The organism is Vibrio marinisediminis, from assembly GCF_014050145.1.
Classification (GTDB): Bacteria; Pseudomonadota; Gammaproteobacteria; order Enterobacterales; family Vibrionaceae; genus Vibrio; species Vibrio marinisediminis.
Map to the genome: position 1 here is coordinate 1 of NZ_JACFYF010000022.1, position 42806 is coordinate 42806.

Here is a 42806-nt window from a genome sequence, read left to right on the forward strand (position 1 = left end):
CCCCAAGACCCCAAGACCCCAAGACCCCAAGACCCCAAGACCCCAAGACCCCAAGACCCCAAGACTCCAAGACTCCAATTTAGAATACCTAAAACGAAAAAGCCCCTGACATTGTCAGGGGCTCTGAAAGCGAATCGGTTGTAACGAATCGTTATACAGTCAGTGCTAGGATTGTACCTGGAAGAACAATAAACACTGATAGTAAGTATGCAGCAACCACTGCTTTGTTCTTAATTGCCATTTCAGCAAGGAACTCAGCACACTTCACGGGAATCTCACGTAGGAACGGGATACCAAAGATAAATACTGTTGCCATCAAGTTGAATACTAGGTGTACCAGAGCAATCTGTAGTGCGAATACTGCAAACTCACCAGAAACTGCTGTCGCTGCAAGTAGTGCGGTAATACAAGTACCGATGTTAGCGCCTAGAGTGAACGGGTAAACGTCACGTACTTTTAGTACACCAGTACCAACAAGTGGAACCATTAGGCTAGTTGTTGTTGATGATGATTGCACCAATACAGTCACAACTGAACCCGATACGATACCGTGAATAGGACCACGACCAATCGCGTTCTTTAGGATGTCACGAGCGCGACCAACCATTAAACCTTTCATTAGCTTACCCATTACAGTAATAGCTACGAAGATAGTTGCGATACCCAAAGTGATCAGTAGTACGCCACCAATGGTGTCACCAAATGTGCTTAGTGGACCTTTAACTGCGCTGATTACAGGCTTAGTGATTGGCTTAACAAAATCAAAGCCGCCCATGCTCATGTCACCAGTCGCCAGTAGAGGAGACACTAACCAATGAGAAATTTTATCTAGAATGCCGAACATCATCTCTAGCGGTAGGAAAATAATGACAGCTAGAAGGTTGAAGAAGTCGTGAATTGTCGCACTCGCAAATGCGCGGCGGAACTCTTCTTTACAGCGAACGTGACCTAGTGAAACAAGCGTATTGGTTACAGTTGTACCAATGTTGGCACCCATTACCATAGGAATCGCTGTTTCTACAGGAAGACCACCGGCAACAAGACCGACGATAATTGAAGTAACTGTACTTGATGATTGGATAAGAGCCGTTGCCACCAAACCGATCATTAGACCTGCAACTGGGTGCGATGCAAACTCAAACAGCACTTTAGCTTGATCGCCAACTGCCCATTTGAAACCACTGCCTACCATCGCTACTGCAAGAAGTAGCAAGTACAACATGAATGCCAAGTTAGCCCAGCGTAACCAGCGAGTTGTACTCGAGATAGGTGCTGCTGTAGTAGTAGCTTGGTTCATCATAATTTTCTCCGTTTGACCGTTAACTTATTTATTTGGTCTATATGTTCAATCTGAGGGCGATAGTAGAGAGTAAATATTTCAGTAATATTACAGTTCGATGTAACCACTAATTTTTTTGGCTCAGTTGGCTATATTCGCTGTATTAGTTGCTTTACATTTTAATTAAGCATTTGAAATATAATGAAAATAAATAATTGAGTAGAGGGTCGAATTTCATCAAAAAAATGTCAAAAAAGTCAGGCTTTGGTCAATTAACACGATCAAATATGACAATTGCCTGTCATAAATGACAAAAAGAAAATGACCATTTTCATTGTGATTGGCTGTATTGTTCGGTTTTTTCGATGTATTGTTGTCACGTAATGGATTGGCGTACACAATCTCACCTAATGGAAAAAGAAATCTCACTATGTCCCACCTAAATTACAATCACTTGTATTACTTCTGGATGGTCTGTAAGCAAGGCTCCGTAACAAAAGCTGCTGATGCGTTGTTTCTTACCCCGCAAACTGTGACTGGGCAGATAAAAGCGCTAGAAGATCGATTAGATGGCAAGTTGACTAAACGCAATGGTCGCAGTGTAGAGCCAACCGAACTTGGTCAGTTGGTGTTTAAGTATGCAGACCGCATGTTTGGGCTGAGCTATGAACTGCTTGATATCGTCAATTACAGTCAGCATTCGAATATTCTGTTCGATGTCGGGGTTGCTGATGCGTTGTCCAAGCGTTTGGTGAGTAAAATCTTAATGACCACTGTGCCTGAAGATAACAGCATCCATCTACGCTGTTTCGAGTCGACCCATGAAATGCTTTTAGAACAGCTATCACAGCATAAATTAGACATGATTTTGTCTGATTGCCCGGTAGATTCGAGCCAGAGTCCGGGCTTGTTTAGCAAAAAGCTTGGTGAGAGTAGTATGAGTTTTTTCTGTTCTGGAAGCGTTGAGAAGGTGAGCTTTCCTGCGGTATTAGAACAGCGTAAATTGCTTATTCCGGGTAGCCGAACGGCGATGGGACGAAAAGTTTTAGAATGGTTTGATCGCCAAGGTATCCAAGCGGATATTTTAGGGGAGTTTGATGATGTGGCGTTAATGAAAGCATTTGCCCTTTATCATGATGATGTCATTTTTCTCGCCCCTGCCATCTATATGAAAGAGGTGGGTGATGACCAATCATTACAGCTTTTGGGTCACATTGAAGAGCTGAAAGAAGAATACTATGTCATCTTTGCTGAGAGAATGATCCAGCATCCGGCGGTAAAAAATGTATGTGATGCGGATTTTAGTAAACTATTTAACTAAGGTCTTTTACAGCCAAAATCAGATCGATTAACATTCATCAAAGTTGGGAGCGTGAATTTTGAGCAAATGTAACCTCGCAACTTTGCTGAGATGATTTGCTATTCCTAGGAGGCGTACATATGGATGTGCAAGAAATGGAAAAAAATTCGGCTCAAGCTGTGGTGTTACTGAAAGCCATGGCTAACGAAAGACGTTTACAGATTTTATGTTTACTGCACAATCAAGAGCTTTCTGTGGGAGAGTTATGTAATAAGTTAGCGTTGAGTCAGTCGGCATTGTCTCAGCATTTAGCTTGGTTGCGTCGAGATGGTTTGGTTAACACGCGAAAAGAAGCACAAACAGTGTATTACACTTTGAGTAGTGAGGAAGTAAAAGCGCTGATTCACCTGCTGCATAACCTCTATTGTCACTAGTTAACGGATAAAATTTGGATATAAAAAAACCGGCCAAGGCCGGTTTTTTTCTTTCACTTGAAATCAGAGTTCTATTATAGAGCTTTGATTGCTGCAGCGAAACGAGACTTATGACGAGCAGTTTTGTTCTTGTGAACAAGACCTTTAGTTGCCATACGGTCTAGGATTGGTGTAACTGCAGCGAATGCAGCAGTTGCAGCTTCTTTGTCGCCTGCTTCGATAGCAGCAACAGTTTTCTTCATGTAAGTGCGCATCATAGAACGACGGCTAGCGTTGTGCTGGCGACGTTTCTCAGCTTGGATAGCGCGCTTCTTAGCAGATTTACTATTTGCCAAGGGTCTAACTCCCAAAAACTTTAGTTCGGTGACAATTTAAGGGCAGGGAATATCCCCTATATGCGCCAAAATGTCAAATGATTTGTGCAAAAACCAGTCTAAACCAAACAATTTTTGGATTCGACGAGTCATCGCGGTTAAGATGGCGGGATTCTATCAGTATTCTTTTTTTAATGCTAATACTTATCTGCCCTGAAATCGACTTTCGTTGAACAATTAGGGCGGATTAACTGAGTATGGCAGATATTTGAGGTAATTGTGAGTAAACGTCTGCTCAAATCTGGCATGATCGTCAGTGCGATGACATTAATTTCTCGCGTTCTAGGTTTAGTTCGTGATGTGGTTGTTGCAAACCTAATGGGTGCAGGGGCGAGTGCGGATGTTTTTTTCTTCGCCAACAAGATCCCTAATTTTTTACGTCGACTCTTTGCTGAAGGGGCGTTCTCACAAGCATTTGTCCCAGTTTTGACTGAGAGCCACGCAGGTGGCGACATGGACAAAACACGCCAGTTAATTGCTAGAGCCTCAGGCACATTAGGTGTCATTGTCTCTATTGTTACCTTGTTGGGTATTTTGGGATCTGGTGTTGTCACGGCTTTGTTTGGCTTTGGCTGGTTTTTAGATTGGCTCAATGATGGACCTTCGGCAGGTAAATTTGAGCTTGCGAGCTTCATGCTAAAAATTACCTTCCCTTATTTATGGTTCATTACTTTTGTGGCGCTCTCTGGTGCCATTCTCAACACCTTAGGTAAATTTGCGGTTTCTTCTTTTACCCCTGTTTTCCTCAATGTGATGATCATCTTTTCTGCATGGTTTATTGCTCCGCAGTTACAACAACCAGAAATTGGCTTGGCGATTGGTGTCTTCTTAGGCGGCTTAGTGCAGTTTCTATTTCAAATCCCGTTCTTGATTAAAGCCGGCGTGATGGTGAAGCCACAATGGGGTTGGCGAGATCCTGGTGTGGTTAAAATTCGCACCTTGATGATCCCTGCACTATTTGGTGTATCAGTCAGTCAAATCAACTTACTGCTTGATACTTTTATTGCTAGTTTCTTGCAAACCGGTTCAATCAGTTGGCTTTATTATTCAGACCGCTTATTAGAATTCCCGCTTGGTCTGTTTGGTATCGCCATTGCCACCGTGATTTTACCAGCGCTTTCGCGCAAACACGTTGATGCGCAGAGTGAAGGTTTCGCCAGTACGATGGACTGGGGAGTTCGCATGGTATTGCTACTGGGATTGCCGGCGATGCTAGGTTTGATGGTGTTGGCGAAACCGATGCTGATGGTGCTTTTCATGCGCGGTGAGTTCTCACCTCATGATGTGCAGCAGGCTTCGCTCTCATTATTTGCCTACGCGTCGGGTCTGCTTAATTTTATGCTGATTAAAGTATTGGCTCCGGGTTACTACTCGCGCCAAGACACCAAAACCCCAGTAAAGTACGGGATTATCGCGATGGTCACCAATATGGGATTCAATGCCATTTTTGCCTATTTCTATGGTTACGTAGGTTTGGCGATGGCAACCGCTCTTTCTGCCTTGGTGAATATGTCTCTTCTATATAGAGGGCTGCATATTCAAGGCGTCTATAAAGTCAGTAAAAAAACATTGCTGTTTATTGCTCGATTGATCATTGCTGGTGGCGCTATGGTCGCGGCAATCCTGTGGCAGCTAGAAGACATCAGTGTATGGCTGACATGGAGCTTTGCTGAGAGAGTGATGTGGTTGAGTGCTTTGATTGGCTTGGGCGCGGGTGTTTATCTTATAGGTTTGTTGGTTTTAGGTGTACGCTTAAAAGATTTAAAAGCAGCGACAGAGTAGCACCGATTGGTATATAATCCGTCGGTTTCACGTAGTGTAAATATAGAAAACAGGGCATTAGCAGCTTCCAATGGAATTGATACGAGGTATTCACAATATTCAGCCACAACATCAAGGTTGTGTGCTTACAATAGGAAACTTCGATGGTGTTCATCTTGGTCACCAAGCCGTGCTTGAACAAGTCTCCCAACAAGCGCAAGCATTGAACTTGCCTTCAATTGTGATGACTTTTGAGCCGCAACCTCTGGAGTTGTTTGCAAAAAACAGAGCCCCAGCACGTTTAACTCGTTTGCGAGATAAATTTGTGCAATTGAGTAAACTCAATCTCGATCGTTTGCTTTGTATCAGTTTTAATGCGTATTTTGCTAATTTAACGGCAGAGGAGTTTATTACTGACTTGTTGGTCAAGCGATTGGGTGTTAAGTTTCTCGTTGTTGGTGATGATTTTTGTTTTGGTCGTGGTCGTAAAGGTAACTTTGCGATGTTACAACAAGCGGGCAAAGAGCATGGCTTTGAAGTAGTTAGTACACAAAGTTTTTGCTTACAGCAATTACGCGTGAGTAGTACCGCGATTCGCAATGCCCTCGCTGAAGATGATTTACCTGCAGTGGCCAAGATGCTTGGTCGTGATTACAGTATTAGTGGTCGCGTATCTCATGGTCGCAAACTAGGAAGGACCATTGGTTTTCCTACAGCAAATATTCCCCTCAAACGCTGTGTTTCACCTGTCTCAGGTGTGTATGTTGTTCAAGCTTTAGGGCTGGGAGAACAAGCGATTGGAGGTGTGGCTAACATTGGTCAACGACCAACAGTTAACGGTGTTCGCCAACAACTAGAAGTACATTTATTCGACTTTCATGCCAATTTATATGGTAAACAGCTAGAAATTGTACTTCTAGAAAAGCTTCGCGATGAACATAAATTTGAATCGTTCGAAGCACTTAAACAGCAAATTGAATTGGATGCTGAGGCAGCAAGGGTGTGGCTGCGTCAGTTTAAAGATTGATCGGTTTATTCCACCGATTAACGTAATGTCTAACTTTCGCCCAATATAACGGAATTAAGAATCGATGAGTGACTATAAAGATACCCTGAACTTACCTGAAACAGGGTTTCCGATGCGCGGTAATCTGGCTAATCGTGAGCCAGAAATGCTAGAGCGTTGGTACAAAGAAGATCTTTACGGTGAAATCCGTAAAGCTAAAAAAGGCAAAAAATCATTTGTTTTGCATGATGGTCCTCCATATGCGAATGGCGATATTCACATCGGCCACGCACTAAACAAGATTCTTAAAGACATTATTATTAAATCCAAAACGCTTTCAGGTTTTGATGCACCATACGTTCCAGGTTGGGACTGTCACGGTCTTCCTATCGAGTTGATGGTAGAGAAGAAAGTTGGTAAGCCAGGTCAAAAAGTGACGGCTGCTGAATTCCGTGAAAAGTGTCGTGATTACGCTGCAGGTCAAGTTGAAGGTCAAAAAGAGAGCTTCAAACGCCTTGGTATCATGGGTGAGTGGGATAAACCATACCGCACTATGGATTTTGCTACTGAAGCAAATATCATCCGTGCGCTAGGTAAAATCGCAGATAACGGTCACCTACTTAAAGGTTTTAAACCTGTTCACTGGTGTACAGATTGTGGTTCAGCGCTAGCTGAAGCAGAAGTTGAGTACAAAGACAAAGTATCTCCGTCTATCGATGTTCGCTTCAAAGCGGCAGATGAAGCGGCGCTACTGTCTAAGTTTGCCTTAAATGAAGGTCATGAAGGTCACGGTGACGTTTCTATCGTTATCTGGACAACAACGCCATGGACGCTTCCTGCAAACCGCGCAGTATGTCTACGTGATGATCTAGAATACGTACTAATCCAAGTTGAGGCTTCTGCTGAAAACGAGCAGTGCCCTGAACGTATTATCGTTGCATCTGAGCTAGCAAAAGAAGTAATGGATCGTGCGGGTATCGAACACTTCCACAACCTTGGTTTTGCCAAAGGTGCAGATCTTGAGCTTGCTCAATTCCAACACCCATTCTACGACTTCAGTGTTCCTGCGATCCTTGGCGATCACGTAACCACTGATTCTGGTACAGGTGTGGTTCACACAGCTCCTGGTCATGGTCAAGAAGACTTCGTGGTTGGTAAAAAATACAACCTAGAAATCGCAAACCCAGTAGGCTCAAACGGTGTTTACCTACCAGATACAGAGCTATTTGCTGGTCAGCACGTATTTAAAGCAAATGATGCTGTAGTTGAGACGCTAAAAGAAAAAGGCGCGCTATTACATCACCACGCTTATGAGCACAGCTACCCACACTGCTGGCGCCATAAAACTCCAATCATCTTCCGTGCAACACCACAATGGTTTATCTCTATGGACCAAGCGGGTCTACGTGCTAAAGCACTAGAGTCAATCAAAGGTGTTCAGTGGATGCCTGAATGGGGTCAAAGCCGCATCGAAGGTATGATTGAAGGTCGTCCAGAGTGGTGTATCTCTCGTCAACGTACTTGGGGTGTGCCAATTGCACTATTTGTACATAAAGAGACGGCAGAACTTCACCCTAACTCACTAGAGCTAATTGAAAAAGTCGCTCAACTTGTTGAGCAAAAAGGCATTCAAGCTTGGTGGGATGTAGAAAACGCAGAACTTCTAGGTGACGACGCAGAGCAATACGAAAAAGTGCTAGATACACTAGACGTATGGTTTGACTCAGGTGTGACTCACTACTCTGTGGTTGATGCTCGTGAAGAGTTCAATGGTCACAGCGCAGATCTATACCTAGAAGGTTCAGACCAACACCGTGGTTGGTTCCAGTCTTCTCTAATTTCATCTATCGCGATGAAAGACGAGGCACCTTACAAGCAAGTGTTAACTCACGGCTTCGTAGTGGATGGTCACGGTCGTAAGATGTCTAAATCTATCGGCAACGTAGTCGCACCGAAAGACGTAACTAACAAACTAGGCGCAGATATTCTTCGTCTATGGGTTGCTTCAACTGACTACACTGGTGAAGTTGCGGTTTCTGATGAAATCCTAAAACGCAGCGCTGACGCATACCGTCGTATCCGTAACACTGCGCGTTTCTTCCTAGCGAACTTAAACGGCTTCAACCCAGCAACCGACCTTGTTCCTGCAGATGAAATGGTTGCACTTGATCGTTGGGCTGTTGGTCGTGCACTAGCAGCACAAGAAGAGATCGTTAAAGCGTATGGCGAGTACAACACGCACGCAGTAATGCAGCGTCTAATGCACTTCTGTTCAGTAGAAATGGGTTCATTCTACCTAGACGTAATTAAAGACCGCCAGTACACAGCAAAATTGGGTGGTCACGCTCAACGCAGCTGTCAAACGGCGCTTTACTACATCGTAGAAGCTCTTGTTCGTTGGATGGCACCGATCATGTCGTTCACTGCGGATGAAATCTGGAACGAAATGCCAGGCGAACGTGATAAGTTTGTTTTCACTGGTGAATGGTTCGACGGTTTATTCGGTCTTGCTGAAGGCGAAGCGCTAAACAACGAGTTTTGGTCTGAAATCCAAAAAGTTCGTGGCAGCGTAAACAAACTGCTTGAAGCGGCACGTACTGAAAAAGTTATCGGTGGTTCACTACAAGCGGAAGTAACGCTGTTTGTTGAAGACGCACTAGCGGCGAAAATCAACCTACTTGAAGATGAGCTACGTTTCGTTCTATTAACTTCTGAAGCAGTAGTGAAACCTCTAAGCGAGAAATCAGACGCAGCCAAAGAGACTGAGATTGAAGGTCTATTTGTCGAAGTGAAAGCGACTGAAGCTGAGAAGTGTGACCGTTGTTGGCACCACACGCCAGATGTAGGCACAATCGAAGGTCACGAGAAAGTTTGTGGTCGTTGTGTGTCGAATATCGATGGTGAGGGTGAAGTGCGCCATTACGCATAATTACTCGTCATTCTTGGAACTATGGCTTTGTTGCCAGCATCCTTTCACCCCAGTCACATAGGAGACTATGCTCAGGGGATTCAAGGATTTGGCGCCGCACCACAGTTCCAATTATTTAGAGTAATGCCATTTGATGTGGAACTTTTTAATAACCAAACAGCCCCAGTATTTACTGGGGTTGTTTTTAGGTAACGAGATGAGTGAAAAAGCACTAACACTGAAGGAATCCGGCGTTCGCTGGCTTTGGCTGGCGTTGTTTATTTTCCTAGCTGATATCGCGATTAAATTTCTAGTTCTTGAGTACATAGAATTTGGTTGGCAAAACCGGATAGAAATTACGCCGTTTTTTAATCTACTCTATGTGCGTAACTATGGTGCTGCATTTAGCTTTTTAAGTGATCAAGCTGGTTGGCAGCGTTGGCTGTTTACTGGTATCGCGTTCGCTGTAACGGCGATGCTGACTTATTGGATGAGTAAGTTACCGGCGAAAGAGAAGTGGAATAATATTGCTTACGCGATGATTATTGGTGGTGCGGTTGGTAATGTATTTGACCGTGTTGTGCATGGCTTTGTGGTTGATTACTTAGACTTCTTTGTTGGCAATTATCACTGGCCGGCATTTAACTTGGCAGACAGTACCATCTGTATTGGTGCTGCGATGATTATCCTCGATGGCTTTATTAGTAAAGATAAAGCCAAAGCATAATGAAAAAATGAATAACCCTAAGCGCTGTCTGTTGATTCAGGCGGCGCTTTTTAGTATACCCGTTTATATAAATTTGCAGCGGCGCTGATAAAGCCGCAACTTCAACGATCTAGGGTATACATCATTAATTCTACCCTTTAGATTAGAACGTATAAAAATGACAAGGATGCAGTAACGTGACAGCAATAACCCAAGATTCGACGGTTACCCTTCATTTCACCATCAAAATGAAAGATGGTTCCGTAGCTGATAGCACCCATAATATGGGAAAACCAGCCAAATTAGTGATTGGTGATGGTAGCTTAAGCGACAACTTTGAACAGTGCTTACTCGGTTTATCCGCGGGAGAGAGCAAAGAGATAGAACTTGCCGCTGCAGATGCGTTTGGTATGCCAAACCCAGATAATATTCACCACATGGATCGGGCGAAATTTGTTGGTGATGCCGACGTTGAAGTTGGCATTATCATGGCGTTTAGTGGTCCTGATGGTATGGAAATTCCGGGAATCATTACTGAAATTGCTGGCGATTCGGTCACGGTTGACTTCAATCATCCTTTAGCAGGACAAGATGTGACTTTTGCAGTTGAAATTTTGTCAGTAGAATAACGCCCCATAGAAGAAAATGACTCCATGAGCAATGAAATGAAAATCCTGTTAGCGAACCCTCGCGGTTTTTGTGCCGGTGTTGACCGTGCCATCAGCATCGTAGAGCGTGCGTTGGAATTGTATCAGCCACCTATCTACGTACGCCACGAAGTGGTTCACAATCGCTTTGTTGTCGAAGGTCTAAAACAGCGTGGTGCAGTCTTCGTCGAAGAGTTGAATGAAGTACCAGATGACAATATTGTTATTTTCTCTGCTCATGGCGTATCACAAGCAGTGCGTAAAGAAGCGAAAGAACGCGATTTAACAGTATTTGATGCAACTTGCCCACTGGTGACTAAAGTACATATGGAAGTGGCGCGCGCCAGTCGTCGCAATATGGAAGTGGTTTTGATAGGTCATGCCGGTCATCCTGAAGTTGAGGGCACCATGGGGCAATACTCTAGCGAAACCGGTGGCATGTACTTGGTTGAAAAACCAGAGGACGTCGCGAAGTTACGTGAGTTAGTCAAAGACCCAAGTGAGTTGCATTACGTTAGCCAAACCACACTGTCCGTGGATGAAACAGCCGATGTGATCACTGAGCTTCGCCGCGTGTTTCCGGATATTCAAGGTCCACGTAAAGATGACATTTGCTACGCAACACAAAATCGCCAAGACGCTGTGCGTGAAATCGCAGGTCAAGTTGATGTGGTGATTGTAGTCGGCTCGAAGAACTCTTCAAACTCCACTCGCTTGAAGGAGCTGGCTGAGAAGCTAGGCACGCCGGGGTACTTAACCGATTGTCCAGAAGATATTCAAACCCATTGGTTTGATGGTAAGCGACGAGTAGGCGTAACAGCGGGCGCTTCTGCGCCAGAAGAGTTAGTGAACCAAATTATGGAACGGATTAAAGTGCTCGTTGGTACTCGCTCGGTGGAAGAAGTGACCGGACGTGAAGAAAACATGTTTTTTGAAGTACCTAAAGAGCTGCAAGTTAAGCAAATCGATTAGATATTAAGATCACCACTGCTTTGTAGTCCTAGCTTGCAGATAAAGAAAAGGCTCCTAATTAGGAGCCTTTTGAATTTAGCTAATATCCATTTTGAAACTTAAGCGGTTTCAGTTGTGCCGCTTGGTTTTTCTTCATCGGCTAGCTCAGTATCGCCTTTGCCTTTCGATGTTTTAATCACATAACCCAGTACCGCAAACGCAACCACGACACCGACGATAGTTGAGATTTGCATTGGCAGACCAAAGCCAAGAGAACTGTTGTTAAGGATAAAGGTCACACACACGCTAGTCATAAATAGTGCTGGGACTGAAGTTACCCAGTGTAGTTTATTGTGACGAAGCAAGTATGCAGAAGCAGTCCAAAGCATCATTACCGCAGTTGATTGGTTAGCAAAACCGAAGTAGCGCCAAATAATACCGAAGTCGACTTGAGTTAGAATGGCACCAATCACAAATAGTGGTACAGCCATTAGTAGTCGGTTACGAAGCGTTTTCTGCTCCATATTGAAGTATTCAGCTAAGATTAGGCGGCTAGAGCGAAACGCTGTGTCACCTGAAGTAATAGGCAGAATAACCACGCCAAGGAAAGCAAGCACGCCACCAAATACACCCAGTAGACCAAATGAAGAGCTGTATACCACGTTACCCGGACCACCATTTGCCACTGCTTCAGCTAGTGAGTCGATAGAGCCAAAGAACGACAGTGCCAGTGCACACCAGATTAGAGCTATCACGCCTTCACCAATCATTGCACCGTAAAACACAAAGCGACCGTTCTTTTCATTTTCCATACAGCGAGCCATAAGTGGAGACTGTGTCGCATGGAAGCCTGAGATTGCACCACAAGCAATAGTAATGAATAGTGCAGGCCAAATTGGCATGTCATTTGGGTTTAAGTTATTGAACATGTCCGTTACTTGGAAGTCACCCATAACCGTATGCTCACTTGAGAAAGCGACAGCGGTGATAAGACCAACGGACATAAAGATAAGCAGTGCACCGAATAGCGGGTAGAAACGACCGATGATTTTATCGACAGGCACAATCGTTGCGATGATGTAGTAACCAAAGATCAGCATTACCATGGTGGTCATGCTAACGGTCAAATCGGTTTGGTCATTAATGAGGTTGGTGATCATGCCTGCAGGGGCTGATACGAATACCACACCAACAAGAAGCAGAAGGACGATGGCAAAGATGTTCATAAAGTGTTTTGCGCCATTGCCTAGATAACGACCTGTGATGGTTGGAACGGATGCACCACCGTTACGTATAGAAAGCATACCTGAGAAGTAATCATGTACAGCACCGGCAAATATACAACCAATCACTATCCACAACATCGCGGCAGGACCATATAACGCCCCCATGATTGGTCCGAAAATTGGACCGACGCCAGCAATGTTAAGTAATTGAACTAGATATACCTTTTTGGTCGACATTGGTACATAGTCAACCCCATCTGTTTTAGTATGTGCGGGTGTTTGGCGATTTTCATTGATGCCAAAAATCTTTTCAATAAAGGCGCCGTATATAAAGTAACCACCGATTAACGCAGCAACGCAAGTTAAAAACCACAACATAGCTCTTGTCCCCTGATCTTAGAATTCATGGTGAATAATAAGTTGGCGGCTGAACAGTTTCATGTGGATTTGCAGTGAGTGGTCGTTTCGTCATTTAAGTGGCAATCTCATCACTTAAGTGGTTTTTCACTAAGTTAAGTGGTCAATACAAGGTGTTAGTGGTTACACTAACAATGCAAAGCGAATCACAAGGATAAATAATGAGAAAGCTATTAAGCGTCATGTTGCTAGCCGTGTTAGCAGGGTGTGCTAACTCAATTGATGAGTTGGCAAAAGCAGGTGATTGGTATCAAGTCGGCTATCAAGATGGTGTGAGCGGCAACCATTCGCGTTCGATGCGAGAGCTATCGAGTATGGGGAATGTTAATACTGCTGATTATGACCAAGGTTACCTTGAAGGTGTTAACGAGTATTGCAATCCTAATGCTGCGTATCAAATTGGGCTGTCGGGGCAATATTATGAAGGTGTATGCGAAGGTACAGAAGACGCGCAGCGTTTCCGTATGGAATGGCAACGTGGCTGGAATGAGTCTCGAATCAGCTATTGATGCTTTGTCGAACGAAGGCTTGGTTTACCAAGCCTTTTCATTGTTAAGTCGCGAATGACTTATTGACGTTCAATTAGAGCGATGGGATTCAACCGCTCGACGTAAGAAGCCCTCTTTTTCCATCAATTGCAATTTGGCTGTTTCAAGATTCATTCCGGTCAAAATCATTAAAATGGTCAACTTTACATCGTAGTCTGTTTGCTCTAGTACTTGAGTGGCGATAGGCAGATCACAGTCAGTCGCCTGCATAACAATACGTGCCGCGCGCGCTATCAGTTTTTTGTTGGTCGCTTTTACATCAACCATCAGGTTTTGATAGCTTTTGCCCAATCGAATCATGCTGGCGGTGGTGATCATATTGAGTACTAGCTTTTGTGCTGTCCCCGATTTTAAGCGAGTAGAACCAGTTAATGCTTCCGGTCCCACTACTGGGCTAATAGCAATATGTGCTTCTTCGGCTATCGCAGAGTCGGGATTACAAGAAAGTGCAACGGTAGTTGCACCGATCTGGTTGGCATAGCGTAGCGCACCGATCACGTAGGGCGTTCTGCCACTAGCAGCAATCCCTACCACCACATCTTTGGCGTTGAAGTCGATACTCTTTAAATCTTCAACCCCCAGTTCGAATGAGTCTTCCGCGCCTTCTTTAGCTTTGAGAATCGCTTCAGGACCACCGGCAATCAAGCCAACCACCATTTTGTCTGACACACCAAAAGTTGGTGGACATTCAGAGGCATCAAGTACACCTAGGCGCCCACTCGTTCCTGCGCCCATGTAAACCAGTCTACCGCCATTTTTAAAGGCATCAGCCACTTTCTCAACGACTTGAGCTATCTCTGGCAGAACTTTTTCAACGGCGAGTGGAACGAGTTTGTCTTGCTGATTAAGCCGCGTGACAATATCCAGTGAGGAGAGTAAGTCGATATCCATCGTTTCGGGGTTTCGACCTTCTGAAACCAAATGAGCTAAAGCCGCAATCAGAGCATCGTTAGTCATAAAAAATCCTTAATGCTGCGCAAAGTAGAGGACACCGAGAGAAGCCAGTTGGCTGGCGCCCGTTACCTCAGGTAGGTTGCTTGGTAAATTGTGAATACGACGTTGCGCTAGCCATGCAAACGCCATTGCTTCCATATTGTCGCTATCCACTCCTTTTTGATTGGTAGAGAGTACCGTCCATTCCGGCAATAGATCGGCTAAGCGAGACATGATAAGTGGGTTACGAGCACCACCGCCACACACCAGTAGCTCGGGAGAGTTACCTTCTAGGTAGCTGTTTACTTGGTGGGCAATCGTCAAAGCTGTGTATTCACACAGAGTGCGCTGCACATCTTGTGGTTTGATGGATAAGTTAGAAAGCTTGCTTTCAAGCCATGGCAGGTTAAACAGTTCACGTCCGGTACTCTTTGGCGCAGTTCGAGCTAAATATGGCTCGTTCATTAACGTTTCAAGCAGGGTTGGTATAACCTTTCCTTCAAGTGCAAAGAGTGCGTCAGCATCAAATTTGCTACCACGGTGTTTGAAACACCACGCATCCATTAACATATTTCCCGGGCCAGTATCATAGCCTATGACAGGATGATCCGGTCGCAACACCGAAATATTAGCGATGCCACCAATATTAAGCACCACCACGCTTGAGTCTGTCGCTGCAAAAATAGATTGATGAAAAGCGGGCACAAGCGGTGCGCCTTGACCGCCTAGCGCCATATCTTTGCGACGAAAGTCAGCAACCGTATCAATGCCTGTTTTGGTCGCAATGATGTTGGCATCCCCAAGTTGCATGGTAAACGGCGCAGCACCATCAGGTCGGTGGTAGACGGTTTGTCCGTGGTTACCAATGGCTGTAATGCTGCTGGCTGGGCAGTCGGTATGCTTTAGTAGTGCATTAACCGCATCGGCAAATAGATGACCAAGCAGGTGATCAAGCTCGCCTATTTCCGCTAAATTAGTTTCTTGACCTAAGCAGATATTCAACAGTCGCTGTTTGAGTGATTCAGGTATTGGGAAATCGAGTGATGCAAGCAACTCAATTTGGCTGCCTTCAATTTCAACTAAAGCGGTGTCGACACCATCCATGCTGGTGCCTGACATCACACCAATAAAGCGTTGTTTTGTATTCATATCCAATTTTCAGTAATAGGCTCACTTATCCATTGTAAACCTAGAATAATCAGAATAACCTCAAAGCCAAAGCGAAATTAGAGCGCAGTTAGGAGAAATTATGGGTCCGTTATGGTTGGACGTTGCTGGGTATGAGCTAAGCGCGGAAGATAGAGAAATTTTACAACACCCAACCGTGGGGGGCGTTATTCTATTTTCACGTAACTATCACGACAGCAAACAGCTTTTGGCATTGAATAGTGACATTCGTAAAGCTGCAAAACGACCTATTTTAATTGGTGTGGATCAAGAAGGGGGGCGCGTACAGCGTTTCCGTGAAGGCTTCTCTCGCATTCCTGCCGCTAAATTATATGCCAAGCAAGCCAATAGTGAACAAATGGCAGAACTCGGTGGCTGGTTAATGGCTGCAGAGCTTGTCGCCCATGATGTTGATCTTAGTTTTGCTCCTGTGCTGGATAAAGGCTTTGAGTGTCATGCGATAGGTGATCGCGCATTCGGTGAAGATATTGATACGATTTTGCGTCATAGCAGCGCGTATATGCGTGGCATGAAGTCGGTTGGTATGGCAACCACAGGCAAGCATTTCCCAGGGCATGGTGGCGTTATAGCCGATTCGCATTTAGAGACGCCATACGATGAACGCCAAACGATTCTTGAGCAAGATATGGTGATCTTCAAAGCGCAAATTGAAGCGGGAACCTTAGATGCGATGATGCCTGCACATGTGGTTTATCCACAGTACGATGACCAGCCTGCCAGTGGTTCACCATTTTGGCTTAAGACAGTACTTCGTGAACAGTTAGGTTTTAAAGGCATTGTTTTTTCTGATGATCTCAATATGGAAGGTGCAGCAGTGATGGGCGGACCCGCGGCTCGTTCTCATCAAGCTATGGTTGCAGGTTGTGACATGCTGTTGATGTGTAATAACCGTGACGCGCAAATTGAGGTGTTGGATAACTTGCCAATAATGGAAACACCACAAGCGACTCAATTACTTAAAAAGCAGTCATTTAGCATTAGTGAATTGCAACGAAGTGAAAAATGGCGCCAAGCTTCTGAAGCGATGAAACGCATTCTAGATTGTTAGATCTTTGATATTTCGTTGATTGAGAAAGAGCCACTATTAAGTGGCTCTCTTTGTTTTTGCACCGTTTGCAGATTTTAGTGAAAGCCAAGTAGTTCTTTGAGGGTTTTGAGGTAACGGCGGCTAACCGGAATAGGATGGTCACTACAGGTGACAATTTCCGCCAACCCATTCTCCAGTAGTTTGATCTCTTTGATCGCTTTAATGTTGATCAAGTACTGACGATGGCAACGTACCAAGGGCGTTTTTTCTTCGAGTATTTTTAATGTTAGCTGGCTGGTGGCTGCTTGCTCACTAGTCTGTACGTGTACGCCACTAATATCACTGTAGGCAAACTCAATATCTTTAGTTGGCACTATTACAATACGGTTTAAGCCCACGCATGGCACTTGGTCTAGGCTTGGTGGCGATATCGCTTCATATTGCTGCAGGGTTTTCTGTTCGGATTTAAGTAACCTTTGTACGGTGACATCGAGCCTTTTTGTATCGACGGGTTTCAGTAAATAGTCAAAGGCATTTTCTTCAAAGGCTTGCACAGCAAATTGATCATAGGCGGTCACAAACACTACTCGGGTTTGGATGTCAGGATCAAGCATACCGAGCAATTCAATCCCCGAAACCTGCGGCATATGAATATCTAGAAAGACCACATCGGGTTTGAGTTGATTGATCTTTTTTAGCCCTTCAATAGCATTGCTGGCTTGCCCTACTACAGAGATGCGCCCAGTTTCTTCAAGCAGTTCTGTCAGTTCCTCGCGAGCAAACAGCTCATCATCTATCACTAAAGCGGAGAGCATGACGTATCCTTAACGATTTGATGGGGAATGATAAAGCTCATTCGTGTGTATTGATTGGTTTCAACGTCAATATTTAACTGGCTGACGCGACCAAATTTATTGGTTAAGCGCTTGGTGACAATTTGCATACCAAGCCCTTCATGATCTTCTTTAGGTGCTAAGTAGCTGCCGGCGTTGTCTTCAACGATAATTTGGCAACCTTGCTCAACCATTCGGCTATAGATGCGGATTACGCCACCTTCAAGTAAATGAGAGGTGCCATGTTTGATTGCGTTCTCAACCAAAGGTTGCAGTGTAAAGGTTGGCAACCGACAATTTAGCCATGCATTATCAATATCAATTTCAACCTCGAGACGATCAGTAAAGCGCGCTTTCTCAATAGTCAGGTAGGCATTTACGTGGTCAATCTCATCTTGTAGCGTGACCTCTTCAATGTCTTGCTTAAGATTACTGCGGAAAAATTGAGATAAGTGCTGGATCAGTTCGCGGGCTTTACTTGGGTCACGTCGAACCACCGCACTAATGGTATTGAGCGCATTAAATAGAAAATGCGGGTTTACTTGTGCGTGCAGCAGCTTGATTTCAGCTTGTGAGAGTAAGGACTGTTTCTGTTGGTAGTCGCCATACAGAATTTGGCTTGAAAGTAGCTGAGCGATCCCTTGAGCCATCGACATGTTGATGGTGGAGAAAAGCTTACGTTTAGGTTCGTAAAGCTTAATAGTACCTATGACCTTATCACCTGTGCGTAATGGGATGATCAACGCAGAGCCGAGTTTACATTCGCTTGAGAGTGAACATTGGTAAGGTTTATCTTTGCCATCGAGGTAGATTATATCGTCTTGAGCGATGGCATCTAAGGTGCTTTGAGATGAGATGGGGGTATCGGGTTTATGGTGGTCATCACCAATGCCGACAAACGCTAGTATCTTCTCATCATCAGTAATTGATACCGCCCCAACATTGGTCTCTTCGTAAACAATCCGTGCGATTTTCTCCGCAGTATTGGTGTTAAACCCCGCAGATAAAATACCCACCGAGCGTTCAGCGATATTCAATGCTCGGCGTGAAAAAGTCGCCGAGTACTCTTCAAAAATGGTTTTGCGATCTTGCAGAATACTCATAAATAGCGCCGCGCCGACTGAGTTGGCAATGATCATTGGCGCGGCTATTGCTGAGACTAAGCTAAAGGCTTGGTCAAAGGGTTTCGCGACCAGCAAGATGATCGCCATCTGAATGATCTCGGCAAATAGGGTAACCGCAAAGACGATGGTTGGGCTAAAGAGTAAAACCCCTTTGCCTTTACGTAACAAATAAGTATGCAGTAAGCCGCCAATTAGCCCTTCGGCAGTGGTGGAGATGGCGCAGGCGATATCAGTAAATCCACCGAGTGAGTAGCGATGCAACCCACCAGTTAACCCAACGAAGAATCCGACCACAGGACCGCCGAATAAGCCCCCCATAACGGCGCCAATTGCTCGAGTATTAGCGATAGCATCATTTATTTGTAAGCCAAAATAGGTACCCATAATACAAAAAAGGGAAAACAGTACATAAATACTCAGTTTATGGCTGAGTCGGCTAGAGATATTGAGTAGGGGCAAGAAAATGGGCGTTTTGCTCAGCATATAGGCGAGCACTAAATAGACGCACATTTGCTGCAGCAGGGAGAGTATCAAATCCATGTAGCTCAACCTATTTCCATTAGTTGTTATTCACCATTTTATCGGCTTTGTTGATGAGAAAACATGCCTTCAGTAGAGAATTGAGCTAAAACACGGAAATAGAGATGGTGTAATTTTAAGTTTACATCGAATGTTTATTTAGGTTTACGGTTGAATTATTAATCATGCCTGTTATCTTAATGCTTCAGTGGTGCCTTAGTTGGGGAAAACTAAAGGTGTAATAATTTATTTACAGAGTTTCTATTATGCAAAAAAGTGAATTGAGTAATGTCAACATCATTGATGAACAGGTATTGATTACCCCAGATGAGTTGAAGGTGAAGTTGCCACTTAGTGATAATGCACGCCGATTTATTCAACAATCACGTCAAACTATCGCGAACATCATTCATAAAAAAGATCACCGTTTATTAGTCGTGTGTGGTCCTTGTTCGATTCATGATGTTGAGGCAGCAAAGGATTATGCTCGTCGTTTGAAAGAAATTTCTGAGCAGCTCAGCGATCAAGTCTATATTGTTATGCGTGTCTATTTTGAAAAGCCTCGTACCACCGTGGGGTGGAAAGGTCTCATCAATGATCCGCACCTTGATGGTAGCTTTGATATTGAGCATGGTCTACACGTGGGGCGTGAACTTTTGGTTGAGTTAGCAGAAATGGAAATACCATTAGCAACGGAAGCTTTAGATCCGATTAGCCCACAATACCTAGCGGATACGTTTAGCTGGGCAGCAATTGGTGCTCGAACCACCGAATCACAAACGCATCGTGAAATGGCGAGTGGTCTGTCAATGCCTATCGGTTTCAAAAATGGCACTGATGGCAGCTTGGCAACCGCAATCAATGCGATGCAAGCGGCCTCTTCAAGCCATCGTTTTATGGGAATTAGCCGTGAAGGGCAAGTAGCATTACTGACGACTCAAGGTAACCCTAATGGTCATGTCATTTTGCGCGGTGGGAAACAGACTAACTATGATTCTGTTTCCGTGACTGAATGCGAAGAAGACATGGCAAAGATGGGGTTAGACGCATCTTTAATGGTTGATTGTAGCCATGCCAATTCACGCAAAGATTATCGTCGTCAACCATTAGTCGCAGAAGACGTTATTCATCAAATTCGCGAAGGTAATAAATCGATTATTGGTTTGATGATAGAAAGTCATATCAATGAGGGTAGTCAGTCCTCAGATCTGGCAACAAATGAGATGCAATATGGTGTTTCTATTACTGATGCTTGTATTGATTGGCAAACAACTGAGACACTATTACGTCATGCGCACACTGCATTAGTGCCATTTTTAGAAGATCGTTTGAAAGGTTAAGTTGTAAGGAATAGGGACATTCATGGCCGAACAGTTAAATGAACTGCGTGATCAGATCGATGCAGTCGACAAACAAATTCTCAATTTACTTGCTCAACGTCTATCGTTGGTAGAGAAAGTAGGCGAAGTAAAAAGTGAACACGGTTTACCGATTTATGCACCGGATAGAGAAGCGGCAATGTTGGCTTCTCGTCGTGCGGAAGCCGAAAAAGTCGGTGTGCCTCCTCAGTTGATTGAAGATATTTTGCGCAGAACGATGCGTGAGTCTTATGCCAGTGAAAAAGATTCGGGTTTCAAGTGTTTAAACCCACAATTGCGCTCAGTTGTGATTGTTGGGGGTAAAGGTCAGCTCGGTGGTTTGTTTGGTCGAATGTTTAGCCTGTCTGGCTATCAAGTAAAAGTATTAGGCAGTCAAGATTGGCACCGTGCCGGTGAGATTTTGGATGGGGCAGGGTTAGTGGTTGTCACCGTTCCGATCCATCTAACGGAAGGGGTGATTGAAAAACTCGGTCAATTACCTGACGATTGCATCTTATGCGACCTCACTTCGATTAAGTCAAAGCCGCTCAATACTATGCTGCGTGTTCATAATGGACCGGTTGTTGGGCTTCACCCGATGTTTGGCCCAGATGTACCAAGCTTAGCGAAGCAGGTGATTGTCTACTGCGATGGTCGAGGTGAAGAACATTATCAGTGGTTACTGAAGCAATTCTCTATTTGGGGAGCGAGTCTGTGTCAAATTGATGCGAGTGAGCACGACCATGGCATGACGCTTATTCAAGCTCTACGCCACTTTACCTCTTTTGCTTATGGACTGCATTTAAGCAAAGAAAATCCAAGTATCGATAAGTTGATGAAGCTAAGTTCTCCTATTTATCGTTTAGAACTGGCGATGGTTGGGCGTTTATTTGGGCAAGATCCTCACCTCTATGGCGACATCATTTTCTCTTCTCAAGAGAACATAGAGATGATTAAGCGATTCCATCATCGTTTTGGTGAAGCACTGCAGATTCTTGAGAACAATGATAAAGAAACCTTTATCGACAGTTTTGACCAAGTCAGTGATTGGTTTGGCGATTACTCTCATCAATTTATGGTTGAAAGCCAAAACTTACTGAAACAAGCCAATGATTCGATTCATCGAGGATAAAAAAAGCTGCCATTGGCAGCTTTTTTAACATAGAGAGTTCGCCGTTATTGTACACTAACTTGCTTGTCACTTTTCGTTTCGTGCTTCACGGTATCAACCGAGTGATCAACATACGGATTGTTGGTTAAGTTAACTTGGAGACGAACATTGTCATCGATCAATTTCACTAGGGGCGCCCATTTCACTTTTTTCTCTTTTTCAAAGAGATAGTTAAAATTATCTGGCGTCCAATCCATTGTGTATTGTGGGTTAAGAGAACGCCCTAAAAAGCGCACTTCGTAGTGTAGATGAGGGCCGGTAGAGTTACCTGAATTGCCACAGGTTGCGATCTCTTCACCTTTAGAGACAAATTGACCACTCTTTACTTTGAAATACTGCAGGTGGGCATACGAGGTCATAAAGCCAAACGAGTGGCGTACGGTGAGAAAGTTACCAAAGCCTTTTTTGCTCGGTCTAACGGTTTCAATGACGCCATCCGCAGGAGCCACAATAGAGGTGCCGCGTTTACAGGTTAGGTCGATCCCCGTATGAGTATGGCGTTTGCCACTAATAGGATTAGTGCGGCGTCCATAGGAAGATGAAATACGCTGGTAGTCGAGCGGTGTATCATTGGGGATCATACGGAACATCGTGGCGCGCACGGCGGAATCAACAGCGGCGGCATCAAGACGATCTTCTAGATTCTGATCTCCCAATGGAGCGTCATCAGATAAGCCCAGTACAGATTCCACATCATAGACGCGCTTGCCCAGTACATGCAGTTGATCGCGTTTTTGTTCTAACTCTTGAGAGAGCGTATGGCTGGTATCCATTTGCTCTTCATACAACTGTTCCAGTGTCGCCTTTTGCTCACGGGTTTGGGTCAACTCTTGGTTGAGTGTTGCGATTTGTTGTTGGTGAAAGTAGAAGTAGCCAGCGATCGAACCGATTGCGGTAACGGTGGCTGTAATAGCAAGCAGTAAATGTTTTCTACTGATAGAGAAGTGTTGCTCTTCTTTACCAGTAGGAATAGTTATGGTTATTTTTTTTTGAGACATACAACTTAGTTAAGAATAATCTGCTAGATCCGATAATTGCTCGATTTCACGATGCAGTAAGTGATCATCTCCAACATTGAGTTCAATAATGCGTTTAAGGTGACTGATACTTTCGATATCAATGTTTCCAATGATGACTCGAGCAAGCTTTTTATCTTCACTGATAATTCTACCGTCGAGCTCAATGGTGATGTCGCTTTCTGGTAATTGGAATTGTACCGAGATTGGGCGAGTTATATTTAGCGGATTGTCTTGCGGGAAGCTCAGCAGTAATCCATGTAAAGAGAGATCTTTGACAGTGGCTTCTACTTTGAGTTCGCCTTGACTCACTATCGCTATCGCTTGATATATGATGCGTGAAAATCGACGTCGTTCAATCATACTTCGTTCTCTCCTTCGGTTTTTTATCAGCTTACCAGAATAAGGCTGTTTACCATTTGGAATTCTTTAAACTTAGTGATGAAGGTCTTTTTACTTAAACAATGAGGGCATTCATATACAACAAAGGCCGCTATAATAGCGACCTTTGAATAAAATTCAAGCAGATATGTTGTGGCGTTATACGGCTACTTTACCTGCTGAATTCATTTTCATTACTTAGTAATGCGCTTGTACTTGATGCGGTGAGGTTCCGCAGCTTCAGGACCAAGCGTCTTCTTCAACCAGTCCATATACTCAGTGTAGTTGCCTTCGTAGAAGTTAACTTGACCTTCATCGCGGTAATCTAGAATGTGAGTCGCAATACGGTCCAAGAACCAACGGTCGTGCGAAATAACCATGGCACAACCAGGGAACTCGAGCAGCGCTTCTTCTAGTGCACGAAGTGTTTCTACATCAAGGTCATTGGTCGGTTCATCGAGTAGCAATACGTTGCCGCCTGCTTTAAGCAGTTTCGCAAGGTGGACACGGTTACGCTCACCACCAGAAAGCTCGCCAATGATCTTTTGTTGGTCGTTACCTTTGAAGTTAAAACGAGAACAGTAAGCACGAGCAGGGATCTCGAAGTTGTTGATCTTAATGATATCAGCGCCTTCAGAAATCTCTTGGAATACGGTCTTTTTATCGTCCATGCTGTCGCGGAACTGATCTACAGAAGCTAGTTTTACTGTATCACCTAGCTCAACCGTACCTGAATCAGGTTGTTCTGCACCACTTAACATTTTAAATAGGGTTGATTTACCTGCACCGTTGGCACCAACGATACCGACAATCGCACCTTTCGGCATGCTGAAAGAGAGATCATCAATCAGAACACGATCACCGAATGACTTCGTTAGGTTTTTAACTTCAAGAACTTTGTCACCTAGACGGTCACCTGGCGGAATGAACAACTCATTCGTTTCGTTACGCTTTTGGTATTGACCTGTGGTCAGTTCTTCAAAGCGAGCCATACGAGCTTTCGATTTCGCTTGGCGACCTTTCGGGTTTTGACGAACCCACTCAAGTTCTTTTTCAATGGTCTTTTGACGTGCGCTTTCGCCTGCTTTTTCTTGCTTCAGACGCTCATCTTTTTGCTCTAGCCAAGATGTGTAGTTACCTTGCCATGGAATACCTTCACCACGGTCAAGTTCTAGAATCCAGCCAGCAGCGTTGTCTAGGAAGTAACGGTCGTGGGTAATTGCCACAACAGTACCACTGTAATCAACAAGGAAGTGCTCAAGCCACGCAACAGATTCTGCATCCAAGTGGTTGGTTGGTTCGTCGAGTAGTAGCATATCTGGCTTTTCTAAAAGCAGACGACAGATTGCAACGCGGCGACGTTCACCACCCGATAGGTGTTCAATCTTCGCATCCCATTCAGGAAGACGAAGTGCATCAGCAGCGCGCTCAAGAGCCGTTTCTAGATTGTGACCATCTTTGGCTTGAATCAGGGCTTCTAACTCGCCTTGCTCTTTTGCTAATGCATCAAAGTCAGCGTTCTCTTCTGCATACTCAGCGTATACTTGGTCTAAGCGTTTTAGTGCACCAGCAACGTCTGATACCGCTTCTTCAACGATTTCACGAACGGTTTTTGACTCGTCAAGAACCGGCTCCTGTGGAAGATAACCCACATTAAGACCTGGTTGTGCGCGCGCTTCACCATCGATATCTTTATCGATGCCCGCCATGATACGTAGCAGAGTCGATTTACCCGAGCCATTTAGACCGAGAACACCGATTTTTGCACCAGGGAAGAAGCTTAGAGAAATATCTTTAAGAATTTGACGCTTAGGTGGCACAACCTTGCTCACCCGCGACATAGTATAGACGTATTCAGCCATTGCCGATGGTTCCTAACTTTCTGTATACATAAACGTGCATTTTACACCACCCGATCATAGTTTGTTACTGTCTGGGTCAAATGGTGCCAATAGAAAAAGCATACTAACGAAATTTATCGCGGAGGGAAGCGTAAATCACTAAATGTGTCACACTTGTACGAAATAATTGTTGTTTACCGCTATATGCTTTACAGAACTTATTAGAATAGTCTTAATAGCATTTAAATATATCGTTTCTCAATAGGACGAGAGTCATGACGACCAAGCTTTCTAAGTCGCTGTATCGCCTTCCTTCATCTATGTTGGCATTGTCAACGATGATATACAGCGCAACGGGTATTGCTGCGACCCCTAATCTATCAGAACAACGGGATCTTTATGATCAAGCTCAGCAGTTGCTTGATAACAAGCAAGTTGATCAGTACTTAGTTTTGCGACCGAAAATTGCGAGTTACCCGCTAACTCCTTATGTCGATTATCGAACCTTACTGGTGCAATTGGGTGAGAAGTCGCCTGTAGAGGTGAACCAGTTCATTGAGCGACACCAAGGGTACCCATTTTCGACTCGCATCCGTGCCCCTTATATCGACCAGCTAGCGCACAATAAGCAGTGGCAGACCTTATTAGAGTTTCAAACTGATCTGCCACGTGGTGAAAAGTACCAATGCCACTATTATTACGCACAATATAAAACGGGTAATTCAAACTTAGCCTACAAAGGTGCTGAAGATTTATGGCTGCATGGCAGCAGTGTTTCTGATGCTTGCGATCCATTATTTGAGGCTTGGCAAAAAGCAGGGCTGCAAACCGATCAGCAAATTCTCAATCGAATGTTACTCGCGTTTGATGCGCGTAACAGCAGCCTACTCAAGTATCTCGGTAAACAAGTGGATTCATCACAAGCGAAGAAAAAAGCGGGTGATATGCAAACGCTATTCGCTAAGCCTGAAGATGTGGCCAAATTTGCCAAACAAAAACCTGCCAATACGTTTTATCGCCAACAAAGTGAAATGGCCTTGGAAAAACTGGCAAGAAAGGATGTTGAAAAGGCACAACGCGCTTGGCAAACCGTGGTTGATGGACAGAAACTGACCCAAGAACAAGCGCAAAAATTAGCAGATTACATTTCATTTCGTTTGATCAACAGTGATTCTGCTTCGCTTGTGCAGTGGCGTGATAAGCAAATCCAATCATCAGCCAATGGTAAGTTAGTTGAGCGTCGTGCTCGTTTAGCGATTCAGCAGGCTGACTGGCGTGGTCTTGCTAATTGGATTGAGCTTTTACCTAATAACATGCGTGATTCATTACGCTGGCAATATTGGTTGGCACGTTCTGAGCTTGCTGTAGGCAAAACCAAGCAAGCGAAACAACGCTTAGAGAATATTATTGGGCAACGCAATTTTTATAGTGTTGCGGCAGCGAGAGAGCTTGGGCGCTCGGTGGCTTATCCTCAATCGACACTTCAGCTTGACCGTTCAACGATTCAACCATTTGATACTGCGTTATTGCGTATTGATGAATTGATCGTGCGCGACAAAATTGCGGCAGCGAAAAGTGAATGGCGTCATCTTTTACGTCGAGCAGATAAGCAGCAACAAGAAATGTTAACTGCCTATGCGGCGTATAAGCGTTGGCACCACTTAACGGTGACGGGCAGCATTGAAGCGAAAATGTGGGATAACCTAGAGCTGCGTTTCCCTGTTGCTCATCGCTGGTGGTTCAATTTTTACGGTGAAAAACACAGTATTGACCCAATTACTTTAATGTCTTTAGCTCGCCAAGAGAGTGCGATGGATGTTGAAGCGAAATCACCAGTTGGCGCTCGAGGTATCATGCAGATCATGCCTTCGACCGCGAAATACACCGCGCGTAAGTACGAGTTAACCTACCGAGGAAGCCATGATCTTTACCAAGTGGGCAAAAATATTGAAATAGGTAGCAGGTATTTGCAGAGTTTACTGGATAAATACGATAACAATCGAATTTTCGCATTTGCAGCGTATAATGCAGGTCCAGGAAGAGTAAAAACATGGCGTGAGCGAACTCAAGGAAAATTAGATGCTTATGCGTTTATTGAAGCGATTCCATTCAATGAAACGCGTGGCTATGTACAAAATATTCTGATGTTTGAACTCTACTACCGAGAACTACTGGGCGCAGACGGCGCCTTTCTGCAACCTCATGAAATGAAGACTAAGTATTAAGCGAGCGGCAAATCATGTCACAACAACCAGAGTACACTGATTGGCAACAAGTCATGGATTTGATTAAACACAGCACAGAAACTGGGCAGCATGAAATGTTACTCACCATGCTTTTGACCCCAGATGAAAGAGAGTCACTTGTAGCTCGCGTTAATATTGTTCGAGAGCTGCTAAAAGGGGAACTCTCTCAGCGTCAAATTAGTCAGATGCTGGGTGTTGGTGTTGCAACCATCACTCGTGGTTCCAATGAGCTTAAATCGAAAAGTAACGATGAAAAGCAGGCGATAACCACGTTATTAGAACGCCACTAGAAAAATAAAAAAGGTGCCGATGGGCACCTTTTTCCTATTTTGGTCATTGGTTGATTACAGATTCGCAGGGTAGTGCTCTGGGTTGGTAAATGGAATTAATGCCATGATTAATGCTTGATGATACACAGAGCTGCGGGTTAACTGATGTTGAGTCAATAAGCCAATCGCGCCGCCTTTTTGCTTTATATTCTCGGTGTTAAATACTTCATCCATCACAGTACCAAGTTCAACCTCTTGGCTTAGACGAGAAGCCACTTTTTCAGGCAGCATCATGCTGGCTGAGCGAGATTCGCCACGCTGAGTCTCTGATTCAATGACCATCCAGGCAAAAGTAACACCGGTTTCAATTCCCGCTTCTAAACCGACATAAAAATCGGCACCTATGTGAGTCAATTTTGCGTTTTTAACTCGATTAATAGCACCTTGGTAGGTTTCTAGGTTGCTCATCGGCTGGTCGGAAACACCGCTTGGTACATTCACCCCGATGAAGGTAAAGTCTTGCTGTGGAAAGGCGGATTGAAACGCGCTCTCTACTGCCTTGATTTTTGCCGGGTTAAGCGAAGCGACGATGACGGTCTGAATGGACATGTTCCTCTACCTTTTTCGATATAGCGAGTTGTTCTAATTGCTTGAGTTCGACAGGTGGAGAGAGGTAATACCCTTGCATGTAATCGCATTGATTGTCAGCAAGCCAGCTATGCATATCTTCGGACTCTATGCCCTCTGCCGTGACTATCATTGATTGAGAGTGACACAGGTCGACTAATGGCTTGACGACATTTCGATTGTCTGTCTTGATCAGTGCAGCTAAAAACTCGCGATCCAATTTAATTTTCTGTACAGGATATTCTACTAGCTGTGAGATAGATGTATAGCCAGAACCAAAATCATCGATGGCTAATTTAAAGCCCATTGTCGACAGTTCATGTAACAGGGAATAACTTTGTGAATCTGTAGCAAAAGTTTCGGTTATTTCAAAATCGATCAGTCGTGGTTGAACGTGGTATTGCAGCGCCTTTTTCTCAATGAATGTAGCGAGTTGCTTCGAGTCAAGTTCGGCGGAAGAGAGGTTTATTGATAATTGAATCTCACCGCCCAGAATCGATTGGATTTCGGCAAAATCTCCAAAGGCTTGCTCAATAACCCAGCGGTCAATATTGCCAAACATCCCAGTTTGCTCAGAAATAGGAATAAATTCCTCAGGTGGAACTTGCCCAAGTTTTGGCGAGTTCCAGCGAAGCAAAGCTTCAACACCAACGATTTGTTTTCCCGTTCGGTCATAATACGGCTGATACCTTAACGAAAACTCTTGGTTGAATTCACCGCTTCTCAGCGCTCGTTCAATTTGGGTCCGGCGGCGAACGCTTTTATCCAGTTCTTGTGAATAATAAGAAAGTTGATTCTTGCCCGCTTTCTTGGCTTGATACATCGCGGTATCGGCATTGGACAATAAGCTTTCCAATGTTTCACCATCGGTAGGGTAAGCGGCAATACCGATACTGGCGGTGATAGGAAAGCGACTCAGCGACGTATCAGATGGGTTAATCAATGGTGATAGAACCGCATGAGCAAGGGAATCTGCATTGGTGCTGTTGTCGCTAGAGGCGATAAAAATAGCGAATTCATCACCAGATAAACGCGCAGCGAGGCAACTGACTTGATAGGTGTTCTGCCAATCTATACAGATTGTTTGAATGTGGTTGGCAAACTTAATTAAAAGAGCGTCTCCCATGCTGTGTCCGTATTTATCATTAACGTATTTAAAGTTATCTAAGTCAATATATAGAATCCATGCATAGCGACATAGGCTATTATCCAACAGGGACTGGCTGACGTAAGTTTGAAATTGATATCGGTTAGCCAACCCCGTTAGATGGTCATTTTCTGCCAGTACCTTGGTTTTTTCATAACTGGATTGCAGTTCTTGGTACATAGAATAAAAACGTTCAGATAGACGACCAATCTCATCATTTTTTGATAATCGCTCAATATTGCTTCTTCGCTTTTGTTCTACTTCGTCCAGTTGTCGGTCTAGCCTCGCTAATGGGCTTGTTACGTGGCGATAGAGTAACAACAATAAAATCAACACGGTCACAAGAGAGGACGCGGTGAAAAACAGCACCAGTCGGCTTTTTATTGCCGTCAGTTGATCTTCTAATAAGTAGCGAGCGGGATCTAAGGTAGCAAACAACCCTGACTTTAACTCAATTGATTGGGTTAACCCTGCTTCTTCAATGGGATCTTCAGTAAAAAATATCGAACTGTCATTATCAAACTCAATTAACCTTTGCTGTTGATCAAACTGACTCAGTGTTAAGTAGACGACAAAATAGGAGAGGTGAGCATCATTGTCATTGAGTGGTTTGTTTAATGTTTTTGGGTTGATAATTTGATAGTGAATGAGAATGCTCTGACCTTGTTCATTTTTACTGAAACCGATGTGCTCCAGTGCACCTGTGTTGGCGTAAGTGTGTTTAACGTAGAGCAATGCTCGATTATCGATGACAGAGAATGGGTCTTCTTGATTATCTGCAAAGAAGCGTGGTGTTTGCTGTTCGTCTAAGATGGCAATGCCAATAGAATCTTGGGAGATCGACTGAAAGCTGGCAATGATTCGCTGCATATTGTTCAGCATGTCCATTTCAATAAATGGGTTGCCTTCATGAATCAAATACTGACGAACAATTTCACTTCGTGAGAGAGTGAGAGAATAGCTGTTAATCAATGCGAATGATTGTCTAAAGTGCCCAGCGAGCTTCTCCATGGTCAGATGTAAGTAACTGGTTTCTCTTTTAATCAAAGCATCTTTTTGATTTTGATATATACCGTAGCTTGAGATGGTTGCGCTGAGTAATATTACCGGCGCTACTAGCAACAGGACTCTAGTGTTGAGTTTCATGGTCATTCAAAAGTTGACTCAATATTTTGGCTCTTAAGCGAATATTTTCAGCAGAAAGTGCGCTATCTATCTGCCCTTGAGGGATGTTTTCGTTATCTGCGGCCAATGATGCATCATTTAAGTACCAAGCAGGCAGTAGTTTTAAAGCGCTTACATTTGTTGTTGCAGCTTTGACGTCCGTTGCATTAATTGCAGAAATTTTGGGATCTGAAAGGTAGTTAAGAAACTGTTTAGAAAGCGATTTCTTGTTTGAATGCTGGCTGACAGCGATGCAGTCTAGCCAAATCTGCGGGCGATCTTCGGGTAGTGTAAACCGCCAATAGTCCACATTTTGTATACGGTTAAGTAAGTGTTCGTCTCCGCTATAGGCGACGCCCATATATAGTTGATCAGCATTTGGGTTCCACTTAACAAAGCTAAGCGGATATTGGTAGGTTAGAACGTGATGATTAAAATTAAGCATCTCAGAGTAGCTTTGTTTGAGTGCATGCGCATTATCGGTCTCAGCTGATATACCGCGGCTGATTAAAAAGGGTAAAAAAGAGTCGGTTGAGTCATTGAGTAGACTGATGTGCCCTGATAATTCCCCAGGCGGGCTAATAAAGTCACGCCATTTTTTTGGGGGGTGAGGAATTTTATCTGAGCGGTAGACAATACCGACGGATCCCCAAAAATAGGGCTGCCCATGATCGCCACAAGCACGATTCCATCGCTGATGGTTATTTTGTCGATTGTGAAGATCAGAGACATCAACCAGTTCGCCAAGTTTTCCATATATATTGGCGGCGACATTGTCGAGAATGAGAATATCAAATGGGAGATCTTTATTTACCGTGAGTAAAGTGTCTCGATCATCGCTATTATCAAAATAAGTGATATGTATTGTCGTACCGGTTTGAGCTTGCCATTGCTGGATGACACGATCTGATAGGGTATCCTCCCACATCAACAAATTAAGCTCAGTAGCTGTAACCAGAGAACTAGCCGTGTAAGTTAACCCAATCAATAGCGCTGCAAGTGACTTCAAAGTCATAACGGAGTTACCGAGTCCTTTCAAATTATGGATAACACCGAGCTTTGTAAGAATCAGCGGCTGACACACATAGCAAGCTCAAATAAGGTCCAGCATGCTATTTTAATCTATAAATTGTGTCAGCCACTTGGTGGTTGTTTTTTGAACTGAGAGGTGAGATTTTACACTAATTTAACTTGAGTTGGTTTTACATTTTCACTTGGGTAGCAGCCTAGCACTTTTAGATGCTTAGTAATTTTAGTTAGCTCCGAGAGTGCATTTTGCATGTTTTCCGAATCCAAATGCGCATCTACATCGACATAAAACATCTCTTCCCATGGGTTACCCATAATTGGACGTGATTCTAATTTAGTCATGTTGATATGGTAGCGCTGCATGATCAGCAAAGCTGCAACCAGTGACCCGGTATCTTGAGATGTTGACATGATCAGTGTTGTTTTTGCTGGGATTTGTGGAGACACTTCAACAGGCTTACGTGCGACAATAATAAAGCGAGTATGGTTTTCCGTTTGGTTGGCAATATTGTCTTGAATGGCTTGCAAGCCATAAATTTTACCTGATGAAGCGTTGCCGATGGCAGCCACATCAGAGCGGTTGAGTTCGCGGACTTTCTGCATTGCATCCGCAGTGCTCGCACAAGTCTTAAGCTCAATATTCTTCATTCGCCCCAAGAATTCGCTGCATTGCTGGTGAGGTTGCGGGTGGGAATACAAGGTGGTTAGGTTTTCCAAGCGAATATCTTCGGTAGCAACTAAGCAGTGCTCAATTGGCAATGTGAGTTCACCAACAATGTATAGCGTCGTGTGCTGTAATAGGTCATACACTTCATTAATAGACCCTGAGCTGGTGTTTTCAATTGGCAATACACCATAATCGGCATGTCCAGACTCGACGGTTGTCGCAACTTCTCGAAAACCCTCACAATTAAGTTCAATTAGCTCGGTATTTTTGCGGCTAAAGTACTCACGACTAGCGAGATGGGAATAGGATCCTTTGGCGCCTAAGAAAGCGACACGTGCGAGAGGCTTTCTACTTAATTCAGGGTTGGCTAAGTTTTGTAAGTACGCTTGTTGCAGCAACACGGAGTCTTCAATGATGGCATGGAAGAGTTTGGTGATGTACTGCGCATCAAGTTCGTATTTTTTTAAGCCGTTATTGATGAGCTTTACTAATAGCTGTTGCTCTCGTTCAGCATCACGAACTGGTTTTGAGGTATGAACTTTGCTTTTGGCAACCTCAATACTCATCTTTCGACGTTCAGAGAGTAGTTGTAGTAGTTGATCGTCTAACTCGTTAAGTCGAAGTCGAATTTCATCGAGTGAGTATTGTTGTTGAGTCATCCTAATTTCCTTACATAAAAAAACCTCCCTGAGGGAGGCTTTCTGTTCGTTTTTGACTTATCTTCCGAAAACGAGTCAGCCTCCCAAGTTACTGGAGAAAAAACAAGTCAAAAAAGAACAGATGGGTTAGTCGCATATATATTATTCACTTAAAGGGTCCATCAACACAATAAGCAACCGTGTTTTAAGCGTCAAGCAAAAAAATAGCGCCCCTTGGCGCTATTTTAAGTGTTAAATCATTTATTCTACGTCTTCAATTTCTACTTCAAGCTCTGGCTTATCGCTACGGCGAGCTTCTGGCTTGTGGCGTAGTTTGTTTAGCTGTCGTTCTAGTTTCTGTTCTACCTCATTAACGGCAGCGTATAAATCTTCATGAACAGCGGAAGCAACAAGTTTGCCTTTTGGTACCGTGATGACCGCTTCAAATTTTTTCTGTTTGTTCGGTTCCTCGCTGAAGGTCGCTTGGCAGCCAATGATATCTACTTGCCACTTTTCGAGCTTTTTAAATTTGCTCTCAATATGGTTGCGAATTGCAGAGGTGATGTCGATATTTTTGCCGGTGATGTTTACTTTCATAGATGTTTCCTCTGTTGCATCCCTCATGGGTTAACTCCAGATTAGCGATTTAAGTATAAAAAAATGTGACATAGATCTCTTTTTGTGGGGGATTTTTATCGCTGGAAACCATTTGTGATCTCACTCAAAGTGTATACGAGTTGTTGCACGAAAAAGCTTGTTAAAGTTAAAAAAAGCGCTAAATTGGTAAGGTGTCTTGCTAAAAATCCCCTGTTTTTTAGGGCTCTTATTCGACCTAAAGAAAACCATTGCTCAATCCTTGTTCACTTGAAAATTGTGATTCAGACCTCAATAGTTCCTCGGCTATGCTTCATTAACCTTTCTCTACATTTGTATATTGGTATTCGTTGAATAGCTTTACTTCATCTCTATTGGAAAAATTAACGGATTGAGCTCGTCATGATTTGATTGCTCTCGGTTTTGTTGTAGCTCAGAGAGTTGTTTATAGATGATAAAATAGCGATTGATGTTTGAAACATAGTGCACGGGCTCTCGCCCAATATTCCTTCGCGTGACAATTTCCACATTCTTGAACCATTTATTGGGATCATAGCCTTGCTGAGTTGCTAAACGACGCATTTTACGGATGTTTCCAGGACCAGCGTTGTATGCTGCTAGTGAGAAGTAGACTTGATCGTCAGCGCTGATTGCTTGGTCGCTAAAATAACGATCTTTAATAAAGCGCATGTATTTAACGCCAGCATGGACGTTATTTTCAAGCTTGTATATGTTGCCAATATTGACGTTAGGATCTCTAGCGGTGCTTGGTAGCACTTGCATGATTCCGACAGCTCCTCGATGAGAAACTTTATTCTGGTCAAGACCTGATTCTTGGTAACCTTGCGCCGAAATCATCAATGGATCAAATTGGTATTGATTTGAATATTGAGTGAATACCGCAGACATGGATTCTAGTTTGCGGATATTTTCTGGATTCAACACGTTTTTTAACCAGCGAGTATTATCAAGGTATTTCCCATAGATCACATTGCCCATTAACGTGCCAGATCGGTGTTTTGTTAGGTATTGATCAACCAGTGCTTTTAACTTTGGGCTGTTTTTTCTCAGCGCCCAGGCGATATTGCCTTTCTTTCTGATTGGCAAATTTTTGTGTGCTTGAATATTGTCCATCACATTCAACCACAATTCGCTTTTATGGCTATCCAGCACGGTCATTTTAATGTGACCGTGATTGACCATCTCCATTATTTCGTAATCTTGGATCGTCTCTTCTATAAAGCGAATTAATATGGGTGGTTTGCCGAGGTGATTAAGCTGATGGTTTATTTTTTGTAAACTTTCGAAGTAGCTAGAGCTCGCTCGAACCCAGAACTCTTTGCCACTTAATTGCTCAATGTGTTGGTATTGTGGTGATTGTTTAGTCGTAATAATCCATTCTTCAACATTCTTTCGTACCGGTATGCTAAACCCGACACTTTGCTGACGTTGCTCGGTGACCGTGAGATTGGCAACAATAAGATCACCGTAACCTTGTGTAAGAGAAGGCAGTAAATCATCTCGATCAACGGGAATCACTTGCAGGTTTAAATATGAGGATCGCTGTTTGAGTTGTTTTTCAAAATGGTAGAGTAATTCGGCAAGAATGCCTTTAGGCTGCCCCGCTTCTATATAGTAAAAACCTAGGTCAGCAGAAACAAGTACACGAATAACCCCCTTTTTTTCCAGAGTCGGCAGATCGCCGAAATGAGGGTCTTTATTGAGGGGGGTCAATGACAATGCCATTGAATGAGTCGGCACGAAGAACTGTAAAACGATGAAAAGTAAAATTCGAAGCATGAGTTAACCTTTAATATCTCTATATTAAAAGTAGACTTTGTCGGTTGTGACACAAGAGTCAGATGCAAAAATATAAACTTTTCCATTAGTTTAATAAGTAATGTTGCAATTTCCCCTCTTATGCATAGCTAGAAATTACTCAGAGTTGTAACAAAACACTTGCAGTGTGATTGCACTATTTTGTTTGTATCTTTCATATTATCGATATTGCGAGTTATATCAGCGCGAAATGTGTGAACTGACACGCATTTACTGGTCCAACCATGTAAGTTTATTTCTGAAGGGTATATAAACTACCGGTCTTGAATTTTACCAGTTAATTAATTTGATTAATTAACTATAAATGGTTTTCTGTGCTGGTGATGTATGCGTTTTAAAGATTTTAATATTAGAAATAAAATAGCGATTATTTTTGTCTCAATCTCCATAATTGCTATCGTTCAGGTCTCCTTTTTCCTGAAGCAAATGGATCACGTTAGAGATGCACTTCTCGAGTTTGCTGATGCAACAGTTCCAAGCGTATTGCTAGTTAAAGATATGCAGATCAATATCGAAGAGATTCGACGTGATCAATATGCTTTGGTTGCTAATCCTAACCATGATTTGGTGCCGATTTGGAAACAAAACATGGACAACTTTGAGAATGAAATCAACCTGAACCTGAGTACTTACCAAGCTGGACTTTGGGATGAAAGGGATCATGCTGCATTCGCGGAACTAAAAAAACATTGGAATACCTACAGCCAACAATTGGCTCAATTTCGTAACCTCATGAATAACGAGCAAGTAGTTGAAGCAAACCGTTTAACGGTTGATGGTTATGAAACTTATCAAAAAGCTTTTGCCGCAATGAGTGCATTGGAGGAGCTAAATCAAGCCTACATTGCCGAAGATAAACAAGTGGTCAATGATAGAGTCAGCGATACACTTATGCTGAGTATTATGAGCATAGTGGGTGTGATGGCATTTATGCTATTTACAGGCTGGTTGTTAACTAGACAGATCTGTTCGCCGTTAAAGTTAGTAATGACACTTGCTCAGCATATTACCAATGGCGATCTGACCCAAAGTATTGACCGCTCAAAAATGGGTAATGATGAGCTAGGAGAGCTTGCAGATACATGCCATGAAATGCAGCTGAAATTGCTACAAATGGTCGAGCAAATCGCCAGTGCATCAACGCAACTTGCTACTTCGATTGAAGAAGTGAGCGCAGTATCTGAGCAAACTGAGCAAGGGATGATGAATCAGCAGAACCAATTGACATTGGTTGCGACTGCAATGAGTCAGCTGCAAGCGACGGTTAATGAGGTAGCAAGTAATACTGAAGAAGCCTCTAGTGCAGCAACCAATGCCAGTGAGACTGCTCGTAAAGGTGCGGGTGGCGTAGGTGAAGCCATGAGTCAAATTGTTCATGCGCAGAGCGTTATTGAAGAAACCGGGACTATGGTTGCTCAACTGGAAAAAGATTCAGGTGACATTAGTATGGTTGTCGACGTGATTCAAAATATTGCAGAACAAACTAATTTGCTGGCGTTAAACGCGGCGATTGAGGCTGCTCGTGCTGGAGAGCAAGGGCGAGGTTTTGCTGTTGTGGCGGATGAGGTCCGTACTTTGGCGGGACGCACTCAAAGCTCTACCGAAGAAATTGTGCGTATTATTGAACAATTACAACAACGAGCGAAAAGTGCGGTCGTTGCCACGACTGAAAGTTGTGAGAATATTGGTACCTGTAGCGCACAAGCAAGTACAGTGGGTGGCATTATTGAAGGTATTAGTTGCTCAATTGACGATATTGCCAACATGAATATTCAAATTGCCAGCGCGTGCAGCGAGCAAAGTTCAGTTTCTGAAGAACTCCAGCGCAATGTGGAGAATATTCATCACGCTTCTATTGAAGTGGCTGCGGGTTCAACACAAACGGCACAAGCTTGTGTTGAGTTAAGTCAGTTGGCTGCGAATATGCAGACAATTATTCAACAGTTCAAAGTCGCTTGATTTTTGAACTGGTATTGAAATAAAAAAACCGCTTTCTACAAAGCGGTTTTTTTATGGAACGTTTAAATGGCATTTAAACTGGGTTTTTTGCCATTAACTGACGAGTTCGCTCTGCTGCTTCAGTCAACCCTAACTCTTCATAAGCTTGGAGCTGTATAGCAAGCGACTTACGGGCAGCTTCTGTATTGGGATAGGTTTTTTGCAGTTCCTGACAGCGATTAATGGCTGCAATCCACGCTTCACGGCGTAAATAGAAATCCGCAGTGGCTAAATCATATTCGGCTAAGCGGTTTTTTAAAGAGAACATGCGTTTTTGTGCATCTTCTGCATATGGGCTATTAGGGTATCGTTCAAGCAGCTTCTTAAAATCAGCAAAAGCAGATTTTACCGGCTCTGGATCGCGATCGCTTCGGTCGATGTTAAATACATCGTGCATAAAGTTGCGATCTTGCGCCATATGAGTGAGTCCGCGCATGTATAGCACCCAATCGAGTTTGTCATTGGTTGGGTTTAGACGGATGAAGCGCTCAATAGTCGCAAGGCCTAAAGCGAGGTCATCATTTTTGTAATAAGCATAAATAAGATCGAGCTGAACCTGTTCAGAATACGCGCCAAATGGGTAGCGAGAGTCGAGCGCTTCAAGTTTTTCAATCGCTGTAGTCCAACTACCTTGTTGTAATAATACCTGAGCTTCAGAGTAAAGCTCTGATGGCGGTACATCTGGAACAATCTCTTCGCTGCTAGTACATCCGACGAGTAAACTGAGTGCCAATAATCCAGATAAAGTATGCTGTTTCATGTCAGGATTCTATTCCTTGAAGTAAATAATTTTGTCGCTTCCGTTACTTTTATGTCGGTAGCAGATACAATGGAGCAATATTCTTCCACACTGTAGACAATTAGTCTCACAGTTTTTGAAAAAGTTCGATATGGCTCAGCAGATTGAATTAACCAACACAGTAAAAGATAGTCAATTAGGTCAACGCCTTGATCAGGCTATCGCAGAAATTTTTGCCGACTTCTCTCGCTCGCGACTCAAAGAGTGGCTACTAGCGGGTAAAGTTCAAGTCGATGGCGAGGTGATTACTAAACCTCGTACTCGAGTAATGGGCGGTGAAGTCATCACATTGCAAGCGGAACTTGAAGATGAAGAGCGCTGGGAAGCGCAAGATATCCCGTTGGATATCGTCTATGAAGATGATGACATCATTGTAATTAATAAACCGCGTGGTTTCGTTGTACACCCTGGTGCCGGTACGCCTGATGGCACAGTGTTAAATGCACTGCTTCATCATTACCCTGATATCGCAGAAGTACCTCGTGCAGGTATCGTGCATCGTCTAGATAAAGACACGACAGGTTTGATGGTGGTAGCGAAAACTGTACCAGCGCAAACTCGTTTAGTGCGAGCTCTACAAAAGCGTAATATTACTCGTGAATATGAAGCGATTGCGATTGGTCGTATGACCGCGGGTGGTAAAGTGGAGCAACCAATTGGACGTCACTCGACTAAGCGTACGCTGATGTCAGTAAGCCCAATGGGTAAGCCCGCTGTGACGCATTATCGTGTTGCAGAGCACTTCCGTGAACATACTCGTATTCGCTTACGTCTAGAAACCGGTCGTACTCACCAAATCCGTGTGCATATGTCTTACCTACAGTATCCACTGCTAGGTGACACAGCTTATGGTGGTCGTGCTCGTATCCCTTCAGGTGCTTCGCAAGAGTTAACTGAAATGATCCGTGGTTTTGATCGTCAAGCACTGCACGCAGTGATGCTGAGATTCGAACACCCAGTGACGGGTGAAGAACTTGAGTTTCATGCACCAGTACCTGATGACATGATTGCTATGACAGATGCTCTTCGTCAAGACGCGCAACAGCATGGTTTAGAAGAAGAGTACTAAGATGTCATTTATTGTCCCTAACTGGAAAGTTCCTAAGCAAGTAAAAGCCATTTCCTCAACTCGAATTGGTGGTTACTCGTTGGAACGTTATCAAGGTTTGAATCTTGGTAGCCATGTTGGGGATGATTTAGAGACCGTCATAAAAAATCGCCAAGCTCTAACACAGTTGTCAGAGATGCCAAATTCACCTATTTGGCTTAATCAAACCCATTCAACAGATGTTGTTTTAGTCAATCAACCGACTGAGTTAACGCTGGATGCTGATGGATTGTTTACTTCTCAGAGTGGAATTGTGTGTTCTGCAATGACAGCGGATTGCTTGCCTGTACTACTGACGAACACTCAAGGAAATCAGGTTTCAGCGGTTCATGCTGGCTGGCGAGGATTAGCCAACGGTATTGTTGAGAACGCGGTGAATATGTTTGATGGCGAAGTCATTGCTTGGCTTGGTCCCGCTATCGGTCCTGACGCGTTTGAAGTTGGGGAAGATGTACTACAAGCATTTTGCGATTTTGATACCAAAGCCATTGATGCTTTTATACCGACAGGTAAACAGGGCAAGTGGTGGGCAAATATGGAATTGATCGCCACACAACGGCTAAGTAAACTTGGTGTCACGCAAGTGTTTAGTAGTGGTTTGTGTACCTACTCTGACCCAAAACGCTTTTACTCTTATCGACGAGATGGTGTTACAGGTCGTCAAGCCAGCTTAATCTGGCTAGATTAATTTATAAAGGCTGACGTATTGTCAGCCTTTTTCATTTCATATCCCTTGAAAATCTCGCTGCGCGTATCCATCTTTCATATTGATTAATAGAATTATCTCAGTTGAATTTTAGGAAGGTTGATATGCGTCTAGACAGATTTACTAGCAAGTTTCAAATCGCTATTTCTGACGCGCAGTCTCTGGCGTTAGGTCGTGATCATCAATACATTGAACCCGTGCACCTAATGGTGGCACTGATGGATCAAAATGGCAGTCCTATTCGTCCACTACTGACCATGTTGAGTGTGGATGTCGCCCATCTGCGTTCAAAACTAAGTGAAATGTTAGATCGCTTGCCAAAAGTTAGCGGCATTGGTGGCGATGTTCAGCTATCAGGAAGTATGGGAACGCTATTCAACCTATGCGACAAAGTGGCTCAGAAGCGTCAAGACACCTATATTTCTTCAGAAATTTTCCTCTTAGCTGCAATAGAAGATAAAGGTCCGTTAGGAGCTCTGCTTAAAGAGTCAGGTATCACTGAGCAAAAAGTGAGCGAAGCGATCGATAAGATCAGAGGTGGGCAAAAGGTTAATGACCCGAATGCAGAAGAGCTACGCCAAGCGTTAGAAAAGTTCACAGTGGACTTAACCGAGCGAGCAGAGCAAGGCAAACTGGATCCGGTTATTGGCCGTGATGATGAAATCCGCCGCACTATTCAAGTGCTTCAACGTCGTACCAAAAATAACCCTGTCATCATTGGTGAGCCGGGTGTGGGTAAAACGGCGATTGTTGAAGGACTAGCACAGCGCATCATTAATAATGAAGTGCCTGAAGGTCTGCGTGGTCGTCGAGTACTCTCTCTTGATATGGGCGCTTTGGTGGCCGGCGCTAAGTATCGAGGTGAATTCGAAGAACGATTGAAATCAGTGCTCAATGAATTGTCTAAAGAAGAAGGCAATATCATCCTCTTTATAGATGAAATCCATACCATGGTCGGAGCGGGCAAAGGCGAAGGCTCGATGGATGCGGGTAATATGCTCAAGCCAGCGTTGGCTCGAGGCGAACTTCATTGTGTTGGCGCAACAACATTGGATGAATACCGCAAGTACATGGAAAAAGATCCGGCATTAGAGCGTCGATTCCAAAAAGTGCTGGTGGATGAGCCAAGTGTTGAAGATACCGTTGCTATTTTGCGTGGTTTGAAAGAACGCTATGAATTACACCATCATGTTGAAATTACCGATCCTGCGATTGTTGCCGCGGCTAGCTTATCGCATCGCTATGTCTCTGACCGTCAGTTGCCTGATAAAGCCATCGATCTGATTGATGAAGCGGCATCGAGCATACGCATGCAGATAGACTCAAAGCCAGAATCGCTCGATAAATTGGAACGCAAAATCATTCAATTAAAGATTGAGCAGCAAGCACTAAGTAATGAGCAAGACGAAGCAAGCGAAAAGCGCCTCGAGATTTTGAGCCAAGAGCTGCACGAAAAAGAACGTGATCTTGCGGAGCTTGAAGAAGTTTGGAATACCGAAAAAGCAGCACTGCAAGGTACCCAACATATCAAGTCTGAGCTTGAACAAGCCCGTATGGATATGGAACTGGCGAGGCGTGCGGGCGATCTAAGCCGTATGTCGGAGCTGCAATATGGTCGAATCCCAGAACTTGAAAAGCAGCTCGACTTAGCCGCTCAAGCTGAAATGCAAGAGATGACTTTACTACGCAACAAGGTTACCGATGCAGAAATCGCTGAAGTGCTATCCAAGCAAACCGGCATTCCTGTATCGAAAATGCTTGAAGCCGAGAAAGAGAAGTTATTGCGTATGGAGCAGGTTCTTCATAAGCGCGTGATCGGTCAAAAAGAGGCAGTAGAAGTCGTCTCCGATGCGATTCGTCGTAGTAGAGCGGGCTTATCCGATCCCAATAAACCGATCGGTTCCTTCTTATTCTTAGGTCCTACCGGGGTGGGGAAAACGGAACTGTGTAAAACCTTGGCTAGTTTCATGTTTGATAGTGAAGAGGCCATGGTACGTATCGACATGTCGGAGTTTATGGAGAAACATTCTGTTGCTCGTTTGGTTGGTGCGCCTCCTGGTTATGTTGGTTATGAAGAAGGAGGCTACCTAACTGAAGCAGTGCGACGCAAGCCTTACTCAGTGATTCTACTAGATGAAGTAGAGAAAGCTCACCCTGATGTATTTAACATACTGTTGCAAGTGTTAGATGATGGTCGTTTGACAGATGGGCAAGGGCGTACGGTCGATTTTCGAAACACAGTTGTGATTATGACATCCAATCTAGGTTCTTCTCGTATACAAGAGAATTTTAACAACCTTGATTACCAGGGGATTAAAGATGAAGTGATGGATGTTGTCACCAAACACTTTAGACCCGAGTTTTTAAACCGTGTTGATGAGTGTGTGGTTTTCCATCCTCTAGGGCAAGACCACATCAAGTCGATTGCTGCTATTCAGTTACTTCGATTAGCTAAACGGATGGAAGAGCGAGGCTTTCATATGGAAGTGTCGGAAAAAGCACTCGAGTTGATCTCACAAGTTGGCTTTGATCCCGTCTATGGGGCGAGACCATTAAAACGAGCCATACAGCAAAGTGTAGAGAACCCATTAGCTAAAGCGATTCTTTCGGGGCGAGTTGTGCCGGATAAAACGGTGAAGTTAGTGGTGCATAACGAGCAAATCATCGCACATCAATAAAACAAATCGACTTAAAAGGGGCTGAACAGCCCCTTTTTGTTGCTTATTTGGCTGTTTTGTTTAATTCCTAAGCAAACGGTCTGAAAGTAGTGAAATAACTATTGTGTTCGCGAAGGAACTCCCTATAATCCGCCTCGTTGTCACGGGTTACCGAGCTAAATAGCTAGACAACATAGACGGTGAAAGTACTTTAAGTAACTTTCAGAGAAATAACCAAAAAAGTGTTTGACACCAAAGGTTATCTCGCTAAAATGACCGTCCGCTTTGAGATGAATGCTTAAAGCAACGCTCTTTAACAATATAAACCTATCAATCTGTGTGGGCACTCGTTGATGATAATCCAATAAGT

General features: G+C 43.8%; 35 protein-coding genes and 1 other annotated feature. Of the genes, 18 read left to right on the top strand and 17 right to left on the bottom strand.

Features of this window, described 5'->3' with window-relative positions; all coding sequences use genetic code 11:
* Window positions 1–151 precede the first annotated feature (151 nt).
* A complete protein-coding gene (locus H2O73_RS19160; RefSeq protein WP_182110565.1) occupies window positions 152–1297 on the bottom strand; it encodes a Na/Pi symporter in 1146 nt (381 codons plus the stop codon).
* Between the two features lie 412 nt (window positions 1298–1709).
* On the opposite strand from H2O73_RS19160, the gene nhaR reads away from it, so the two are divergent.
* Both nhaR and H2O73_RS19170 read left to right on the top strand, forming a co-directional pair.
* A complete protein-coding gene (gene nhaR, locus H2O73_RS19165) occupies window positions 1710–2600 on the top strand; it encodes a transcriptional activator NhaR (RefSeq protein WP_182110533.1) in 891 nt (296 codons plus the stop codon).
* 119 nt (window positions 2601–2719) lie between these two features.
* Window positions 2720–3013 carry an ArsR/SmtB family transcription factor gene (locus tag H2O73_RS19170; RefSeq protein WP_182110534.1) on the top strand — a complete coding sequence of 98 codons (294 nt, stop codon included), beginning with the start codon at window positions 2720–2722 and terminating at the stop codon, window positions 3011–3013.
* A gap of 74 nt (window positions 3014–3087) precedes the next feature.
* On the opposite strand, the gene rpsT is transcribed toward H2O73_RS19170, so the two are convergent.
* Window positions 3088–3348 (bottom strand): 30S ribosomal protein S20, encoded by a 261-nt coding sequence (gene rpsT, locus H2O73_RS19175; protein WP_120031875.1) that lies wholly within the window; start codon window positions 3346–3348, stop codon window positions 3088–3090.
* A gap of 258 nt (window positions 3349–3606) precedes the next feature.
* On the opposite strand from rpsT, the gene murJ reads away from it, so the two are divergent.
* From murJ to ispH, 6 genes are all read left to right on the top strand, one after another.
* Complete coding sequence (murJ, locus tag H2O73_RS19180) at window positions 3607–5169, top strand: murein biosynthesis integral membrane protein MurJ (RefSeq protein WP_182110535.1); 1563 nt, start codon at window positions 3607–3609, stop codon at window positions 5167–5169.
* 70 nt (window positions 5170–5239) lie between these two features.
* Complete coding sequence (gene ribF / locus H2O73_RS19185; protein WP_182110536.1) at window positions 5240–6175, top strand: bifunctional riboflavin kinase/FAD synthetase; 936 nt, start codon at window positions 5240–5242, stop codon at window positions 6173–6175.
* A gap of 64 nt (window positions 6176–6239) precedes the next feature.
* Window positions 6240–9083 (top strand): isoleucine--tRNA ligase, encoded by a 2844-nt coding sequence (ileS, locus tag H2O73_RS19190; protein ID WP_182110537.1) that lies wholly within the window; start codon window positions 6240–6242, stop codon window positions 9081–9083.
* A 196-nt stretch (window positions 9084–9279) separates the two neighbouring features.
* The gene (gene lspA, locus H2O73_RS19195; RefSeq protein WP_182110538.1) at window positions 9280–9789 is read left to right on the top strand and encodes a signal peptidase II; all 510 of its coding nucleotides are present in this window, start codon (window positions 9280–9282) and stop codon (window positions 9787–9789) included.
* 176 nt (window positions 9790–9965) lie between these two features.
* The gene (fkpB, locus tag H2O73_RS19200) at window positions 9966–10397 is read left to right on the top strand and encodes an FKBP-type peptidyl-prolyl cis-trans isomerase (RefSeq protein WP_182110539.1); all 432 of its coding nucleotides are present in this window, start codon (window positions 9966–9968) and stop codon (window positions 10395–10397) included.
* Between the two features lie 24 nt (window positions 10398–10421).
* Complete coding sequence (gene ispH, locus H2O73_RS19205) at window positions 10422–11387, top strand: 4-hydroxy-3-methylbut-2-enyl diphosphate reductase (protein WP_182110540.1); 966 nt, start codon at window positions 10422–10424, stop codon at window positions 11385–11387.
* A gap of 98 nt (window positions 11388–11485) precedes the next feature.
* Here ispH and H2O73_RS19210 read toward each other — a convergent pair whose 3' ends face one another.
* On the bottom strand, window positions 11486–12970 hold the full coding sequence (locus H2O73_RS19210; RefSeq protein WP_182110541.1) for a carbon starvation CstA family protein: 1485 nt from the start codon (window positions 12968–12970) through the stop codon (window positions 11486–11488).
* A gap of 200 nt (window positions 12971–13170) precedes the next feature.
* On the opposite strand from H2O73_RS19210, the gene H2O73_RS19215 reads away from it, so the two are divergent.
* On the top strand, window positions 13171–13518 hold the full coding sequence (locus H2O73_RS19215; RefSeq protein WP_182110542.1) for a DUF2799 domain-containing protein: 348 nt from the start codon (window positions 13171–13173) through the stop codon (window positions 13516–13518).
* 69 nt (window positions 13519–13587) lie between these two features.
* On the opposite strand, the gene murQ is transcribed toward H2O73_RS19215, so the two are convergent.
* On the bottom strand, window positions 13588–14514 hold the full coding sequence (gene murQ, locus H2O73_RS19220; RefSeq protein WP_182110543.1) for an N-acetylmuramic acid 6-phosphate etherase: 927 nt from the start codon (window positions 14512–14514) through the stop codon (window positions 13588–13590).
* Window positions 14515–14523: 9 nt separating this feature from the next.
* A complete protein-coding gene (locus H2O73_RS19225) occupies window positions 14524–15639 on the bottom strand; it encodes an anhydro-N-acetylmuramic acid kinase (RefSeq protein ID WP_182110544.1) in 1116 nt (371 codons plus the stop codon).
* Window positions 15640–15739: 100 nt separating this feature from the next.
* Between H2O73_RS19225 and nagZ the strand changes: the two genes are divergently transcribed.
* Window positions 15740–16726: a beta-N-acetylhexosaminidase gene (nagZ, locus tag H2O73_RS19230; protein WP_182110545.1), complete on the top strand. Its 987-nt coding sequence runs from the start codon at window positions 15740–15742 to the stop codon at window positions 16724–16726.
* Window positions 16727–16800: 74 nt separating this feature from the next.
* On the opposite strand, the gene btsR is transcribed toward nagZ, so the two are convergent.
* Together btsR and H2O73_RS19240 are read right to left on the bottom strand one after the other, a co-directional pair.
* A complete protein-coding gene (gene btsR, locus H2O73_RS19235) occupies window positions 16801–17520 on the bottom strand; it encodes a two-component system response regulator BtsR (protein WP_182110546.1) in 720 nt (239 codons plus the stop codon).
* On the bottom strand, window positions 17505–19202 hold the full coding sequence (locus H2O73_RS19240; protein ID WP_182110547.1) for a sensor histidine kinase: 1698 nt from the start codon (window positions 19200–19202) through the stop codon (window positions 17505–17507). Before H2O73_RS19240 ends, btsR begins: the two co-directional genes overlap by 16 nt.
* A gap of 245 nt (window positions 19203–19447) precedes the next feature.
* Here H2O73_RS19240 and H2O73_RS19245 point away from each other — a divergent pair, with 245 nt between their 5' ends.
* Window positions 19448–20521 carry a 3-deoxy-7-phosphoheptulonate synthase gene (locus H2O73_RS19245; RefSeq protein WP_182110548.1) on the top strand — a complete coding sequence of 358 codons (1074 nt, stop codon included), beginning with the start codon at window positions 19448–19450 and terminating at the stop codon, window positions 20519–20521.
* Window positions 20522–20543: 22 nt separating this feature from the next.
* The gene (tyrA, locus tag H2O73_RS19250; RefSeq protein WP_182110549.1) at window positions 20544–21671 is read left to right on the top strand and encodes a bifunctional chorismate mutase/prephenate dehydrogenase; all 1128 of its coding nucleotides are present in this window, start codon (window positions 20544–20546) and stop codon (window positions 21669–21671) included.
* 44 nt (window positions 21672–21715) lie between these two features.
* Here tyrA and H2O73_RS19255 read toward each other — a convergent pair whose 3' ends face one another.
* From H2O73_RS19255 to ettA, 3 genes are all read right to left on the bottom strand, one after another.
* On the bottom strand, window positions 21716–22708 hold the full coding sequence (locus H2O73_RS19255; protein ID WP_182110550.1) for a M23 family metallopeptidase: 993 nt from the start codon (window positions 22706–22708) through the stop codon (window positions 21716–21718).
* Between the two features lie 9 nt (window positions 22709–22717).
* Window positions 22718–23089 carry a PilZ domain-containing protein gene (locus H2O73_RS19260; protein WP_182110551.1) on the bottom strand — a complete coding sequence of 124 codons (372 nt, stop codon included), beginning with the start codon at window positions 23087–23089 and terminating at the stop codon, window positions 22718–22720.
* A gap of 212 nt (window positions 23090–23301) precedes the next feature.
* Complete coding sequence (ettA, locus tag H2O73_RS19265) at window positions 23302–24969, bottom strand: energy-dependent translational throttle protein EttA (protein WP_182110552.1); 1668 nt, start codon at window positions 24967–24969, stop codon at window positions 23302–23304.
* A 254-nt stretch (window positions 24970–25223) separates the two neighbouring features.
* On the opposite strand from ettA, the gene sltY reads away from it, so the two are divergent.
* Window positions 25224–27173 (top strand): murein transglycosylase, encoded by a 1950-nt coding sequence (sltY, locus tag H2O73_RS19270; protein WP_182110553.1) that lies wholly within the window; start codon window positions 25224–25226, stop codon window positions 27171–27173.
* A gap of 14 nt (window positions 27174–27187) precedes the next feature.
* Window positions 27188–27484, top strand: a complete 297-nt coding sequence (gene trpR / locus H2O73_RS19275) for a trp operon repressor (protein ID WP_182110554.1) — start codon at window positions 27188–27190, stop codon at window positions 27482–27484.
* Window positions 27485–27538: 54 nt separating this feature from the next.
* Here trpR and yjjX read toward each other — a convergent pair whose 3' ends face one another.
* From yjjX to H2O73_RS19305, 6 genes are all read right to left on the bottom strand, one after another.
* A complete protein-coding gene (yjjX, locus tag H2O73_RS19280) occupies window positions 27539–28072 on the bottom strand; it encodes an inosine/xanthosine triphosphatase (RefSeq protein WP_182110555.1) in 534 nt (177 codons plus the stop codon).
* Window positions 28038–30383, bottom strand: coding sequence for a putative bifunctional diguanylate cyclase/phosphodiesterase (locus tag H2O73_RS19285; protein WP_182110556.1), 2346 nt, complete (start codon window positions 30381–30383; stop codon window positions 28038–28040). Before H2O73_RS19285 ends, yjjX begins: the two co-directional genes overlap by 35 nt.
* Complete coding sequence (locus tag H2O73_RS19290) at window positions 30367–31416, bottom strand: polyamine ABC transporter substrate-binding protein (protein ID WP_246335974.1); 1050 nt, start codon at window positions 31414–31416, stop codon at window positions 30367–30369. The genes H2O73_RS19285 and H2O73_RS19290 overlap by 17 nt, the downstream gene beginning before the upstream one ends.
* A 161-nt stretch (window positions 31417–31577) precedes the next feature.
* Window positions 31578–32756, bottom strand: a complete 1179-nt coding sequence (gene pheA / locus H2O73_RS19295) for a prephenate dehydratase (protein WP_182110557.1) — start codon at window positions 32754–32756, stop codon at window positions 31578–31580.
* Window positions 32757–32770: 14 nt separating this feature from the next.
* Window positions 32771–32888 (bottom strand) — a sequence feature (Phe leader region).
* 108 nt (window positions 32889–32996) lie between these two features.
* Window positions 32997–33332 carry a ribosome hibernation-promoting factor, HPF/YfiA family gene (gene hpf / locus H2O73_RS19300; protein WP_182110558.1) on the bottom strand — a complete coding sequence of 112 codons (336 nt, stop codon included), beginning with the start codon at window positions 33330–33332 and terminating at the stop codon, window positions 32997–32999.
* Window positions 33333–33689: 357 nt separating this feature from the next.
* Complete coding sequence (locus H2O73_RS19305; protein WP_182110559.1) at window positions 33690–35129, bottom strand: MltF family protein; 1440 nt, start codon at window positions 35127–35129, stop codon at window positions 33690–33692.
* Between the two features lie 366 nt (window positions 35130–35495).
* Here H2O73_RS19305 and H2O73_RS19310 point away from each other — a divergent pair, with 366 nt between their 5' ends.
* Window positions 35496–37127, top strand: a complete 1632-nt coding sequence (locus tag H2O73_RS19310) for a methyl-accepting chemotaxis protein (protein ID WP_182110560.1) — start codon at window positions 35496–35498, stop codon at window positions 37125–37127.
* A 73-nt stretch (window positions 37128–37200) separates the two neighbouring features.
* Here the strand turns inward: H2O73_RS19310 and H2O73_RS19315 are convergent, their stop codons facing one another.
* Window positions 37201–37926 carry an outer membrane protein assembly factor BamD gene (locus H2O73_RS19315; protein ID WP_182110561.1) on the bottom strand — a complete coding sequence of 242 codons (726 nt, stop codon included), beginning with the start codon at window positions 37924–37926 and terminating at the stop codon, window positions 37201–37203.
* Between the two features lie 130 nt (window positions 37927–38056).
* On the opposite strand from H2O73_RS19315, the gene rluD reads away from it, so the two are divergent.
* The 3 genes from rluD to clpB all read left to right on the top strand — a co-directional run bounded on the left by rluD (window position 38057) and on the right by clpB (window position 42457).
* Window positions 38057–39034: a 23S rRNA pseudouridine(1911/1915/1917) synthase RluD gene (gene rluD, locus H2O73_RS19320; protein WP_182110562.1), complete on the top strand. Its 978-nt coding sequence runs from the start codon at window positions 38057–38059 to the stop codon at window positions 39032–39034.
* A gap of 1 nt (window position 39035) precedes the next feature.
* Window positions 39036–39761: a peptidoglycan editing factor PgeF gene (gene pgeF / locus H2O73_RS19325; protein ID WP_182110563.1), complete on the top strand. Its 726-nt coding sequence runs from the start codon at window positions 39036–39038 to the stop codon at window positions 39759–39761.
* A 122-nt stretch (window positions 39762–39883) separates the two neighbouring features.
* Window positions 39884–42457, top strand: a complete 2574-nt coding sequence (gene clpB / locus H2O73_RS19330) for an ATP-dependent chaperone ClpB (RefSeq protein WP_182110564.1) — start codon at window positions 39884–39886, stop codon at window positions 42455–42457.
* The last annotated feature ends 349 nt before the right edge of the window (window positions 42458–42806 follow it).

Coding starts and splice junctions, on each gene's coding strand:
- H2O73_RS19160 (WP_182110565.1), bottom strand. CDS start 1,297: ATGAACCAAGCTACTACTACAGCAGCACCTATCTCGAGTACAACTCGC.
- hpf (WP_182110558.1), bottom strand. CDS start 33,332: ATGAAAGTAAACATCACCGGCAAAAATATCGACATCACCTCTGCAATT.
- rluD (WP_182110562.1), top strand. CDS start 38,057: ATGGCTCAGCAGATTGAATTAACCAACACAGTAAAAGATAGTCAATTA.
- H2O73_RS19260 (WP_182110551.1), bottom strand. CDS start 23,089: ATGATTGAACGACGTCGATTTTCACGCATCATATATCAAGCGATAGCG.
- H2O73_RS19215 (WP_182110542.1), top strand. CDS start 13,171: ATGAGAAAGCTATTAAGCGTCATGTTGCTAGCCGTGTTAGCAGGGTGT.
- ettA (WP_182110552.1), bottom strand. CDS start 24,969: ATGGCTGAATACGTCTATACTATGTCGCGGGTGAGCAAGGTTGTGCCA.
- H2O73_RS19285 (WP_182110556.1), bottom strand. CDS start 30,383: ATGAAACTCAACACTAGAGTCCTGTTGCTAGTAGCGCCGGTAATATTA.
- pheA (WP_182110557.1), bottom strand. CDS start 32,756: ATGACTCAACAACAATACTCACTCGATGAAATTCGACTTCGACTTAAC.
- murQ (WP_182110543.1), bottom strand. CDS start 14,514: ATGACTAACGATGCTCTGATTGCGGCTTTAGCTCATTTGGTTTCAGAA.
- clpB (WP_182110564.1), top strand. CDS start 39,884: ATGCGTCTAGACAGATTTACTAGCAAGTTTCAAATCGCTATTTCTGAC.
- sltY (WP_182110553.1), top strand. CDS start 25,224: ATGACGACCAAGCTTTCTAAGTCGCTGTATCGCCTTCCTTCATCTATG.
- pgeF (WP_182110563.1), top strand. CDS start 39,036: ATGTCATTTATTGTCCCTAACTGGAAAGTTCCTAAGCAAGTAAAAGCC.
- H2O73_RS19225 (WP_182110544.1), bottom strand. CDS start 15,639: ATGAATACAAAACAACGCTTTATTGGTGTGATGTCAGGCACCAGCATG.
- yjjX (WP_182110555.1), bottom strand. CDS start 28,072: ATGTCCATTCAGACCGTCATCGTCGCTTCGCTTAACCCGGCAAAAATC.
- H2O73_RS19210 (WP_182110541.1), bottom strand. CDS start 12,970: ATGTTGTGGTTTTTAACTTGCGTTGCTGCGTTAATCGGTGGTTACTTT.
- H2O73_RS19290 (WP_246335974.1), bottom strand. CDS start 31,416: ATGACTTTGAAGTCACTTGCAGCGCTATTGATTGGGTTAACTTACACG.
- H2O73_RS19170 (WP_182110534.1), top strand. CDS start 2,720: ATGGATGTGCAAGAAATGGAAAAAAATTCGGCTCAAGCTGTGGTGTTA.
- nhaR (WP_182110533.1), top strand. CDS start 1,710: ATGTCCCACCTAAATTACAATCACTTGTATTACTTCTGGATGGTCTGT.
- H2O73_RS19305 (WP_182110559.1), bottom strand. CDS start 35,129: ATGCTTCGAATTTTACTTTTCATCGTTTTACAGTTCTTCGTGCCGACT.
- H2O73_RS19310 (WP_182110560.1), top strand. CDS start 35,496: ATGCGTTTTAAAGATTTTAATATTAGAAATAAAATAGCGATTATTTTT.
- nagZ (WP_182110545.1), top strand. CDS start 15,740: ATGGGTCCGTTATGGTTGGACGTTGCTGGGTATGAGCTAAGCGCGGAA.
- ileS (WP_182110537.1), top strand. CDS start 6,240: ATGAGTGACTATAAAGATACCCTGAACTTACCTGAAACAGGGTTTCCG.
- trpR (WP_182110554.1), top strand. CDS start 27,188: ATGTCACAACAACCAGAGTACACTGATTGGCAACAAGTCATGGATTTG.
- ribF (WP_182110536.1), top strand. CDS start 5,240: ATGGAATTGATACGAGGTATTCACAATATTCAGCCACAACATCAAGGT.
- btsR (WP_182110546.1), bottom strand. CDS start 17,520: ATGCTCTCCGCTTTAGTGATAGATGATGAGCTGTTTGCTCGCGAGGAA.
- tyrA (WP_182110549.1), top strand. CDS start 20,544: ATGGCCGAACAGTTAAATGAACTGCGTGATCAGATCGATGCAGTCGAC.
- H2O73_RS19315 (WP_182110561.1), bottom strand. CDS start 37,926: ATGAAACAGCATACTTTATCTGGATTATTGGCACTCAGTTTACTCGTC.
- lspA (WP_182110538.1), top strand. CDS start 9,280: ATGAGTGAAAAAGCACTAACACTGAAGGAATCCGGCGTTCGCTGGCTT.
- H2O73_RS19245 (WP_182110548.1), top strand. CDS start 19,448: ATGCAAAAAAGTGAATTGAGTAATGTCAACATCATTGATGAACAGGTA.
- H2O73_RS19255 (WP_182110550.1), bottom strand. CDS start 22,708: ATGTCTCAAAAAAAAATAACCATAACTATTCCTACTGGTAAAGAAGAG.
- ispH (WP_182110540.1), top strand. CDS start 10,422: ATGAGCAATGAAATGAAAATCCTGTTAGCGAACCCTCGCGGTTTTTGT.
- H2O73_RS19240 (WP_182110547.1), bottom strand. CDS start 19,202: ATGGATTTGATACTCTCCCTGCTGCAGCAAATGTGCGTCTATTTAGTG.